Source organism: Pseudomonas sp. UBA6323 (assembly GCF_002439135.1).
Classification (GTDB): Bacteria; Pseudomonadota; Gammaproteobacteria; order Pseudomonadales; family Pseudomonadaceae; genus Aquipseudomonas.
Window position 1 is genome coordinate 1 of the sequence record NZ_DJSX01000015.1, and the last position, 57,134, is coordinate 57,134.

The following is a 57,134-nucleotide window of genomic DNA, read 5'->3' on the forward strand; positions in this document are numbered from 1 at the left end:
GTGCTGGTGATCGGTGCCAACCCCACCGACGGCCACCCGGTATTCGGCTCGCAGCTCAAGCGCCGCCTGCGCCAGGGGGCCAAGCTGGTCGTTGCCGACCCACGTGGTATCGACCTGGTGCGCAGCCCGCACATCCGTGCCGAGCACCACCTGCAACTGCGTCCCGGCAGCAACGTCGCTCTGCTCAACAGCCTGGGCCACGTGATCGTCACCGAGGGCCTGGTCAACGAAGCCTTCGTTGCCGAGCGCTGCGAGGCAGAAGGCTTCGAGCAATGGCGCACCTTCGTCAGTGAACAACGCAACAGCCCCGAGGCCATGGAAGCCCTGACCGGCGTCCCGGCTGCCTCGGTGCGCGCGGCTGCGCGGCTGTATGCCACTGGCGGTAACGCGGCGATCTACTACGGCCTGGGCGTCACCGAGCACAGCCAGGGCTCGTCCACCGTGATGGCGATCGCCAACCTGGCCATGGCCACCGGCAATATCGGCCGTCCGGGTGTCGGCGTGAACCCGCTGCGCGGACAGAACAACGTGCAGGGCTCCTGCGACATGGGTTCCTTCCCCCACGAGCTGCCGGGCTACCGCCACGTTTCCGATCCGGTGGCGCGGCCGCAGTTCGAGGCCGCCTGGGGCGTCAAGCTGCTCGACGAGCCGGGTCTACGCATCCCCAACATGCTCGCTGCTGCGCATGCCGGCACCTTCAAGGGCATGTACATCCAGGGCGAGGACCCGGCGCAGTCCGACCCCGACACCCAGCACGTCACCGATGCACTCAAGGCCATGGAGTGCGTGGTTATCCAGGACCTGTTCCTCAACGAAACCGCCAAGTACGCCCACGTGTTCCTGCCTGGCGCCTCCTTCCTGGAGAAGAACGGCACCTTCACCAACGCCGAGCGCCGCATCTCCCCGGTGCGCAAGGTGATGCCGGCACTGGCCGGCAAGGAAGACTGGGAAGTGACCGTGGCGTTGTCCAACGCCCTCGGCTACCCGATGAACTACAAGCATCCGTCCGAGATCATGGACGAGATCGCCGCGCTGACGCCGACCTTCACCGGTGTCAGTTACGCCAAGCTCGAGCGCATGGGCAGTATCCAGTGGCCGTGCAACGACGAGGCGCCGGAAGGCACGCCGATCATGCACGAGGACGCCTTCGTGCGTGGCAAGGGGCGCTTCGTGGTTACCGAGTTTATTCCGACCGAGGAGCGCACCTCGCGCAAGCGGCCGCTGGTGCTGACCACCGGGCGTATCCTCTCGCAGTACAACGTTGGTGCGCAGACCCGGCGTACCGCCAACAAGGCCTGGCACGCCGAGGACATCCTCGAACTGCACCCGGTGGACGCCGAGGATCGCGGCATCAAGGATGGCGACTGGGTCGGCATCAACAGCCGTGCCGGCGAGACGGTGATGCGCGCCAAGGTCACCGAGCGCATGCAGCCGGGGGTGGTGTACACCACCTTCCACCACCCGGAATCCGGCGCCAACGTGATCACCACCGACAATTCCGACTGGGCCACCAACTGCCCGGAATACAAGGTCACGGCGGTGCAGGTGCGCAAGGTCGAGACGCCGTCCGACTGGCAGCAGGAGTTCGATAGCTTCACCCGCGAGCAGGTCAGCTTGCTGCCGGTGGTGCAGCTATGATGCTGCAACCAACGCAGATGGCAGGGGTGCGCGGTGTGCGCCCCTGCCACACTAACCTGTTCCTTGCGGATTGCCGAACAACCAGCGGAGCACAGCCATGGGCATGAACGCCACGCAACTGATCAAGATGGCCAACCAGATCGGTGCCTTCTTCGCTTCCCAGCCCGACCAGGAGCAGGCGCGTAGCGAGTACGCTCAGCATCTGCGACGGCAGTGGGACCCGCAGATGCGCACGGCGCTTTACGCTCACCTGGACGCCAGCGGCGGCGAAGGCCTGAGCGAGTTCGCGTTGCGGGTGCTAAGTGATTCGCGCGGGCAGATCGCGCCGCAGGCTGTTACTGTCTGAGTGCTGCAATCCGGCTGTCTCGCACGGCGCCGCCAGGCGCCCTGCGATCATCTCGAGGAATCCGCATCACATGACTCACCGTGCTTCACGTCCACCTGCTGATGACATCGCCGCCAGCCCTGCACCGGGCGGCTACGCCTATGCCGAACTGGACGAGACCGCCAGCGTGGGGCATGCGGTGCTGGCCGAGGAATGTGCGCTGGCTATCGCCTACAACGGCATCAACCATGCGGTGATGATGGTGTCGCCCAGTGCGCTGGAGGATTTCGTCGTCGGCTTCAGCCTGACGTCTGCAGTCGTGGCGGCGGCCGAGGATATCTACGACATCCAGCTCAAGCGCGCGGGTGAGGCATTCAGCGCCGACGTTGAGATTGCCAGTCGTGCCTTCTGGGCGCTCAAGCAGCAGCGGCGCACTCTGGCCGGTACCAGTGGTTGTGGCCTGTGCGGTGTCGAAGCACTGGAGCAGGCGCTGCCGCAACTCGACACCCTGAGCGTCAACCCGCTGCCACCGGCCGCGCACCTGACCGACCTGCGTACGCGCATCGGCGAAGTGCAGAAGCTGGCGCGCCAGAGCGGTGCGCTGCACGCGGCGCTGTTCGTCGACGAGTCTGGTGAGATCGTCCTGTGCCGCGAAGACATTGGCCGGCACAACGCGCTGGACAAGCTGATCGGCGCGCTAAACCGTGAAAGCCGCGACGCCCGCCGCGGCTTTGCCGTGGTCACCAGCCGCTGCAGCCTGGAACTGATCCACAAGGCGGTACGCGCCGGCTTCGCCAGCCTGGTCAGCCTGTCGGCGCCGACCGAACTGTGCGTGCGCTGGGCGCGTCGGCACCGTCTCAACCTCATCCACCTGCCGCATCACAGCGCGCCACGCGTCTACAGCCCGGCGCCCTAGGCTCCCGCTTGGTAGCCCGGATGTAATCCGGGAAGATCCTCGAAGAGCGTCCCTAATGCTGTTCACTTAAGAAACGGTCAAACACGATCAGTCCCCTCGCCCCTTTGGGGAGAGGGTTAGGGCGGGCCGCGTTCGGAGAGGGGAAACCGGCGGTTTCGCGGTGTTTTCGGCCCTCTCCCCCAGCCCCTCTCCCATAAATGGGAGAGGGGAGCAAAACGTGTGCAACCTTAAGTGAACAGTATTATGAAGAGCGTCCCGGATTGCCTCCGCGCTACAGGCCCTGCAGCAACTCCTGGTAAACCTCCACCGCGTCGAATTCTTCGGTGTCCTTGGGCCCGGCCTGGCTGTCCGGCTGACGCACGGCAAGCAGGTGGGCGACACCGAACTGTCCGGCGCTGCGCAGAATCGGCAGGCTGTCGTCGATGAACAGGCTGCGCGCCGGATCGAAGCCGACGTCCTGACGCAGGGCGAACCAGAACTGCTGGTTCTCCTTGGGAAAGCCGTAGTCGTGAGAGCTGATCAGGCGCTCGAACCAGGGCGCCAGTTCGACCCGTTCCATCTTCAACGACAGCGAATCGCGATGCGCGTTGGTGATCAGCACCACACGCTTGCCGGCCTCGCGCAGGGCGCGAAGGAACAGCTCGGCGTCCGGGCGCAGGGCGATCAGGTCGGCGACCTCACGCTTGAGTTCGCGGATCGACAGTTTCAGTTCGCGGCTCCAGAAGTCCGTGCAGTACCAGTTCAGCGTGCCGGCGTGCTGGCGAAACAGTGGCAGCAGCTCGGCCTCGGCCAGCGCCAGGCTGATGCCATGATGTTCGGCATAGCGCTGCGGCAGGTGCTTGAGCCAGAAGTGATTGTCGAAGTGCAGATCGAGCAGGGTGCCGTCCATGTCCAGCAGGACAGTGTCGATCTGGTGCCAGGGTAGTGAAGGCATGGGCGCGCCAGGTAATGAAAGTCGTGAATCTGCCGGCGCGCGTCGCGATCGCGCAATCTGCGCCGGGGATAATCGCAAAAGCCGCTGTATGATAACCGACCAGGTCTCGCCAAGGAGTCGTCCCATGCGTCAAAAACCCACGGTTCTCGCCCGCGAGATCGTCGCCAGCAGCCGCCTGTTCTGTGTCGAGGAGGTGCAGTTGCGTTTTTCCAACGGTACCGAGCGCACCTACGAGCGATTGGTCGGCAAGGGCGCCGGTTATGGTGCGGTGATGGTGGTGGCGATGCTCGACGCCGAGCATGCCGTGCTGATCGAGGAATACTGCGGCGGCACCGATGACTATCAGCTGTCGCTGCCCAAGGGGCTGATCGAGCCGGGGGAGGACGTGCTGGTGGCGGCCAATCGCGAGCTCAAGGAGGAGGCGGGGTTCGGTGCGCATGAACTGGAGTACATCACCGAGCTGAGCCTGTCGCCCGGTTACATGAGCCAGAAGATCCAGGTGGTGCTGGCGCGCGATCTGTACGAGGAGCGCCTGCCCGGCGACGAGCCCGAGCCGATGCGGGTCGACCGCATCAGCCTGCGCGAGCTGTCCAGCCTGGCCCAGCACGAGCAATTCAGCGAGGGCCGTGCCCTGGCCGCGCTTTATCTGGTACGCGACCTGCTCACCCAGCGCGGGGAGTACCGCCCGTGAGCCATCCCTATATCCCCAAGGTAATCGAACTGGTACGCGCTGCAGGCGCTGCGACCTTGCCGTACTGGCGCAGCGATGTGGCGGTGACGGAAAAGGCTGACGCCTCGCCGGTAACCGCTGCCGACCTGGCCGCGCACCATATCCTGCTCGATGGCCTGCAGGCGCTGGCGCCGGATATTCCGGTGCTGTCGGAAGAGGCCGCCGACATTGCGCTGGCCGAGCGCGCCGCCTGGACCCGCTGGTGGCTGGTCGATCCGCTCGATGGCACCAAGGAGTTCATCGCCGGATCAGAGGAGTTCACTGTCAATGTCGCGCTGATCGAGCGCGGCCGCGTGGTCTTCGGTGTGGTCGGCATCCCGGCCAGCGGCCGCTGCTATTACGGCGGCGCCGGCTTCGGCGCCTGGCGTAGCGAAGCGCCGGGTGTGGGGCAGTCGATCAGCGTGCGTCTGGCGCCGGCGCAAGGCTTTACCCTGGTGGCCAGCAAGCGCCACTCGAGCCCGGCGCAGGAAACCCTGCTCGCAGGGCTCGCTGAGCGTTTTGGCGAGCCGGCGCTGGCCAATATCGGCAGTTCGCTGAAGTTCTGTCTGTTGGCCGAAGGCAATGCCGATTGCTACCCACGCCTGGCGCCTACCTCGCAGTGGGATACCGCTGCCGCGCAGGGCGTGCTGGAAGGGGCGGGCGGCGAAGTGCTGGATCTGGCTGGCGAGGCGCTGACCTACGAGGCGCGTGAATCCTTCCTCAATCCGTCTTTCCTGGCGCTGCCGGCTGACGCCGAGTGGCGTGGCGCGTTGATCGAGTTGGCGCGGGCACTCTAATTGTAGGGCGGGTGAAACCCGCCACATCGCCCATGGCGGGTTGCACCCGCCCTACGGCTCAATCGAGCATATCGCTGTAGCGCTCGTCCTTCCTGAACACCAGCGGCTGGTCGAAGCCCGGCACCTTCACTTCTTCGGTGGTGATGGAGATCGCCTGGTCGTCGATCATGTCGTTGCCGAAGTTGTAGATGATGTCCAGCTTGCCCTGCAGCGCCTGCTGGTCGTAGGCGGCTGCGGCGGCGCGGGTGCCCTCGCGGCGGGCCAGGTAGGCGTCGAAGGCGGCCTGGCCGTGGCGCTTGCGCAGCATGCGTTCGGTCACGTGAGGGGCCAGTACCAGGGCGCTGGCATTGTTGCCGCCGAAACCCTTGGAGTTGATGAAGGCCACGTCCAGCGCGTGCTCACCCACCTTACGGTCTTCGGTGGACAGGCTCAGGTGATCCTGATGCACGTCGCCAGCGACGGCGTCGATGGTCTTGATGCCTGGCACGATTCCGTACTTGAAGGCGCCGAGGGCGCCGATCACCTGATCGCCGCTGGCGGTGGCCAGGGAGTGGCCGACGAAGGCCTTCACCGCCGTGACCGGCCACTGTTCGATGCCGAACGCAGCCGCGACGCGGTCGAGGATCTCCGACTCGGTGACGCGGTTGGCCGGGGTGCTGGAGCCATGAGCGTGGACGAAGCTGCGATTGCGTACGGCATCCAGACCGAGCAGCTGCGCGGCGCTGGCCACGGCCTTGGCCACGGTCAGGTAGTTGCCCGGGCCGGGCGCGGAAATGGATTTCTTGAAACCATCGGCATTGATGAACACGTCCGGCACCGCGCCGTGGATGTCGGCACCCAGCTCCAGGGCCAGCTCGTCGTCCATCAGCACCACGAACTGACAGGCCTCGGCCAGGGTGAAGCCGCAGTTGTCGCCGAACGGGCGGCTGGCGCGGCGGAAGTCCACATCGCTCTTGCCTTCGATCTGGCGCAGGCCTTCTTCGGTGGCCAGCGCGCCCATGGCGCCGTAGCCCTCGATGCATTCCTGGTTGATCGGCGCCTCGCTGCTGCCGACGATGACCACGCGCGCCTTGCCCGAGGCGATCTGCTCGATGCCCTTCTGCAGGTTGTAGAGGAAGGTCGCGCAGGCGCCGGTGATGCTGCCGGTGGTGCCGACGCTGCCGAGCACGTAGGCGTTGATAAAGTCAGCCGGCATGGTGTTCAGGCCCAGGGCCAGTTGCTTGGCGGTGACGCGGCCGCCTTTGAGGCGCGACTGCATCATGCCGCCGAAACCGTTCTCGTCGAGCTGGCTCATGATGCAGCTGGCGAACACGGCGATCTCGTCCGGGGCGACGTGCTGGACGATGCGCTGCCAGTCGATGCCAACCGAGCGTAGAGCATCGGTGACGCCGACCACGGTCATGGCCAGGCCACGTGGGTGAAAGCGGGCGTTATACAGTTCGCTCGGCTCGAAACCGGTGGGCAGCTGGCCGGCGGATTTCACCGCCAGCGGGCGGTAGCTGTCGACCTTGAATTCGCAGCTGTCATGCAGGGTGACGCGTACTTCGTTGCCCTCGAGCTCTTCGATCGACCAATTGGCCGGCATCGGCTCGGGCAGTTGCTTGCGCTGGGTGATGAAGCTCAGGTTGGCGCCATTGGCGGGGGCGACGCCGATGCTTTTCTGCCAGTGGGCGGCGTCCGGGTCCAGGTGCTGTTTCTCGATGCGGCGCACCAGGGTGCCTGCGAGTATCTGCTTGGCGTAGCGGCTTTCGATCTCTGCCAGGCTCAGCGCCTGGCCGTCCTGATCCTGATACTGGCCATCGATTACACGTACCAGCTTCATCATCTGCGCCAGCCCGGCCAGGGTTTCCTGGCGTGCCTGAGGCTCCAGCGACTCCTGCACGGTACGACGAAAACCATGGTGGAAGGAGCTGCGCCCGGCTGCGTTGTAACCCCCAAAACCCACGATCACAGGTAAGCGCGACATAACTCAAAAGCTCCTGAACAAGGCCAGCGCGACGCCAGGCCGGCGCCAGTGAGCGCGGGCGGGGTCATAGGGCGGTGGCATTTGGAAAATTTCGGCTGCTAACCTGACGTGGATCATGACCGTCGAGTCACTCATTCGTCCAATGTCGTGGCGAGTGCGGCGCGTGTCGCGGATGGGATGGGGCGTCTTCAGGGCGCAGGGTGCGCTTGGCGCACCCACGAAAAACGAGCCCGCCAGACGGCGGGCTTGGATGGCTCAGCTCTGGTAGCTGATATGCCCGTCGACCAGTGTGTAGCGCACCGCACCGGGCAGGCAATGGCCGATGAATGGGCAGTTGCTGCCCTTGGAGTGCCACTGTTCACCGGCGACGGTGGAGGCCTGCGCATCGAACAGCACGATATCGGCAGCGCCGCCGACGCTCAGCTTGCCGGCCGGCAGGCGCAGTGCGGCAGCCGGGCCGCTGGACAGACGCGCCAGCAGTGTCGGCAGATCCAGCAGGCCGTCCTGCACCAGGCTCATGGCCAGCGGCAGCAGCAACTGCACGCTGCTGATACCCGGCTCTGTGGCGGCGAAGGGCGCCAGCTTGGCATCGCGCTCGTGCGGCTGGTGGTGGCTGGCGATAGCCGAGATCACCCCGGCTTTCACCGCTTCGCGCAGACCGTCGCGGTCGGCGCGTGAGCGCAGTGGCGGCTGTACGTGGTAGAGGCTGGAGAAATCGATCAGCGCCTCGTCGGTGAGGATCAGCTGGTACAGCGCGACATCGGCGGTCACTGGCAGGCCGCGAGCCTGGGCGCCTGCGATCAGCTCGGCGCCACGGGCGCTGGTGATCTGGCTGAAATGCGCGCGCACGCCGCTCTGTTCCACCAGCAGCAGGTCGCGGGCCAGGGCCACGGTTTCGGCGGTTTCCGGGATGCCGGCCAGGCCGAGGAAGCTGGCGGTCGGGCCTTCGTGGGCCAGGCCGCCTTCGGCCAGGTCGGCGTCCTGCGAGTGGAAGATCACCTGCAGGTCGAAGGTGGCTGCATATTCCAGCGCGCGGCGCAGGGTACGGCTGCTGCGGAAGTTGTCCAGGCCGTTGCCGAAGGCCACGCAGCCGGCATCGCGCAGCGCGACCAGCTCGGCAAGCTGTTCGCCAGCCAGGCCCTTGCTCAGCGCCCCGATGGGGAAGACCTTGGTGTGCCCGGCTTCGCGGGCGCGGTCGAGGATCAGCTCGGCCACGGCCGAGGTATCCAGCACCGGCTTGGTGAACGGTGGGCAGCACAGGCTGGTGACGCCGCCGGCCGCAGCGGCCAGGGTTTCCGTGGCGATGCTGCCCTTGCGGCTGTAGCCCGGCTCGCGCAGGGCCACGGACAGGTCGACCAGGCCGGGCGCGGCGATCAGGCCTTGGGCCTCGAGCGTCTTGTCGGCAGTGAAACCGGCCGGTGCCTGGCCGATGGCGGCCAGCTTGCCGCCGTCGATAAAGAGGTCGCTGACCCGGTCCTGGCCGCTGGCCGGGTCGATCACGCGGGCGCCGAGGATTGCGGTACGCATCAGTTGGCCTCCTCGGCGTTGAGTTGACGTTGGGCGTTCTGCCCGCTCATGGCCATCGACAGCACGGCCATGCGAATGGCGATGCCATAGGTGACCTGGTTGAGGATTACCGACTGAGGGCCGTCGGCCACTGCCGACTCGATCTCCACGCCGCGGTTGATCGGGCCCGGGTGCATCACCAGGGCATCGGGCTTGGCCAGCTTGAGGCGCTGCTCGGTGAGGCCGAACAGGCGGTAGAACTCGCCCTCGCTGGGCAGCAGGCCGCCCTGCATGCGCTCGCGCTGCAGGCGCAGCATGATCACCACGTCCACATCCTTGAGGCCTTCATTGGCATTGCTGAACACACGCACGCCGTAGCTTTCTTCCAGACCGATCGGCAGCAGGGTCTTCGGTGCGATGACGCGGATGTCCGGGCAGCCCAGGGTCTTCAGCGCGAGCATGTTCGAGCGCGCCACCCGCGAGTGCAGGATATCGCCGACGATGGCCACCGAGAGATTCTCGAAGTCGCCCTTGTGGCGGCGAATGGTGAGCATGTCGAGCATGCCCTGAGTCGGGTGCGCGTGGCGGCCGTCGCCACCGTTGATGATCGCCAGATTCGGGCACACGTGCTCGGCGATGAAGTGCGCGGCGCCGGAGTCGGCATGGCGCACGACGAAGATGTCGGCGGCCATGGCCTCGAGATTGCGCAGAGTGTCGAACAGCGTCTCGCCCTTGCTGGTGGAGCTGGTCGAGACGTTGAGGCTGATGACGTCGGCCGACAGGCGCTGGGCGGCCAGCTCGAAGGTGGTGCGGGTGCGCGTGGAGTTCTCGAAGAACACGTTGCACACGGTCTTGCCGCGCAGCAGCGGGACTTTCTTCACCGCGCGCGCGCCGACTTCGAGGAAGGAGTCGGCGGTGTCGAGAATTTCGGTCAACAGCTCGCGGGGCAGGCCGTCGAGTGAGAGGAAGTGACGCAGCTGACCTTGGTCGTTCAGCTGCAGCGGGCGCTTGGCGGCGAGTGGCGTCATCGCGGGGGTCTCAGTTGGCGAGCGTCTGGAGTTCGAGGGTCAGCGGCGTCGGGCCGGACAATTTTACCCGCTCGTTGGTCGCCAGCGACAGGGTGGCACCGAACACATCCGGGCGGATCGGCAACTCGCGGGCGTTGAGGTCGAGCAGGCTGACCAGGGTCACGCTGGCCGGGCGACCATAGTCGAACAGTTCGTTCAGCGCGGCGCGGATGGTGCGCCCGCTCATCAGTACGTCGTCGATCAGCACCAGATGCTGGCCTTCGATCTCGAACGGCAACTCGGACGGTTGCACCTGTGGATGCAGGCCGTTCTGGGTGAAGTCGTCGCGGTAGAAGGACACGTCGAGGATGCCAAGGGCGTCATCACGGCCCAGCGCCTGCAGCAGGGCCTGGGCGACCCAGACGCCGCCAGTGCGGATGCCGATAAAGCGCGGTTCGCTGATCTGGCGCTGGTTGAGGTGCTGGGTCAGCGCACTGGCCATGGCCGGCAGCAGGTCGTTGGGGTTCGGTAGCATGGCGAAACTCCTTGGTGCGGGCCGAGTCGCTCAGCCCGTGCAGTTTTCCTCTAGCCAGCCCTGCAGTAGCAGAGCGGCGGCAATGGCATCGACCGGGCGCTCGCGGTAGCCGCCGCTCTGGCCTTCGCGCAGGCGCTGGCCCTTGGCCTCGAAGGTGGTCAGGCGCTCGTCGTGGGTGTAGGCGGGCAGGTTGAAGCGGCCATTGAGGCGGCGGGCGAATTTCTCGGCGCGGGCGCTCATCTCGCTGGGCGTGCCGTCCATGTTCAGCGGCAGGCCGACTACCACGGCGTCCGGCTGCCACTCCTTGATCAGCGCTTCGACGCGGCTCCAGTCCGGCACGCCGTTCTGCGCCTTGAGCACGCACAGTTCACGGGCCTGGCCGGTGATCACCTGGCCGACGGCGACGCCGATCTGCTTGGTGCCATAGTCGAAGCCCAGCAGCAGGCGCAGTGGCTTGTCACTCATCAGGCGTGCCCGACCTGCGAGGTCAGCAGGCTGAGGTTGACTCCCAGGCGTGCTGCAGCGGCATCGAGGCGCTGGTCGTAGGGCATGTCGAAGAGAATGCTGCTGTCGGCGGGGCAGGTCAGCCAGGCGTTGTCGGCCAGCTCCGCTTCCAGTTGCCCCGCTTCCCAGCCGGCGTAGCCGAGCGTGATCAGGTAGCGATCCGGGCCGCTGCCGTCGGCGATGGCGAACAGCACGTCCTGCGAGGTCGAAAGGCCCAGCTCACCCAGCTCCAGGGTCGCCTGGAACTGCGGGCCAGCCGGATGCAGGACGAAGCCGCGGTCGGTCTGTACCGGGCCGCCGGCGAAGATCGGCAGGCTGTGGCACAGCGCTGCGGGCTCCTCGTCAGGGCGTAATTGCTCCAGCACTTCGGCCAGGTTGAGGCCGTTGGGTTTGTTGATCACCAGGCCCATCGCCCCCTGCTCGTTGTGTTCGACCAGGTAGGTGACGGTTTGCGCGAAGTTCGGATCGGCCATGTGCGGCATGGCGATCAGGAAATGGTGCTTGAGCGAGGTGGGGGCTGAATTCTTCATGGCGCCTAGTTTGAAGCTGCAAGCTGCAAGGGACAAGCTGCAAGTAAAGGCGAAAAGCCTGGGTGAGACAGGAGGGCGTGAGTGGCCTTCTTGAGGCTTGCAGCTTGAAGCTTGCAGCTGCCCTATCAGTTGCTCGACAGCCGGTCGCCGCGGTCGAAGCGCCAGGTGCGGATGATTTCTAGGCGGTCGATATCGGCCAGGTCGCCGGTGAAGGGCGCATAGGGCGCGGCCAGGCGCACGATGCGTTGCGCGGCCTGGTCCAGGACGGCCTGGCCCGAGGACTCCAGCACCTGCACTTCATACAGGGAGCCATCGCGGTTGATCGACACCAGCAGGCGCAGGCTGCCGTAGATGCGTTGGCGGCGGGCGTCGTCCGGATAATTGAGGTTGCCGATGCGCTCGACCTTCTTGCGCCATTCGTCCTTGTACCAGGCGCCCTTGTCGCGCATGGTCGAGGCGGCGTTGAGGCGGTGGATCTTCGGGCGCTTGGCGTAGGCTTGAACTTCCTGCGCCAGTTCGGCTTCCAGGCTGGCGATTTCTGTCGAGAGCTGGGCGGAGTCGAATACCGGTGCCGGGCGCGTTTCCGGGACCGGTTTGGCTTCTTCGCGTTTGACCGGTGTTTTCTGCTGCTGTGGTGCGCGCGTGGCGACGGCGGCCTTGGGCGCTTCTGGCTTGCTGGCAGGCTGCTGCGGGGTGGCAGGTGGTGTGACCTTGCGCACCTCGCTGTCCTGGAAGGGAGCCTGCTCGGTTGTTTTCGGTGCAGCGGCGTGTTCCAGCGTACCGCTGCCTTGTTGGTTATCCTGGGCGAGGAAGTCGGCCTCCTTGGGCTTCTCTTCGCTCTTGAATGTGGACAGGGTAATTTCCAGCGTCTTGCTGATCTCTGGTGGCGACTCCAGGGTGAAGCCGACGCCAAGAATCAGCGCCACATGCAGGGCTGCGGCGAGAAACAGGGTGAACCCCAGGCGATCCGCCGGACGGACGGTGGCGGAGGAAGCGGTGGTTGGGGTGGCGGCTGCGTTCATCGCGTATCGGGTCTGCTTTCGAATGTCGCGCAGTCTGCGGCGCGACGCTTCAGGCTGCAAGCCTGAAGCGCCAGGCTGTTAGCTGGTTCAAGCTTGTGGCGTTTATGTGATGCTGGCGTAGGGCGGGTGCAACCCGTCGGCCAGGCAGTGGCGGGTTGCACCCGCCTTACGATCCGCGCTTCGCCGCGATGCAGTCCATCAGGCGCTCGCCGATACGGGTATCGAAGGCAGCGTCGATCTCGCGGATGCAGGTCGGGCTGGTAACGTTGATTTCCGTCAGGTGGTCGCCGATTACATCGAGTCCGACGAATATCAGCCCCTTTTCACGCAGGGTCGGGCCGACCGCCGCGGCGATCTCGCGGTCGCGATCGGTCAGCGGCCTGGCTTCGCCGCGGCCGCCTGCAGCCAGGTTGCCACGGGTTTCTCCGGCGGCCGGAATGCGCGCCAGGCAGTAGGGCACCGGTTCGCCATCTATCATCAGGATGCGCTTGTCGCCATCCTTGATGGCAGGCAGGTAGGCCTGCACCATGATCTGCTGCTGACCGTGCAGGGTCAGGGTTTCCAGAATCACCGAGAGGTTGGGGTCGCCTGCACGGTGGCGAAAGATCTGCGAACCGCCCATGCCATCAAGGGGTTTGAGAATGATGTCACGGTGCTCATCGGCAAACTGGCGCACAATATCGGCGCGTCGACTGACCAGGGTCGGTGGCGTGTATTGGGGAAACTGGGTGGCGAAGAACTTTTCATTGCAGTCGCGCAGGCTCTGCGGCCGATTGACCACCAGTACGCCGTCGCGCTCCGCCTGCTCGAGCAGGTAGGTGGAGTAGACGAATTCGTTATCGAAGGGCGGGTCCTTGCGCATCAGGATTACGTCCAACTCGGCGAGCGGCGTGTCCTGTTCCATGCCAAGGGTGAACCAGCGCTGCGGGTCATTGAACACCTCCAGCGGGCGCAGGCGGGCACGAGCCTGACCGCGAACCTGGTAGAGATCCTGCTGCTCCATGTAGAACAGCGACCAGCCGCGTGCTTGAGCGGCCAGCAACATGGCCAGCGAGCTGTCCTTCTTGAAGGAAATGCTGGCAATCGGATCCATGACGATCCCGAGACGAAGGCTCATGGGGGTAACTCTCCGCGAGGTAGAGGGTAGAGGCCGGGTTGGCCATGCCGTGAAAAGGCTGTCAGGGTGGCGTTGGCCGGGGCCTTGGTCAAGGGCTGGTGCTGCCCCGGCAGGCTTATAGATTGCATCTGGAGAGTGTGCTAAAAAGGCCCGACGATTGGGTCAAGCCCCATCGGCGACTGGGCCTCAGGCATACTGATAACGCGAATATAACGACTCACCGAGGCGATGGTAGGGCGAACATGGAACAGCATTCCGAGGGTTTGAAAGTGATGGTGATCGACGACTCGAAGACGATTCGTCGCACCGCCGAAACTCTGCTGAAAAAAGTGGGTTGTGACGTCATCACCGCGGTCGATGGCTTCGATGCCCTGGCCAAGATTGCCGACACTCACCCCAGTATCATCTTTGTCGACATCATGATGCCGCGTCTCGATGGGTATCAGACCTGTGCCCTGATCAAGAACAACAGTGCCTTCAAATCCACCCCGGTGATCATGCTGTCCTCCAAGGATGGCCTGTTCGACAAGGCCAAGGGCCGCATCGTCGGCTCCGATCAATACCTGACCAAGCCCTTCAGCAAGGAAGAGCTGCTCGGTGCGATCAAAGCCCATGTGCCGGACTTCACCCCGGTGGAACAAGCCTCCTGACGCACTGGCCTCGCGGCCCCTGCGTCTCTTCTGCATTGGGAAACACCATGGCTCGAATTCTGATTGTTGATGACTCCCCGACCGAGATGTACAAGCTGACCGCCATGCTGGAAAAGCACGGCCATCAGGTACTGAAGGCGGAAAACGGCGCCGACGGCGTGGCCCTGGCTCGCCAGGAGAAGCCGGACGCGGTCCTGATGGACATCGTCATGCCCGGCCTCAATGGCTTCCAGGCGACTCGTCAACTGACCAAGGACGCCGAAACCAGCCACATCCCGGTGATCATCGTCACCACCAAGGATCAGGAAACCGACAAGGTCTGGGGCAAGCGCCAGGGCGCGAAGGACTACCTGACCAAACCGGTCGACGAAGACACCTTGCTGAAAACTCTCAATGCGGTACTGGCCGGCTGATGCCGTGCCGTCCGTTGACTGAATAAGAAGAAGGCCACGGCTGGCATGTCGGACGCGCAGACTCCTTTCCAGATTCTCCTCGAGATCGACCAGCGTTGCCGGGCCCTGGCGGCCGGCCTGCCGTCGCAACAGGCGGCGGTGCAGACCTGGAGCGGTATCGGTTTTCGCATGGGCGAGCGATTCTTCGTCGCGCCGATGGGGGAAGTGGGCGAGGTCCTGCACGAGCCGCGCTACACCCTGCTGCCGGGTGTGAAGGGCTGGGTCAAAGGGGTGGCCAACGTGCGTGGCCGCCTGTTGCCGATCATGGACCTGTGCGGGTTCTTCGGCAGTGAATTGTCGCCGCTGCGCAAGCTGCGGCGAATCCTGGTGGTCGACCATCAGGAAATCTTCGCCGGCCTGACGGTCGACGAAGTCTTCGGTATGCAGCATTTCCCCGTGGATGCCTTCTCAGAACAACTGCCGCCTCTCGAGGCGAGCATTGCGCCGTTCATCCACGGTGTTTTCCAACGGGAACAGCCCTGGTTGGTGTTCAGCCCTCATGCGCTGACGGCCGATCCGGGCTTTCTCGACGTGTCCTATCAGTAGATTTCGGTTGGGCCGGCTCTGCCGGCTCTTTGGCGTTACATGGGAACCCTAGTGCGGTCGGTCCAGGCGGGGGCCAGATAATGAAAAAACTAAATGCAGGCAATTTGTTGGCGGGGGCACGCAGCAGTACGCTGATCGCAGCGCTGTTCGTCGTGCTTATCGTTTCCATCGTGCTGTTGTTCGCGAACTTCGCCTACATCAACACCCAGTCCAACTACGATACCGAGTACATCAGTCACTCCGGTGAGCTGCGCGTACTGTCCCAGCGTATCGCCAAGAACGCCACGGAAGCGGCGGCGGGTACTGCCGAAGCCTTCGGTCTGTTGCGCGACGCACGTAACGACTTCCAGCAGCGCTGGGGCTACCTGACCGATGGCGATGCCAGCAGCGGTTTGCCGCCGGCACCCGAGTCGGTGCAGGCGCAGATGGCTGCGGTACAGCAGGACTGGGATAGCCTGCGGCAGAACACCGACGCCATTCTCGCCAGTGAACAGACCGTACTGTCGCTGCACCAGGTAGCCGCCACCCTGGCGGAAACCATCCCGCAGCTGCAGGTCGAGTACGAGGAAGTGGTCGACATCCTGCTGGAAAGCGGCGCGCCGGCTGCCCAGGTTTCCGTGGCCCAGCGTCAGTCGCTGCTGGCTGAACGTATCCTCGGTTCGGTGAACAAGGTACTGGCCGGTGACGAAGACTCGGTGCAGGCCGCCGACATGTTCGGTCGTGACGCCAGCCTGTTCGGTCGTGTACTGGCGGCGATGCTCGAAGGCAACGCCGCGATGGAAATCAGCCAGGTGACCGACGAGGAAGCCCTCGAGCGTCTGGCCGAGATTTCCGAGCTGTTCGAATTCGTATCCGGTTCGGTGGACGAGATTCTCGAGACCTCGCCGGAACTGTTCCAGGTGCGTGAGTCGGCGAACTCGATCTTCACCGTGTCGCAGACCCTGCTGGACAAGGCGTCCGAGTTGGCTGCCGGCTTCGAAGACCTCGCCGACGGCCGCGCCATCAACACCCTGTTCGGCTACGTGCTGGGTGGTCTGGCGCTGGGCTCGATCATTCTCATCGGCCTGGTGATGGTGCGTGAAACCAACCGTCGTCTGGCTGAAACCGCCGAGAAGAACGAACGTAACCAGGCGGCGATTCTGCGTCTGCTCGACGAAATCGCCGACCTCGCCGACGGTGACCTGACCGTGGCCGCGACGGTAACCGAAGACTTCACCGGTGCCATCGCCGACTCCATCAACTACTCCATCGACCAGCTGCGCGACCTGGTAGCCACCATCAACCTGACCGCCGTTCAGGTAGCCGGTGCGGCCCAGGAAACCCAGGCCACGGCGATGCACCTGGCCGAGGCCTCCGAGCACCAGGCGCAGGAAATCGCCGGTGCCTCCGCGGCGATCAATGAAATGGCCGTGTCGATTGACCAGGTATCGGCGAACGCCTCGGAATCCTCCGCGGTAGCGGAACGTTCCGTAGCCATCGCCAACAAGGGCAACGAGGTCGTACACAACACCATCACCGGCATGGATAACATCCGTGAGCAGATCCAGGATACCTCGAAGCGGATCAAGCGCCTCGGCGAATCGTCCCAGGAGATCGGTGACATCGTAAGCCTGATTAACGACATTGCCGACCAGACCAACATCCTCGCACTGAACGCCGCGATCCAGGCGTCCATGGCTGGTGATGCGGGCCGCGGCTTCGCCGTGGTAGCGGACGAGGTACAACGCCTCGCAGAACGTTCCTCGGCGGCGACCAAGCAGATCGAGGCGCTGGTAAAAACCATTCAGACCGACACCAACGAAGCCGTTATCTCCATGGAACAGACGACTTCCGAAGTGGTGCGCGGTGCCCGCCTGGCGCAGGACGCCGGTGTGGCACTGGAAGAGATCGAGAAGGTATCGAAGACCCTCGCGGCCCTCATCCAGAACATTTCCAACGCCGCTCGCCAGCAGGCCTCTTCGGCCGGCCACATTTCCAACACCATGAACGTGATCCAGGAGATCACCTCGCAGACGTCCTCGGGTACCACCGCCACCGCCAAGAGCATTGGTAACCTGGCCAAGATGGCCAGCGAGATGCGCAAGTCGGTGTCCGGCTTCACCCTGCCAGACGCCTGATAAAGGAGCGCGGAGGCTGGCTGCAGCCTCCGCATCACAGCCATGACCCAGGGCGAAGGTATGCAGTCAGCGGGCGTTTGGGCATTGCGCCCGGTGACCGATATGTCGCAAGCCGATTTCCACGACTGGCAGACGCTGCTTGAAGCGCGTACCGGTGTGGTGATCAGCGAGCAGCGGCGCGCATTCCTGCAGACCAACCTGAGTGCGCGCATGCGCGAACTGGGCGTCGAGGATTACGCCAGCTACTACCGTCAGGTCACCGATGGCCCGCGTGGCGCGGTGGAGTGGTCGACCCTGCTGGATCGGCTGACCGTGCAGGAAACCCGTTTCTTCCGTCATCCGCCTTCCTTCGAGGTGCTCTCGCAGTACCTGCAGGAGCGCCTGGCGGCAGGGCTGGGCAAGCCCTGGGAACTGTGGAGCGTGGGTTGCTCCAGTGGTGAGGAGCCTTATTCGCTGGCGATCATGGCCGCCGAAGCCCTGCAGGGCAGCGAGCTGCCCGAACACTTTGCGGTGACCGGTACGGATATCAGTCAGGGTGCACTGAGCAAGGCGCGTGAGGCGTGCTATTCGGCGCGGCGCCTGGAGCAGGTGAGTGACGAGCTGCGCGAGCGCTACTTTCTCGCGCAGGCCGATGGACGTTTCAAGGTGGTACCGAGTCTGGCGGCGCGCGTATGCAGCGCCCGGCTCAATGTGCTGGAACTGGCCAAGGCGCCGATGTCCGGCATGGACGTGATTTTCTGTCAGAACTTGCTGATCTATTTCCGCCGCTGGCGTCGCCGCGACATCCTCAACCGCCTGGCCGAGAGCCTGACGCCGGGTGGCCTGCTGGTCGTGGGCGTGGGCGAAGTAGCCGGTTGGCAGCACCCGCAACTGGTGCCGGTGGCCGACGAGCGAGTTCTGGCGTTTACCCGCAAGGGATAAGGCCAAGTTTATGAGTGGAGTGGCTATGGGTGATCGGCATGATTATGTCGCCCTGGAGTGGGTCAAAGGCGAGATCGGGGAAACCCTGAAGCAGGCGCGGCAGGCCCTGGAGGCGTTCGTCGAGAACCCGCAGGACCCCACGCGCATGCGCTTCTGCCTGACCTACGTGCACCAGGTTCACGGCACCTTGCAGATGGTCGAGTTCTACGGCGCAGCATTGCTCGCCGAAGAAATGGAACAGCTGGCCAAGGCGCTGATGGAAGGTCGCGTGGCCAACCAGGGCGAAGCCCTGGAGGTGCTGATGCAGGCCATCCTGCAACTGCCTGTGTACCTCGATCGTATTCAGACCGCTCGCCGCGACCTGCCGATGGTCGTGCTGCCGCTGCTCAACGACCTGCGCGCCGCCCGCGGCGAGAAGCTGCTGTCGGAAACCAGCCTGTTCTCCCCGGACATGTCCGCACGTCTGCCGGCGCTGCCGTCGGACAGCCTGGCGCGCCTGCGTACTGCCGAGCTGCCGGTTCTGTTGCGCAAGCTGCGGCAGATGCTGCAAATGGCATTGGTCGGTGTGATCCGTGGCCAGGACCTGGCCACCAATCTCGGCTACATGGCGCGTGTGTTCGCTCGTCTGGAAAGCCTGTGCAAGGCCGCCCCGCTGGGCGGCTTGTGGCAGATCGCCTCCGGCCTGATCGAAGGCCTGGCCAATGGCAGCGTGGTCAACGGTACTTCCGTGCGCACGCTGCTGCGCCAGGTCGACAAGGAGCTCAAGCGCCTGGTCGAGCAGGGCGCCGACGGCATCAACCAGCCCGCCCCAGACGAACTCACCAAGAACCTGCTGTTCTACGTGGCCAAGGCGCCGGCGCAGTCGCCGCGTATCCGTAGCCTCAAGGAACAATACCGTCTCGACGACGCACTGCCCGACAACGAGGTGGTGGACGAAGAGCGCGCCCGCCTGGCGGGTCCCGACCGTGATGCCATGCGCTCGGTGGTTGCCGCGCTGTGTGAGGAGCTGGTGCGGGTCAAGGACAGTCTCGACCTGTTCGTGCGCAGCGATCGCAGCCATCCCGGCGAGCTCGACGCCCTGCTGGCGCCGCTCAAGCAGATCGCCGATACCCTCGCGGTGCTGGGCTTCGGTCAGCCGCGCAAGGTGATCCTCGACCAGATCGACGTGGTCCACAGCCTGTCCCTCGGCCAGCGCGAGCCCAACGACGCCGTATTGATGGACGTCGCCGGTGCGCTGCTCTACGTAGAGGCGACCCTGGCCGGCATGGTCGGCCCGAGCGACGACAGCCCGAACGAGCAGAGTCACCTGCCGACCACCGATGTGGCGCAGATTCATCAGTTGGTGATCAAGGAAGCGCGTAATGGTCTGGAACAGGCCAAGGACGCGATCATCGAGTTCATCGCTTCGCAGTGGAACCACGAGCACCTGGCCCGTGTGCCCGAGCTGCTGACCCAGGTCCGTGGCGGTCTGGCGATGATCCCGCTGCAGCGCGCCGCCGACCTGCTCAACGCCTGCAACCGCTACATCCAGGAACAGCTGCTGGCGCGCAAGGCCGTGCCCAACTGGCAGAGCCTGGACACCCTGGCCGATGCCATCACCAGCGTCGAGTACTACCTCGAACGCCTGGCCGAGGACCATGGCTCTCAGGGCGACCTGATTCTCGATGTCGCCGAGGAGAGCCTGGAGACCCTGGGCTACCCGCTCAAGGAAAAGCCATCGATCCTCGACCGCGTCGAACCGCAGGAAGAGAGCCTGGCACCGCTGGCCGACCCGTTGCAGGAAATCGAACTGCTGGGCGCCGAGGACGGGCAACTCGAAGAGCCTCTGGCCGAGCTCGAACCGCTGGCGTTCGAGCTGGACGAGCCTGCTGACGATGTTGTTGCAGATCTGCCAGCACTGGACGATGAGCCCGAGCTGCCGAGCGCCAACGAAACGGCCGATACCTTCACTTTCGAATTGGAAGAGCTCGAAGAGCTACCCGCGCTACAGAGCGAGGAGACCGTCGCCGCGCCGTTGCTCGATGCCGAGCCCGAGTCTGCGCTGGAGCTCGAAGAGCTGAGCCTGGAGCAACTGGCCGAGACGCCGCAGTGGGACGAACTGGAACTGGCGGACCTGGAACTGCCGGAAGTCGAGCTGCCCAGCGCACCCGAGGTCACGCCCGAGATTGACGCGCCGGCAGCTGAGAAACCGCTGTCGATGGCTGATGTGATGGCCGCCCCGGTGCAGGCGATCAACCCGCCTGCCGCCGATGTGCCGCCGAGCCTGCTGCCGCCGCCTGCCGATGAAGAGCCGGTGGACGAGGAGCTGCTGGAAGTCTTCATCGAAGAAGCCGGTGAGGTGCTGGAAACCATCGCCGAGTACCTGCCGCAGTGGCAGGCCGATACCGCCAACAAGGACGCGCTGATCGAAGTCCGCCGCGCCTTCCACACCCTCAAGGGCAGTGGGCGCATGGTGCGTGCGTTGATCATCGGCGAACTGGCCTGGTCCATCGAGAACCTGCTCAACCGCGTGCTGGATCGCAGCATCGAGCCGGGCGAGTCGGTGCAGCAGGTGGTGCTCGACGTCGTGGCGCTGATGCCGGCACTGGTCGAAGAGTTTGCCGCCAAGGCGCAGCGCCAGCGTGATGACGTCGACCTGTTGGCCGCCACCGCGCATGCGCTGGCCAAGGGGCAGACGCCCCCAAAATCTGACGCCCCGGCCGCCCAGCAGGTAGCCGAGCCCGTGGGCGTTGACCAAGCTACCGAGGTCGCCGAGCCGGTCGCCTCAAGCGACAACCAAGCGCTCGAAGGCGAGCCTGTCGATGGCGAGCCCCTCGACCCGCAGTTGCTGGAGATCTTCCGTAACGAGGCGGAAACCCATCTGGACACCCTGGTGGGCTTTCTCGCCGACTGCGCGCAGGAACTGCCGCAACCGGTGACCGATGACCTGCAGCGCGCCCTGCATACCCTCAAGGGCAGTGCCTACATGGCCGGTATCCTGCCGGTGGCGGAAATTGCCGCGCCGCTGGAGAAGCTGGTCAAGGAGTTCAAGACCAACCTGATTCAGGTCGATCTGGCGGCCGCCGAATTGCTCAGCAGCGCCGAGGGCCTGTTCCGCACCGGCCTCGATAACCTGGAAAGCCAGCCGCTGGCGCCGATTCCCGGTGCCGAGGCGTTTCTGGCCCGCGTGCAGGCGCTGCATCAGGAGCGTCTGGCCAATGCCGAAAACGAGCGTATGGCGCAAAGCGGCGAGAGCCGCGATCCGCAGCTGATCAGCATTTTCCTCGCCGAAGGTATGGACATCCTGCTCGATGCCGAGGATCTGCTGCGCAAGTGGCGTGAGCACCCGTCCGAGCGCCAGGAGTTGTCTGCACTGCTGGAAGAGCTGGCCACCCTCGGCCGTGGTGCCGAGATGGCCGAGCTGCCGCAGATCGACGAACTGTGCGAGGCCCTGCTGGACCTTTACGGCGCCGTCGAAGAAGGCAGCCTGGCCGTCAGCGAGCGCTTCTTCGATGAGGCAGAAAAGGCTCACGAAGCGCTGATCGGCATGATGGATCAGGTCGCCGCCGCCTTGCAGGTCAGCCCGCAACCCGAGCGGGTACAGGCGCTGCGCGACCTGCTCAGCGAAGCCATCGATCCCAATACCCTGGCCTTGCTGACGCCTGGCGCCGAGGGGCTGGAAATCACCGAGCTCAATCAGACCATGGTTGAGCTGGAGCAGGCCGATAGCGAGCCGCAGAGCCTGGATGAGCAGGTTGCCGAGGCGGAGTTCATCGAGGAGGCGGTCGAAGCGCCACAGGCCGAAGCGCAGGTCGAAGACGACCCGAGCGCGGCCGACGCCGAACTCGACGAGGAAATGGTGGAGATCTTCCTCGAAGAGGCGGTGGACATTCTGGAGAGTGCCGGTCAGGCGCTGGAGCGCTGGCTCGGCGAGCCGGACAACACCCTGCCGTTGTCCTCGCTGCAGCGCGACCTGCACACCCTCAAGGGCGGCGCGCGCATGGCCGCGATTCGCCCGATCGGTGACCTGGGCCACGAGCTGGAGTCGCTCTACGAAGGCCTGGTCGACCGCCGTTACAACCACTCGCCGGAGCTGGGTAGCCTGCTGCAGCAAAGCCATGACCGCCTGGCGCAGATGCTCGACCAGTTGCAGGCGCGCCGGCCGCTGGTCTCGGGTGACGACCTGATCCAGGCGATCCGGCAGTTCCGTCAGGGCGGCACGCCGCAAAGCCTGTCGGCCGCCGTTGCTCAGATCGAGCCTGAGGCGGATGACGAGCCAGCCGAAGCGCTGGCGCAGGCGGAAAGCTACGAGCTGCCGCCCCTGGCGCTGGTCGAAGACGAGATCGTGTTCGATGAAGAGCCACAGGCCGAGCCTGAGGCCGAGTTGCCGCTGATCGACGAGGTCGAGCTAGTTCTGCCCGAAGACGAGCTGCCGCCGAGCGAAGCTGTTGCCGAGCCCGAGCCCGAGCCCGAGGCGCAGGATGCAGCGCTGGCCAACTGGCACGACGAGCGTGATCCCGAGCTGGTGGAGATTTTCCTCGAAGAAGGTTTCGACATCATCGATAGCGCCGGCGCCGCGCTGCAGCGCTGGATGGCCGATGTCGACAACAGCCTGGAGCTGGAAGCCCTGCAGCGCGACCTGCACACGCTCAAGGGCGGGGCGCGCATGGCCGAGATTCGCGAGATCGGCGATCTGGCTCACGAACTGGAATTCCTCTACGAAGGCCTCGGCGCCGGTCGCCTGCGCGCCAGCCCGGAACTGTTCAGCCTGCTGCAGGCTTGCCACGACCGTCTGGCCGAGATGCTCGAAGCCGTGCGTGGTCAGCGTGCGGTGCCGCAGGGCGATGCCCTGATCGATACCATCAAGCGCTTCCGGGCCAACCCTGACGAGCAGCTCAGCATGCCGTCGGCGGTGCAGCTCAAGGCTGTGGTCGAGCGCGACGAGGCCGAAGAAGCGGACAGCGACATCCTCGATATCTTCCTCGAAGAAGGCGACGACCTGCTCGAGGCGATGGAAACCGCCGTCGGCCGATGGGAAGAACAGCGCGACGACAGCAGTGCCATCGACGAGATGCTGCGCATCCTGCACACCCTCAAGGGTGGTGCACGCCTGGCTGGGCAGAAGCGTCTTGGCGATCTGAGTCACGACCTGGAACAGCATCTGAGCGAAGCGCTGCAACAGGGCGCGCCCTGGCCTGACAGCCTGTTGCTGGACGTGCAGTCCGGTTTCGAAGGGCTGCAGCAGGAACTTGACCTGCTGCGCCAGCGCCTCAGCGCCAGCCTTGCCGATGAACCGATGGCTGCGCCTGTGATCGAGGCGGAGCCTGAGCCAACGGTCACCACGCTGCGCAACCCGATCGTCGCCGCCAGCGAAGTGCCGACTCAGGTGCAGGCGCCGAAAGTGCTGCCGTTCGTACAGCGCGCCCAGGCGGCCGCTCAGGAAGCCGCTGCCCGTCGCGCCCCGCAGGAGCTGGTCAAGGTGCCGGCCGAGCTGCTCGAGGGCCTGGTCAACCTGGCGGGTGAGACCTCGATCTTCCGCGGTCGTGTCGAGCAGCAGGTCAGCGATGTCAGCTTCACCCTGAGCGAGATGGAAGCGACCATCGACCGGGTGCGCGATCAGTTGCGCCGTCTCGATACCGAGACCCAGGCGCAGATTCTCAGCCGTTACCAGGCCGAGGCCGAGCGCGCCGGCTACGAAGACTTCGACCCGCTGGAGATGGACCGCCACTCGCAACTGCAGCAGCTCTCGCGTGCGTTGTTCGAGTCCGCCTCCGACTTGCTCGATCTCAAGGAAACCCTGGCGGCGAAGAACCGCGACGCCGAAACCCTGTTGCTGCAACAGGCGCGGGTCAACACCGAGCTGCAGGAAGGCCTGATGCGCACGCGCATGGTGCCGTTCGACCGCCTGGTGCCGCGCCTGCGCCGTATCGTCCGCCAGGTGGCCGGCGAGCTGGGCAAGCAGGTCGAGTTCGTCGTCGGCAACGCCGAAGGGGAAATGGACCGTACCGTGCTCGAGCGCATCGTCGCGCCGCTGGAGCACATGCTGCGTAACGCCGTCGATCATGGCATCGAGTTGGCCGAGGTGCGTCGTGCCGCCGGCAAGCCGGACACCGGCACCATTCGACTCAATCTTGGCCGCGAGGGCGGCGACATCGTCCTCACCCTGGACGATGACGGTGGCGGCATCCGTCTGGAGGCCGTGCGCCGCAAGGCCATCGAGCGTGGCCTGATGGATGCCGACAGCGACCTCAGCGACCACGAGGTGCTGCAATTCATCCTCGAGGCTGGTTTCTCCACGGCGGAGAAGGTCACGCAGATTTCCGGGCGTGGCGTCGGCATGGACGTGGTGCATTCGGAGGTCAAGCAGCTCGGTGGTTCGATGAGCATCGACTCGAACCTGGGCCAGGGCACGCGCTTCACCATTCGCCTGCCGTTCACCGTGTCGGTCAACCGCGCGCTGATGGTGTACTCCGGCGAGGACCTGTATGCCATCCCGCTCAACACCATCGAAGGTATCGTGCGCGTCTCGCCCTACGAGCTGGAGGCCTACTACGCCCCCGATGCGCCGCGCTTCGAATACGCCGGCCAGGCGTACGAGCTGAAGTACCTGGGCGACCTGCTGAACAACGGCCAACAACCCAAGCTGGTGGGCCAGAGCCTGCCGCTGCCGGTGATCCTGGTGCGCTCCAGCGAGCACGCTGTGGCGGTGCAGGTGGACAGCCTGGCCGGCTCGCGCGAGATCGTGGTGAAGAGCCTCGGCCCGCAGTTCGCCGGGGTGCACGGCATTTCCGGAGCGACCATCCTCGGTGACGGTCGCGTGGTGGTGATCCTCGATCTGCTGGCGACCATCCGTGTGCTGCACGCACATCTGCAGAGCCAGCTGACGCCGCGCCTGGCCTCGCGTCAGGCCGCAGCCAACGAGGACGTGGAAGTCGACCGTCCGACGCTGGTCATGGTGGTGGACGACTCGGTCACCGTGCGCAAGGTTACCAGCCGCCTGCTCGAGCGTAACGGCATGAACGTGGTCACCGCCAAGGACGGTGTGGACGCCATCGCCCAGCTGCAGGAGCACAAGCCCGACATCATGCTGCTGGACATCGAGATGCCGCGCATGGACGGCTTCGAGGTGGCCACCCTGGTGCGTCACGACGAGCGCCTGAAGGACCTGCCGATCATCATGATCACCTCGCGTACCGGCGAGAAGCACCGCGAGCGGGCCATGGCCATCGGCGTCAATCAGTACCTCGGCAAGCCTTATCAGGAGTCCTTGCTGCTCGACACCATTGCACAGTTGGTGGATAGCCACCGGGTCAAACGGACATGACAGACAAATCCTCCGCGCGTATCGCAGTAATCGCCGACACCTCGCTGCAGCGCCATGTGCTGCAGCAGGCATTGGCCGGTGGCGGCTACCAGGTGGTACTCAACAGCGACCCGGCACGCCTCGACGAGCAAGCGCTGGCGGCCTGCGAGACCGACCTGTGGTTGGTGGACCTGGCACAGTCGGAAGATTCTCCGCTGGTCGACAGCCTGCTGGAGCGCGCCAGCGCCCCGGTGCTGTTCGGCGAGGGCCACGCGCCCGAGCGCCATTCGGAAAACTACCCGCGCTGGGAGCGCAGCCTGTTCAGCAAGCTCAAGCGTCTGGTCGGTGACCCGACCCAGGCGGTCGGCCCCAGCCTGCAGGCATTGCTCGACGAGGCGCAGCGTCCGGCGCGCCTGGAGCTGCCGCAGGCGCTGGCCAACACGCCGCTGAAAGCCGGTGAGCCGGCACGCCAGGTCTGGTTGCTGGCGGCTTCGCTGGGCGGCCCGGCGGCGGTCAAGGCCTTCCTCGATGCATTGCCGGGTGGTCTGCCCATCGGGTTCATCTATGCCCAGCACATCGACGCCAGTTTCGAGGCGACATTGCCGCAGGCAGTCGGGCGCCACAGCCAGTGGCACGTCAACGCGGCGCGGCATGGCGACCCGGTGCGCTGTGGCGAGGTTGTGGTGGCGCCGATCACTCGCGAGCTGGGCTTTGCCGAGGACGGCGCGATGCAGATTGCCGAGCGCGGCTGGCCCGAGCCCTACAGCCCCTCTATCGATCAGATGATGCTCAACCTGGCGCAGCAATTCGGTGCCCAGTGCGGCGTGATCGCGTTCAGCGGCATGGGCAGCGACGGCAGTGCCGCCGCTGCCTACGTCAAACGCCAGGGCGGGGTGATCTGGACCCAGCGCGCCGACAGCTGCGCCAGCCCGAGCATGCCAGACAGCCTGCGTGAGGGCGGCTACAGCAGCTTCAGCGCCGACCCGCGCGAGCTGGCCGTGGCGCTGGTCAATCACCTCGCCGAACATTGCAGTTGAGGACGTTTCAATGAGCCAAGCCGTCGCCACCCAGAACAGCGCCGCCGGTCTTACCGGCCTGCTGGTGCCCCTGGCCGACCGCACCCTGCTGCTGCCCAACGTGGCGGTGGCCGAGCTGATTCCCTATCGCGCGCCGCAGGTCAGCGAGGGCACCCCCGACTGGTTTCTCGGGCAGGTCGCCTGGCGTGACCTGCGCTTGCCGTTGCTGTCCTTCGAAGCCGCCAGCGGTGCCCAGGCGCCGGTCGCCAGCGGTGCCCGCGTGGCGGTGATCAATGCCCTGGGCGGGCGGCCCAAGGTCAAGTTCATCGCTCTGCTGGTGCAGGGCATTCCGCGCTCGCTGAAGGTCGGTAGCGACCTGCCGGCAGCCGATGTCGAGCTGGCGCCGCTGGAGCTGGGCGCCGCGCGCGTCGGTGACGACGTGGTGCGCATTCCGGATCTGGCCGCGCTGGAGCAACTGCTCGCCGATGCCGGCCTGATCTAAAGCGGCCGTGCGCTCAGGCGAGCGCCCATGAAAAAGCCCCGGCATTGCCGGGGCTTTTTTGATACTGCTGTCAGGCTATCAGCGCTGCGGTTGCTGCGCTTCGGTCTTGTCCGCAGTCCGGTTGTCTTCCGAGGTCCAGTAGTCAGCATTGGTGATGCCAAGTTTCTCCGGGTTGAACACCGGGTCCTTGCCCTCGTCCAGCTGCTGCTCGTAGTCCTTCAGGCACTTGTAGGCGACCTTGTGCATGAGCAGGATGGCGATGATGTTCAGCCAGGCCATCAGGCCTACACCGAGGTCACCCAGGTCCCAGGCGAAGGTGGCGGTGTGCACGGTGCCGTAAACGGTAGCCGCGATGATGCCGAACTTCAGCAGCAGAGTGAGGATGGGACGCTTCACCTTGCGGTTGATATAGGCAATGTTGGTCTCGGCGATGTAGTAGTACGCCAGGATGGTGGTGAAGGCGAAGAAGAACAGGGCGATGGCAACGAAGGCGTTACCGAAGCCGGGCATCATGTTCTCCATCGCGGTCTGCACGTAGCCCGGACCGGCGGCGACACCGGCGATACCGGTGAACATCGCGCTGCCATCGGGCGCCTGCACGTTGTACTGACCGGTGATCAGCAGCATGAAGGCGGTAGCGGAGCAGACGAACAGGGTGTCGATGTAGACCGAGAAGCCCTGAACCAGGCCCTGCTTGGCCGGGTGGCTGACGGCAGCAGCCGACGAAGCATGCGGGCCAGTACCCTGACCGGCTTCGTTGGAGTACACGCCGCGCTTGACGCCCCACTGGATGGCCAGGCCGACAATGGCGCCGAAGCCGGCCTCGAGGCCGAAGGCGCTCTTGACGATCAGCATCACGACTTCCGGCAGCTGAGAGATGTTCAGCAGGATGATCACCATCGCGACCAGGATGTAGCCCAGCGCCATGAATGGCACGACCACCTGAGTGAAGTGGGCGATGCGCTTGACACCACCGAAGATGATCAGACCGATCAGCACGGCCAGTACGGCGGCGGTGACGTTCGGGTCGATACCGAAGGCGGTGTTCACGCTGGAGGCGATGGAGTTGGCCTGTACGCCCGGCAGCAGCAGGCCGCAGGCGAACACGGTAACGATGGCGAACAGCCAGGCGTACCACTTCAGGCCCAGGCCACGCTCGATGTAGAAGGCCGGGCCACCACGGTATTCACCGTTGAGCTTTTCCTTGTACACCTGGCCGAGGGTGGACTCGACGAACGCCGAGCTGGCGCCGAGGAAGGCCACCATCCACATCCAGAACACGGCACCCGGACCACCGAAGGTGATCGCGGTGGCCACACCGGCGATGTTGCCGGTACCGACGCGACCGGCGAGGGTCATGGTCAGGGCCTGGAAGGAGGTGATGCCATGTTCATCGGTCTTGCCGGTGAACATCAGGCGAATCATTTCTTTGAAGTGGCGAACCTGGAGAAAGCGGCCGCGCAGGGAGAAGTAGAGACCAACGCCGAGACACAGATAGATCAGCGCCGGGCTCCAGACCAGACCGTTTAGGGTCGAGACCAGTTCGTTCATGCAATGCTCCTGGGCATGCGGCCGCCTTTTGGGCGGTGCCGAGGCCCGTTGTTTGTTATTGGAAGAGAACGACGCTGCGGGGCGCCGGCCTCGGCCGCGCGCGGGTCGCTGGTGAGCGGGTCGCGCGTGCGGCGCGCAGAGCATGACAAAGACTGCCGGACTTGCAATCTCTTGAGGTCACATTTTGTTACGGCAAGGCGACATTTTGCGCCTAGAGGTCGCCCCAGAGCTGTTGAGCGACACTCAAGGCCACCACGGGGGCCGTTTCCGTGCGCAAAACTCGTGGTCCGAGGCGGGCGGCATGGAAGCCGGAGCCTTTGGCCTGGTCGACTTCGGCATCGCTCAAACCGCCTTCGGGGCCGATCAGAAATGCCAGCGAGCGCGGCGGGGTATGGCCGACCCAGGGCTCTGCGACCGGGTGCAGTACCAGCTTCAGATCGGCCTCGGTCTGCCGCAGCCAGGCGTCCAGCTCCAGCGGCGGATGGATCAGCGGCAGTACCGAGCGGCCGCATTGCTCGCAGGCGCTGATCGCCACCTGGCGCCAGTGCGCCATACGCTTGTCGGCGCGCTCGTCCTTCAGGCGCACCTCGCAGCGCGCCGAGACGATCGGGGTGATTTCGCTGGCACCGAGCTCGGTGGCTTTCTGGATCGCCCAATCCATGCGCTCGCCGCGTGACAGGCCCTGGCCCAGATGGATACGCAGCGGAGATTCGCTGAGCCCGGCGACCGACTCGCGCAGCTCGACGCGCACGCTTTTCTTGCCCACCTCGATCAGCTCGCCGAGGTATTCCTGGCCGCTGCCGTCGAACAGCTGCACGGCATCGCCCACGGCATGGCGCAGCACACGACCGATGTAGTGGGCCTGTGCCTCGGGCAGTTCGTGCTGGCCAAGGGAGAGCGGGGCGTCGATAAAGAAACGGGATAGGCGCATAGGGACAGCTGCAGGCGGCAAGTGGAAAGCCGCAAGTGTAAAGCAACGACGCTGGCTTTTTACTTGCCGCTTGCACCTTGGGGCTTGCGGCTGCTTCTAGCCCGGATCGCGATGATCCGGATAGTGGCTGTTGTCCACCGCCACGCTGACCGATTCGCGAGTGGCGATATCGATGCCTTCGCTGGCCACCTCGGCGAGGAAATCGATCTCCTCTGGGCTAATCACGTACGGCGGCAGGAAATACACCACGCTGCCCAGCGGGCGCAGCAGTGCGCCGCGTTCCAGTGCATGCTGATACACGCGCAGGCCGCGGCGCTCCTGCCAGGGATAGGCGGTCTTGGCGGCCTTGTCCTGCACCATCTCGATGGCCAGGGCCATGCCGGTCTGGCGCACTTCGGCAACATGCGGGTGATCGGCCAGGTGCGCCGTGGCGCTGGCCATGCGCGCTGCCAGGGCCTTGTTGCGTTCGATCACATCGTCATCGCGGAAGATGTCCAGGGTCGCCAGCGCGGCGGCGCAGGCCAGCGGGTTGCCGGTGTAGGTGTGCGAGTGAAGGAAGGCACGCAGCGTGGCGTAGTCGTCGTAGAAGGCGCCATAGACGTCATCGGTGGTCAGCACCGCGGCCATCGGCAGGTAACCGCCAGTCAAAGCCTTGGAAAGCACGAGGAAATCCGGGGTGATGCCGGCCTGCTCGCACGCGAACATCGTGCCGGTGCGGCCGAAGCCGACGGCGATCTCGTCATGGATCAGGTGCACGCCGTAGCGGTCGCAGGCCTCGCGCAACAGCTTGAGGTAGATCGGGTGGTACATGCGCATGCCGCCGGCGCCCTGGATCAGCGGCTCGACGATCACTGCGGCGACTTCGTGGTGATGCTCGGCCAGCGTCTGCTCCATATGGGCGAACATGACACGCGAGTGTTCCTCCCAGCTCACGCCCTCTGGGCGCAGGTAGCAGTCAGGGCTGGGCACCTTGATCGTATCGAGCAGCAGCGCCTTGTAGGTATCGGTGAACAGCGACACGTCGCCCACCGACATCGCCGCCACGGTTTCGCCGTGATAACTGTTGCTCAGGGTGACGAAGCGCTTCTTGTCGGCCTGGCCCTTGTTGAGCCAGTAGTGAAAGCTCATTTTCAACGCCACCTCGATGCCCGAGGAGCCGTTGTCGGCATAGAACACCTTGTTCAGACCGGCCGGAGTGATCTGCACCAGACGTTCGGACAACTCGATCACCGGCTGATGGGTGAAGCCGGCGAGCATCACGTGTTCGAGGCTTTCCAACTGCTCGCGGATGCGCGCATTGATGCGTGGGTTGGCATGGCCGAAGACGTTCACCCACCAGGAGCTGACCGCATCCAGATAGCGCTTGCCATCGAAGTCTTCCAGCCAGACACCGGAGGCCTTGCGAATCGCCACCAGCGGCAGGCGCTCGTGATCCTTCATCTGGGTGCAGGGGTGCCACAACACGTCGAGATCGCGTTGCATCCAGTGATCGTTCAGGCTCATGAGCTATCTCCCAATGTTCGGCGGCACAGCCTACCAGAAGCCGCCGCAGGGGCGTGGCCGCTGCCGTCGGTCCGGCGTTACGTACCGTCGGCGCTGCTGGCGATGAACTTTGCGCCGAGCACTGGGCACCAAGCGGGTCGGTACTCAGGCGTTCGAAGCCAGATATCGCATTTCTCGATGTTTCATAGCGAAAAATTCCGCTTTAAATCGATATATTTGCCGTTAGTCTTGCTCGGAATCTGAATCAGGAAAGCCCCCATGCAATGGCGCAACACCTCTGCTCGTTATGGTCTGGTCAGCGTGCTGCTGCACTGGCTGGTCGCGTTGGCCGTATTCGGTCTGTTCGGTCTTGGCTTCTGGATGGTGGGGCTTAGCTATTACGACCCGTGGCGGCAGAGCGCGCCCGACCTGCACAAGAGCATCGGCATCCTGTTGTTCGCCGTCATGCTGCTGCGTGTGCTGTGGCGCCTGCTCAATCCGGCGCCGGCTGCTCTGGCCAGCCACGGCCAGCTCACTCGCCTGGCCTCCAAGCTGGGGCATGGCGTGCTCTATCTCGGCCTGTTTGGCGTGATGATCTCCGGTTACCTGATCTCCACCGCCGATGGCCGTGGCATCGAAGTATTCGGACTGTTCAGCGTGCCGGCCACCGTGACCGGTATCCCGCAACAGGAAGACATCGCCGGCGCCATCCACGAATACCTGGCCTGGGGCCTGGTGATCTTCGCCGGCCTGCATGGCCTGGCTGCACTCAAACACCATTTCATCGACCGCGACAGCACCCTGCTGCGGATGTTCGGGCGCTGAAGCATTTCATAACCGGGCCATTGCCCACATAGATCGACAACCTCGCAAGGAGAACACCCCATGTTGAAGAACGCCCTCGCTGCACTGGTTCTGGGCTCCGCTCTGATCGGCGGCCAGGCCATGGCGGCCGATTACGTCATCGACAAGCAAGGCCAGCACGCTTTCGTCAACTTCAAGATCAGCCACCTGGGTTACAGCTGGCTGTATGGCACCTTCAAGGATTTCGACGGCAAGTTCAGCTTCGACGCCGCCAAGCCCGAAGAGAGCAAGGTCAGCGTGAACCTGAAGACCGCCAGCGTCGACACCAACCACGCCGAGCGTGACAAACACATCCGTAGCGCCGACTTTCTCAACGCCAGCAAGCACGACACCGCAACCTTCGAGTCCACTTCGGTCAAGTCCACTGGCGAAGGCACCGCTGACATTACCGGTAACCTGACCCTGAACGGCGTGACCAAACCGGTCGTCATCGCCGCCAAGTTCATCGGTGAAGGCAAGGACCCGTGGGGCGGCTACCGCGCCGGCTTCGAAGGCACCACCACGCTGAAGCTGAAGGATTTCGACATCGCCATGGACCTCGGCCCGGCTTCGGAAACCGTCGAGCTGATCATCTCGGTCGAAGGTATTCGTCAGTAAAGAAAGCGGCCGCTTGCGGCCAGCTGATTTGCCCGAAGGGCGGGAGAGGGCTGGTTCTCCACTGGCCTCTCCCCCTAAACAAAAACGCCGCCCATTGGGCGGCGTTTTCGTTTGCGCGTCAGCTTACTCGTCGCGATTACGCGTGAGCAGCGCCGGCTTCTCGCCACGCGGACGGCTGTTGTTGCTCAACTCGTCGAGTTGCTCGGCAGTGGGGAAGCGATCCAGGCGTGAGCCCTTGTGCATGATGACCGGCTGCTTCTCGCGCGGGTTGCGCACGGCTGCATCGGAGCGTGGCAGCTCGTCACGGTCGAGCGAGGTGATCCGGCCGTCACTGGCTGGGCGACCACGGCCACGATTGGCACCGTTACGCCCCTGACCACCCTGGCCGGCCTGGCCGCCACCCTGGCGACGGTTCTTGCCTGCACCGTTGCCGCCGCCGTTGTTGCGCGGCCCCTTGCCGTTCTGGCGCGGCTGACCCTGCGGCGCGCCATTGGCCGGTGCGCCACCGGAGCGACGGCCACGACCCTGCTGCTTGTTCTGGTTCGGGCTGACGTAGTCGACGCGGTTACCGAAGTTGTCGATATCGTCGTCGAGGAATTCTTCCGGATCACGATCCGGCGGCAGCGCCGGGATGGCTGCCGCGGCCTGGCCCTGGCCGCCGTTGCGCTGGCCCTGGCCACGACGGCCCTGGCCTTGCGGCTTGGCCTTCTGCTCCTTGCCGCCGTCCTTGCCCTTGTCCTTGCGGCCGCCGCTGTGGCGCTCGCCCTTGGGCTTGTCGCCGCCTTCGGCCTTCTGCTTCTTCTGGCCGGCATTGCGCGGTTGGCGCGGCTCGCGCACTTCCGGGCGCTCCGCTTCAACGGCGCTGGCATCGAAGCCCATCAGATCGCCATCGGGGATCTTCTGCTTGGTCATGCGCTCGATGCTCTTCAGCAGCTTCTCTTCGTCCGGGGCGACCAGCGAGATGGCCTCGCCGCTACGGCCTGCGCGGCCGGTACGGCCGATACGGTGGACGTAGTCTTCCTCGACGTTGGGCAGCTCGAAGTTGACCACGTGCGGCAACTGATCGATATCCAGGCCGCGGGCGGCAATATCGGTGGCAACGAGGATGCGCACCTGATTCGCCTTGAAGTCGGCCAGGGCCTTGGTGCGCGCGTTCTGGCTCTTGTTGCCGTGGATCGCGGCAGCCGGCAGGCCGTGCTTGTCGAGGTACTCGGCGAGGCGGTTGGCGCCGTGCTTGGTGCGGGTGAACACCAGTACCTGTTCCCAGGCACCCTGAGTGATCAGGTGGGCGAGCAGGGCGCGCTTGTGGCTGGCAGCCAGGCGGAACACGCGCTGTTCGATGCGCTCGACCGTGGTGTTCGGCGGGGTGACCTCAATGCGCTCGGGGTTATGCAGCAGCTTGCCGGCCAGGTCGGTGATGTCCTTGGAAAAGGTCGCCGAGAACAGCAGGTTCTGGCGCTTGGCCGGGAGGCGGGCGAGGACCTTCTTCACGTCATGGATGAAGCCCATGTCGAGCATGCGGTCGGCTTCGTCCAGCACGAGGATTTCCACGTGGGACAGGTCGACGCTGCCCTGGCCGGCCAGGTCGAGCAAACGGCCCGGGCAGGCGACGAGTACGTCGACACCCTTGGCCAATGCCTGGACCTGCGGGTTCATGCCGACACCGCCGAAGATGCAGGCGCTGACGAATTTAAGGTCACGTGCATAGATCTTGAAACTGTCGTGGACCTGGGCGGCCAGCTCGCGGGTGGGCGTCAGCACCAGCACGCGCGGTTGTTTCGGGCCGTGGCGCTGCTCGCGGTCCGGGTGGCCGGCGGGGAACAGACGCTCGAGAATCGGCAGGGCGAAACCTGCGGTCTTGCCCGTGCCCGTTTGCGCCGCCACCATGAGGTCGCGACCTTGCAACACGGCGGGAATGGCCCGCTGTTGCACCGGAGTGGGCTGGGTGTAGCCGGCGGATTCGATCGCACGGACTAGAGCCTCGGAGAGACCGAGGGAAGCAAAGGACATGGGCAATCCTGTACGTAGTGAGGGCGTGGCCCTATGGGGTGATATTGCCTGGCTTGAATCATGCGTGGGGCGCGTGATCCCGTCCGGTACTGCTGGCTTCTGGGAGCTAGCATCCGGGCGCAAGCCTGGCGGGAAGTCCCGAGTATAACAGAGCCGGAGGGCTGTGCAGCTACCAGCCTGTCGGTTGGTTCACGACCTGATGCGTTCGGGGTGTGGCGTAGCGCCGCTGTAACTCGGCGTAGGCAGGCTCGCGCTTGAAGCGGCGCAGCTCACGGGCGAAGTCGACGGCCAGACGTTCGAAGGCCGGATCCTTGCGCAAGGCCAGGTACAGACGATCATGACCGACGGCCTTGCGGTTGTAATCGATCTGCTCGAGCAGGCCCAGTTGTGCGCCCAGGTAGAGACCGGCGCGGCGATCGCTGACCACCAGATCGACCCGGTGGCGAATCAGTTTTCCCAGATTGGCTTCGTGGGTCGGTGCCTCCTCGCGGCTGAACAGGGGCGACGTACGGAAGCTTTCATTGGCGTACCAATACCCGGGCGAGATGCCGATCACCAGATCACGCAGGTCTTCCAGGCGCTCATAGGGATAGGGGCGATTGCGCGCGTGGAACAGCACAAATTCGACGTCGCTCAGCGGCTCTTCGACGAAGCGCATGCTCGCTTCACGTTCGGGCAGATGGAAAATGTCCAGAATGCCGTCTGCCATACCCTGTTCAAGGGCCAGCAGGCAGCGCTTCCAGGGCAGGAACTGCAAGTCCAGCTCCATACCCAGTCGGTGCAGCACTTCACGGGTGATCTCGTAGTCGAGGCCGGCCGCCTGGCCATTTTCTTCATAGACATACGGCGCCCACGCCTCGGTGACCAGGCGCAGCGTTTCGCCGCGAGCGGCGAACGCGATGGAGCCTAGCAGCAAAATGGCGACGAGCTGGCGCTGGATCGATGGCATTTTGCCAGGTTAGCGGCTTTGGCCGCGCCCCGGAAGCCCATCCATACTTTAGTCCACCACCCGATAGCAGGGCTCGTAGGCACTGCCGCCCGGCAGCTTCATGCGGTGCTGTTCGACGAAGGCCTGCAGCAGGCGATCCAGCGGGCGCATGATGGTGGTTTCGCCACGGATGACGTAGGGACCGTGTTCCTCGATCAGACGGATGCCGTTCTCCTTGACGTTGCCGGCGACGATGCCGGAGAAGGCGCGGCGCAGGTTGGCGGCCAGGTGATGCAGTGGCTGCTCGCGGGTCAGGTTGAGGCTGGCCATGGCCTCATGGGTCGGTTCGAACGGGTGCTGGAAGCTTTCGTCGATCTTCAGCAGCCAGTTGAAGTGGAAGGCGTCGTTGCGCTCGCGACGGAACTGGCGCACGGCCTTGATGCCGACGGCCATTTCGCGCGCCACTTCGCCCGGGTCGTTGACGATCATGCTGTAGCGCTGCTGCGCCGCCTCGCCCAGGGTGGCGCCGATGAAGTCATGCAGCTGCTGCAGATAAGGGCCGGCGCTCTTCGGCCCGGTGAGAATGACCGGGAAGGGCAGGTCCTGGTTGTCCGGGTGGGTGAGGATGCCCAGCAGGTAGAGGAATTCTTCGGCCGTGCCGGCGCCGCCCGGGAAGATGATGATGCCGTGGCCGACGCGAACGAAGGCTTCCAGGCGCTTCTCGATGTCCGGCAGGATCACCAGTTCGTTGACGATCGGGTTCGGCGCTTCGGCGGCGATGATGCCCGGTTCGGTCAGACCCAGGTAGCGGCCGGTGAGGTTGCGCTGCTTGGCGTGGCTGATGGTGGCGCCCTTCATTGGCCCCTTCATTACGCCCGGCCCGCAGCCGGTGCAGATGTCCAGGCCGCGCAGGCCCAGCTCGTGGCCGACCTTCTTGGTGTACTTGTACTCCTCGGTGCTGATCGAGTGGCCGCCCCAGCACACCACTATCTTCGGCTCGACGCCGCTGCGCAGGGTCTGGGCGTTGCGCAGCAGGTGGAAGACGTAGTCGGTGATGCCTTCGGAGCTGTCCAGGTCGATGCGCTTGTTCTCCAGCTCGCTCTGCGTGTAGACGATGTCGCGCAGGGCGCTGAACAGCATCTCGCGGGTGCTGGCGATCATCTCGCCGTCGACGAAGGCATCGGCCGGCGCGTTGATCAGTTCCAGGCGGATGCCGCGGTCCTGCTGGTGGATCTTCACTTCGAAGTCCGGGTAGGCCTCGAGAATGGTCTTGGCGTTGTCGCTGTGCGAGCCGGTATTGAGGATTGCCAGGGCGCATTGGCGGAACAGGCGGTAGACGCTGCCCGAGCCGGTTTCGCGCAGTTGCTGCACTTCGCGCTGGGAGAGGGTTTCCAGGCTGCCCTTGGGGCTGACGGAGGCGTTGATCGTGGAGCGTTTGAGCATGAAATGTGATCCTGGTGGCAGGCTCGCGCCGAAGTCGGCGCGGAGGCGTTCGAATAGGTTGTCGCAGCGAATGTTGCGGTCGTCGGTGGCTGGCGCTCAGTGTGTGTTGGCTGGCGTAGTGGTTGCGGCTTCGCTCGGGTTCAGCAGAAATACCACATAGCCGCGGAACCAGGGACTGCTTTGCAGGTAATCCGGCGCCTGCCATTCGCCGTTTTGTATCAGGCCGATGCGAAACGGCAGTTGCAGTCGCGCGATGCTCGGCAGGTAGCGCGAGTAACCGGGGATGCTGTGGCGGCCCTGGTAGGTCTGCATCACCACTTCATCGACCACCCCGGCGAGACGGTTGAGCGCCGCCGGGTCGGCGTTGCCGGCCCAGTCGAGCAGGCCGGTGATGCTCAGGCGGTACTGCTGCGGCAGGCGCTGGCGCAGGTCTTCGAGGAAGGCGGCATAGCGATCCAGGCGCAGGGTCTGCGCGTCGAAGTCGATCTGCACCCCGGTGACCCGATTGCCGGCGCGTTGCCAGCGCTGCAACTGACTCAGCAGCAGGGCGAACACCTCCTCGTCCCAGTCCAGGGTATGCGCGCGATACACCACCCAGAGCTCGACGTTCTTCGACAGCCTGGGCGTGGCCGGGTTCTGTGCCTGCATGCGCGCGGGTGGATCGCCGGCGCGGCGCGGGCCGTCGATCTGCCCCTGCAACACGTACAGGGCGCTGGCCTGGGCCAGTACTGGCTGCGGCGTGACGCCGGCCCACAGCCAGAACGCCTGGTAATCGGCGGCGTCGACGCGCGCGGCCTGCGCCGGCAGGCCCACCGCCAGCAGGAGCAGGCCTACCAGTAGTACTTGAGTCGCTGCGCCCACTGGGTGTCCGCGTAGGTGCGTTTGAGGGTCTGGAACCACTGCTTGCGCTGGTCCTTGGCGATGTCCTGACGGTCGCAGCTGTTGTAGCCGCTGGGGGCATAGCAGTTGATCGCGCGAAACAGGGCGTAGGCCTTGTCTTCGCGGCTGACCTGCGGCGCAGCCAGCAGCATCTGGTAGCCGGCCAGGCGCGAAAAGGACGCGCCATGGAACTGGCTCGGTACGCTGCCCAGCTCGCCGGCGGCTGGCGGCCGGTTCAGCCAGTGATCATCGAGGCCGTGGACGCGGATGAAGTCGCCCAGGCACAGCATGCCCTGGGCATCCTGTGCATCGGCTGCAAGGCGCTCGGCGATCTTGACCAGGCTGGGGCAGGCATAGCCTGCGTCGTTGCCGCCGTTCCAGGCGAACAGACTCGGATCGAGGCGCTGCGCGGGCTGCGTCGATGTGTAGGGGAACTGCGCGTAATCGCCGAGAAAGTCGGTGTAGCGACGGTAATCCAGGTCGCGATAGAGCAGGGTGTACAAGGCGGTTGCCCGCTCGCTCACAGGTATCTGCTTGTCACCGGCCTGCTGGCGCAGCAGCTCGGGGCCGGCGCCATGGGTCAGCAGGCGCTCGCGGATCGGCGCGGTGGTAATCGGCGAGTCGGCGGCGAACACCTTGTCCAGCTCGCCAATACGCTCGTAGCTCAAGGCCAGGGCCAGTTGCAGCTGGGCCTGCTGCAGCGGGTCTTCGCTGCGTGCCAGCAGCGCCTGCCAGTGCCGCTGTGCCGCAGTCGTCTCACCCCTGGCCTCCAGCGCCAGGCCGCGCAGGGTTTCCTGGCTGAAGGCGAGGGCATTCAGCGGCCCGGAACCGGCATCCGGCAGCGCGGCGAGAGTCTGCTGGGCATCGCCGCCGCGGTAGAAATGCCAGGCGGCGATCAGGTAGGCGTGCAGGCCGGGCTGGCTGGCGAAGCGCGGTTGCTGCGCCTGCAGTTGCTCGAGGCTGAGGCGCGGCTCGCTCTTGCTGCCGGGATCGCGCAGCTGGATCAGGTCGACCATGGCCAGCAGCAGCGGGTCGTCGATGGCATCCGGGGCGAGGCTGGGCAGCAGCTTGCCGTCGAGTTCCTCGATCAGCGCAGGCATATCGACCTGCTGCGCGCCACGCTCGAATTGCCGGGCAAAGGCCTCGGCAAAATGCCGCGTATCACCGGCAAGCCAGTACACGCGACGTTGCAGGCCGCGCGCCGAGTCGCTGTAGAGACCCTGCGGGTAGTTCTCCAGGTACTGCTCGAAGGCCTTCGCGCTGGCGTCGAGGCTGGTTTTATCGATCTGCTCGGGGCTGAAGAAACCGTACTCGTCGAAGGCGTTCAACTGCGCCTGGTTCAGCGCCACGCGGCCGAGCAGGTACTGGGCGGTTTCGCGCAGCCAGGGCTGCTCGCTGCCGGCGAGTTCGGTGAAGCGCTCGCGCGCCTGGTCGAAGTCGCCGCGATAGAACGCGTCGGCGCCGCGCAGGTAGTTGCCGAAGGCCTGGGCAGCGGGCGACTGCAGTTGCGCCGCCTGCGGCAAAACGTCCTGCGTTTGCGGATCGCCTTCGCCACACAGGCTCAGCAGGCTGCGCCGCGAACGGGCCAGCGCCTGCGCTTCGCTCGCGGCCAGCGCTGGCGTGGCGCTGAGAGCGTCGACGAAGCCGCGCATGGCTTGCAGGTCATTGCTGCGGCAGCGATTGCCCTCGCCTTCGGCGAAACGGTGCACGGCGAAGGCATCCGCTTCGCTGTCGACGCCCAGGCGCTGCAGGGCCTGGGTCAGGTACGCCACGTCCGGATCGACGCTTTGCTCGTCTGCCTCGGCCGCTTCGCTGCGAGCGCGGCTCGGGTCGAGCATGCCGAGGCTGAAGGGCACCAGGCCGTAGCCGTATTCGTAACCTTCGAGTGCCAGCGGTTCGCGCGTGAGTTTCAGGTGGCCGGCGTCGTCGAGCAGCAGTTGCAGGTTGACGCGGCTGTCGTTGCCGGGGCTGAGAAAGGCCAGGTTGTTGCACGCCGAGAGCTCGTCGGAAATCAGCTTCCAGCTCGGTGTGCAGGTCATGTCGGAGCTGGCCAGTGCAGCGGGCGCGTGCAGGCCGGCGAGCAAGGCGAGGGGGAAGAGGTGCTTGATTGTCATAGGGCTCATCCTTGAGCGTGGGAGCCGCTGTGCGGCTCCCTGCCCGTCAACGTTTGAGGTCGAGGTTGTTCCAGATGGCCAGGCTGGGGCCGGCCAGGTTCATGCTGTAGAAGTGCAGGCCCGGTGCACCACCCTGCAGCAGGCGTTCGCACATCTCGGTGATCACCTGCTCGCCGAAGGCGCGAATGCTGTCGCTGTCGTCGCCATAGGCTTCCAGCTGCTTGCGCACCCAGCGCGGAATCTCGGCACCACAGGCGTCGGAGAAACGTGCCAGCTTGCTGTAGTTGGTGATCGGCATGATGCCCGGCACCACCGGGATATCCACGCCCAGCTTGCGCACGCGCTCGACGAAGTAGAAGTAGCTGTCGGCGTTGAAGAAGTACTGGGTAATGGCGCTGTCGGCTCCGGCCTTGGCCTTGCGCACGAAGTTGGCGATGTCGCTCTCGAAGTTGCGCGCCTGCGGGTGCATCTCCGGGTAGGCGGCTACTTCGATGTGGAAGTGATCGCCGGTTTCGTTGCGGATGAACTCGACCAGCTCGTTGGCGTAGCGCAGCTCGCCGCTGGCCATGCCCATACCGGACGGCAGGTCGCCGCGCAGCGCGACGATGCGCTTGATGCCGGCATTCTTGTACAGGTTGAGCAGCTCACGCAGCTCGGCCTTGCTGTCGCCGACGCAGGACAGGTGCGGTGCGGTGGGCACCTTCACTTCGCCATCGAGTTGCAGCACGGTGTTGAGTGTACGGTCGCGGGTCGAACCGCCTGCGCCATAGGTGCAGGAGAAAAAGTCGGGCTTGTAGGTCGCCAGCTGACGCGCCACGTCCATCAGTTTTTCATGCCCGGCTTCGGTCTTGGTGGGGAAGAACTCGAAGCTGTAGCGGCGTTCTTGAGTCATGGAGAAGGTTCTCTTCTCAGCGGCAAGCTACAAGCCACAAGCTGCAAACAGAGCGGTTCGGCGCCTGCTTGCAGCTTGCAGCTTTGCAGCTTGTGGCTGCTGTTAGTAGCGGTAGGTATCGGGCTTGAACGGACCGTCGACGGTCACGCCGATATAGTCGGCCTGCTGCTTGGTCAGCTGGGTGACCACGCCACCAAAGCCCTTGACCATTTCCAGGGCGACTTCCTCGTCCAGCTTCTTCGGCAGCACTTCCACGGTCAGGCGCTGGGCCTTGTGCTCGGGCAGCATGTCGGCGAATTTCTGCTCGAACAGGAAGATCTGCGCCAGCACCTGGTTGGCGAAGGAACCGTCCATGATGCGGCTCGGGTGGCCGGTGGCGTTGCCCAGGTTCACCAGGCGGCCTTCGGCCAGCAGGATCAGGTAGTCGTCGTTGGCCGGATCGAATTGACCGGCGCCGGTGCGGTGGATCTTGTGCACCTGCGGCTTGACCTCTTCCCACGCCCAGTTCTTGCGCATGAAGGCGGTGTCGATTTCGTTGTCGAAGTGACCGATGTTGCAGACCACAGCGCGCTTCTTCAGGGCCTTGAGCATGCCGGCGTCACAGACGTTGGCGTTGCCGGTGGTGGTGACGATCAGGTCGATCTTGCCCAGCAGCGCCTTGTCGATGCAAGCGTCGGTGCCGTCGTTACGGCCGTCGATGTATGGCGAAACCAGCTCGTAGCCGTCCATGCAGGCCTGCATGGCGCAGATCGGGTCGATCTCGGAGACTTTGACGATCATGCCTTCCTGGCGCAGCGAAGCGGCCGAGCCCTTGCCCACGTCGCCGTAGCCGATGACCAGCGCCTGCTTGCCCGACAGCAGGTGGTCGGTGCCGCGCTTGATGGCGTCGTTGAGGCTGTGACGGCAGCCGTACTTGTTGTCGTTCTTGCTCTTGGTGACCGCGTCGTTGACGTTGATCGCCGGGACTTTCAGGGTACCGGCCTTGAGCATGTCGAGCAGGCGGTGCACACCGGTGGTGGTCTCTTCGGTGACGCCGTGGATGCGCTCGAGCATCTGCGGGTATTTCTTGTGCAGGATTTCGGTCAGGTCACCGCCGTCGTCGAGCACCATGTTGGCGTCCCACGGCTGGCCGTCCTTGAGGATGGTCTGCTCGATGCACCACTCGTATTCCTCTTCGGTCTCGCCCTTCCAGGCGAATACCGGGATGCCGGCGGCGGCGATGGCGGCGGCGGCCTGATCCTGGGTGGAGAAGATGTTGCAGGAGGACCAACGCACTTCGGCGCCCAGGGCGGTCAGCGTCTCGATCAGCACGCCGGTCTGGATGGTCATGTGGATGCAGCCGAGGATCTTCGCGCCCTTGAGCGGCTGGCTGGCGGCGTATTTGCGGCGCAGGCCCATCAGTGCCGGCATCTCGGATTCGGCGATGATCAGCTCGCGGCGGCCCCAGTCGGCCAGGGAAATATCGGCGACCTTGTAGTCGTTGAAAGCGCTCATTAAAGCTCTCCATTCGTTGTCTGCGAATGGGCGCCGTTGATGCGTTTGGATAACGCCCCGGGCGAGCCTGACAGCCTTTCAGGCTGCTGCAGCGCCCCTCGACCGGGTGGCGGGAGCGACCGGAGCTGTGCCGGTCGTTTGAAACTGGCGGATTATAGCTGCGTGCGGCGTGCAGCCCAAGGCTTTCCGTCGCTTGCATGAGGCAGGGTGGGCAGTTGTCCCAGGAGCATTGGCCAGATCGCCGTTCAGTTATCCTCGTGCGGGTAATGGCGTGGCGTTCATCATCAGCCGCCTGCTCTACTTCGTCGGCAACCTGTCCGACTGGGGGCTGGCATGCTCACTGGTCTGATTCGTAGGTATGGGGCTGATCGTGGCGCTGTTCGTGGTATCCGCTAGCTGAACGCCAGCTGACAGCCATGCAGGCGACGCCACGGTTGTGACAAGAGGTCGCTTGGCCCGACCGGAGCGAGCCGCGATACTGGCGGCCCCTTGTCACCCTGGGAAGTCGTTCGATGGTCCTGAAGAAACTCCTCCTCACCTGCGTCTGCGTGTCATTGGCCGCGTGTGGCGGGGTCGATCCCGAGTCGCCCTTGGGTAAACGCCAGGCGTTGTTCAAGGAGATGCTCAAGGTCAGCGAAGACCTCGGCGGCATGCTGCGCAATCGCATTCCCTACGACGAAGCTGCCTTCATCAGGGGCGCCGCCAGGCTCGATAGATTGTCGCGCGAGCCCTGGCAGCATTTCCCCTCGGTGGCCGACGACGAGCGCAGCAAGGCCAGCCCGGAAGTCTGGCAGCGCCAGGAGCAGTTTCAGAAAATGGCGCGCGATCTGGAGCAGGCCACCGCTGCACTGGTGCAGGCGACGACCACGCCGCCGCTACGCCGCTCCGAGCTGGAGCCTGCGGTGCAGGCCGTCGAGGATAGCTGCGAGGCCTGCCACAAGGCTTTTCGCGCTTACTGATCGACGCTCGCTTCGGCTTCGGCCTGCTGCAGTTCGGCGCGCGCTTCGGCCAGCTTGGCCTGACGCTTGGCGATCTTCTCCTGATCGCCCGTGCCCATGGCTTCGCGCAGATCCTTTTCGCGCTCCTGCACTTCCTCACGAGCTTCCTTGACGCTAGCCAGGCGCTCTTCATGCAGCGAAGCGTCTTCGCAATGGGCATCGACGTTGCCCAGTGCTCGCCGCAGCCCATCCAGTTCTCTGGTATTGCCGCTCTGCTGCGCGGCGTCGATCTTCTCCTGAAGTACCTGGCGTTTGACGGCGCAGCCACCTTCGCCGTCGGCGGCGAGCAACGGCGTGGCATTCAGGTTGGCGGCCAGCAGCAGGCCGAGCAAAGCGGTATGACGGATCATGATCTTTCTCCTTGGGTCTCTTTCGAAGTGACCTTGACGGTCGCGCGAGGTTCGACCCGATTGAGCCATTGCCTGACCTGGATCAACTGCGCGGTGGATGTGGCGCTGGCTCGAAGCCGGCAACGCCGGCCCGCTGCAATCGCTCGCCAAGGCGCTGCACCTCCGGATGGCTGAAAAAGGCTTGCAGGCGCTCGGCGCTCTTCGGGCCGACGCCCGGATGTTGCAGCCAGTCCTCGTGGCTGCGAGACAGCAGCGCTGGCCAGTCATCTTCCTCGCGTAACTGCAGGCCCGGCGGCACGCCAAGTGCCAGCAGCCACTGCTGCAGCGGGCGTTGCTGGGCTTTGGCAAAGACCTGCTGCAACTGCGCGGCGCGACGTGGGCCGATACCCGGCAGTCGCTGCAGTTGCTGGCTGTCGAGCTCCAGCCAGTCGAGCAGGCCATGCAATTGCTCGCCGGCCAGCAAAGTATTCCAGGTGCCCGGCCCGACGCCAGGCAGGTTCAGACCCCGTTTGCCGGCGAGCCAGTTCAGCCGGGCATGAAACTGCTGCTGACATTCGGCGCTCAGTCGCCAGCAGCTCAGGGCGTGGTACCGGCCAGGATCGGGCGCGTGCACCTCTGCGCGCTCAGGGCTGCGCCAGATCACCTGGTCGAGGCGTGGAATGGTCAGGCCCGCCAGGCGTATCGACACTTGATCGCCCGGGCGTATGTCCAAGTTCTCCCAGGCTTGCAGCGAGCCCAGGGCCACGCGGCTGATGCGTCGTTCATCGAGGTCGACCGGCAGCAGGCGCAGGATCGGCGTGATGCGTCCCGTGCGACCGATGCTGAAGTCCACCGCCTGGACCACGGCCAGCGCCTGGCTGGCCGGGTATTTCCAGGCGATTGCCCAATGCGGCGCCTCAGCCTGCCAGCGTTCGCCAGAGGGGCGCGCGCCCTGGCGCAGCACCACGCCGTCGCTGGCGAATGGCTGCGGCTGATCGAACCAGCGTTGGCGCCAGTGGCTGGCCTGTTCCGGGCTCTGCAACGCCTGCGTGTAGTGCAGGCTGTCGCTGAAGCCGAGCTTGTGCAGGGCTCGCAGGCGCTCGGGCATCTGCTCGGGGCCGTCCGGCCAGTCCCAGACGAACAGGCCGATGGCGTCAGTCTCGTGCTCGTCCAGGGTCTGTCGCGCCATCAGACCGGCCACCTTGCCCCGCGCACCAGCGCCACCGTCACGGCTCTGTATGTGATCGTTCAGGCGCCAATAAAGCTCGCCCTGCAGCACGGCGTCGAGTGGCTCCGGCAATTGTCTCGGTACACCTGGCAATTGCCGGGCGCGGGCCGTCCAGTCCTGTCCCTGGCGTCCGTCACCGCGGCTGATGGCTTGCTGAAGCAGGCCGTTGCGGTAGACCAGCGTGACTGCGACGCCATCGACCTTGGGCTGAATCCACAGGTCATCGCGGCTGGCGATCCATTCGACTACCGCCGCGTCGTTCAGCTTGCGCAGACCGGTTTGTGCCACCGGGTGAGCGAGCTTGCCCGTGCTGCCCGCCAGCGGTTCCGGCAGGGAGTCGAGAGCGCCTGGAAAACACTGGTGCCAGGATTGCAGGCGCTCGCGAGCCTGATCGTAGATCTCATCGGCGACCAGCGAGCGGCCCTGGTTGTGATAGGCGTCGTCCCATTCAGCGATCTGCTGGCCAAGGGCGGAGAGTTCGGTCTTGACGCGGCTGGCCGGCCAGTCGGGACAGAGGGACGCCTGGGCGGTGAGTGGAAAAAGCAGCAGCGCGATCCAGCGTTTCATGGCAAGCGTCCGTGCTTGGGGAGGTGAACTTCAGACTAGACCAATTCGTCGCCTGCGTTGGTTCCGCTTCGGCAATGAAAAAGCCCCGCACACTCAGGCGCGGGTGAAGCGCTCTGATTGGGCGGAGCTGAGCAACTGTGGTAGCGGCCTTGGCCGCGTTGTTTTTCCATCCCGTTCGCGGACAAGTCCCCTCCCACAGGAACTGCTGCCTTTGCCATCAGTGGTTAGGGGAAACCAGTCGCGTAGCCCGGATGCAATCCGGGCTGCGAAACGGTGGGGGAGGCTTGGCTGCGATATTTCTTCTTCACCGCATTCGCGGACAAGTCCGCTCCTACAGGAGCTGCCCCCCTCCTATCAATGCGAGAGGGGCAGCGTAGCCGGATGCAATCCGGGACGGTTTTGCGTCAGTCCCCGGATTTCACCTGACCGCGAAACTGTGGGAGCGGCCTTGGCCGCGATGTTGCATCTCCACCCCTTTCGCGGACAAGTCCGCTCCCACAAGAGCGGTAGCCTCTTCCCCGGCCCTCTCCCATAATGGGAGAGGAGGCGCCAGGCGTGCTGCCTTGAGTGAGCAGCGTTACCGCGCTGGGCGGGGCTTCGAGTGACGCCTGAGGGTCTTACAGGCCGGCAGCGGCGCGCAGGTCGGCAGCCTTGTCGGTGCGTTCCCAGGTGAAGGTGGTGAAGCTGTCGTTGCCGACGGTCTTGGACTGCGGCGTGCGGCCGAAGTGGCCGTAGGCAGCGGTGTCCTGATACATCGGGTGCAGCAGGTCGAGCATGCGGGTGATGGCATAAGGACGCAGGTCGAACACTTCGCGCACCAGCTGGATGATCTTCTCTTCGGCGATCTTGTGGGTGCCGAAGGTGTTGATCGAGATGGAGGTCGGCTGGGCCACGCCGATGGCGTAGGACACCTGGATCTCGCAGCGCTCGGCCAGGCCGGCGGCGACGATGTTCTTGGCCACGTAGCGGCCGGCGTAGGCGGCCGAGCGGTCGACCTTGGACGGGTCCTTGCCGGAGAAGGCGCCGCCGCCGTGACGGGCCATGCCGCCGTAGCTATCGACGATGATCTTGCGTCCGGTCAGGCCGCAGTCACCCACCGGGCCGCCGATGATGAACTGGCCGGTCGGGTTGATGTGGAACTGGGTGTCCTTGTGCAGCAGTTCGGCCGGCAGCACGTGCTTGACGATCAGCTCCATCACGCCGTCGCGCAGGTCGTCGTATTTCACTTCCGGGTTGTGTTGGGTAGACAGCACAACCGCGTCGATGGCGGCGACCTTGCCGTTTTCGTAGCGGCAGGTGACCTGGGATTTGGCATCCGGGCGCAGCCACGGCAGCAGGCCGGACTTGCGCGCTTCCGCCTGGCGCTCGACCAGACGGTGCGACAGCACGATGGGGGCAGGCATCAGCACGTCGGTTTCGTTGCTGGCGTAACCGAACATCAGGCCCTGGTCGCCAGCGCCCTGATCTTCCGGCTTGGCGCGGTCGACGCCCTGGTTGATGTCCGGGGACTGCTTGCCAATGATGTTGAGTACGCCGCAGGTGGCGCCGTCGAAGCCGACGTCGCTGCTGGTGTAGCCGATATCGCAAATCACGTCGCGGACGATCTGCTCCAGGTCGACCCAGGCGCTGGTGGTGACTTCACCGGCAACGATGGCTACGCCGGTCTTGACCAGGGTTTCCACAGCCACGCGGGCGTGCTTGTCCTGGGCGATGATGGCATCGAGCACCGCATCGGAGATCTGATCGGCGATCTTGTCCGGATGCCCCTCGGACACGGACTCGGAGGTAAACAGGGAATATTCGCTCATCTATCGGTTCCTTTCTTGCCGGAGGCTGAAGGCGCTGTGCGCGTCGGGTTTGGCAAAGTGCCGTAATTGAATCTGAAAGCCGTTTTTCAGGCCGATGTAGAGGCTTTCGCCGGGCGTCAGGCCGGCGGCCGTCGCCCAGCGCGCCAAGTCTTCCTGTTCGAAGCCGAGCCACAGATCGCCACAGGCTTCGCGGGCCCAGCTCTGGTCATGGCTGCACAGCTCGCTGAGCAGCAGGCTGCCACCTGGGGCGACCAACCCGGCCAGCTTGCGAAAGGCCTCGGCTGGCGTGGCGAAGTGGTGCAGCACCATGTTCAGCACCACGCAGTCTGCCGGCCGTTGTTCGTCCTGCAGCGCATCGGCCAGCTTCAGCTCGACGTTATGCAGGTTTTCGGCAGCGCAACGCTGGCTGGCCAGTTCGAGCATAGCCGGGCTGTTGTCCAGCGCCGTGACCTGGGCGAAACGCCGCGCCAGCTCGGGTAGGAAGGCGCCGTCGCCTGGGCCGATTTCCAGCGCCGTGGCGCTCGGGGCGAAATGCAGGGCATCGAGCAGGGCCAGCAGGCTGTCGCGATACTGTGGCAGGCCGGCGATCAGGTCCTGCTGCGCCTGGAAACTGGTGGCCATGCGTGCGAAGAAGTCGCGGCTGACGGTGGCGCGCTGCTGATGCACGGTGGCGATACGCGCCTGCACGTCGCCGGGCAGCGGCAGCGCGTCGATGTCGTCCAGCAGGGCAGCATGCAGGCGGCCATTGGGCAGGGTGCGACGGTAGAAGATGGCATTGCCCTCGCGGCGCGTGGCCACCAGCCCGGCCTGGGCCAGCACCTTGAGGTGGTGGCTCATGCCCGACTGGCCGATGGCGAAGATCTGCGCCAACTCCAGCACCCCGAACGAGTCGTTGCTCAGCGCGCGCAGCACGTTCAGGCGCAGTGCATCGCCGCCGGCCTTGCACAGGGCGGCGAGCTCGTCGCAGGGGTCGAATTGCAGCTGAGGTGCGCGCAGGGTCATGGTGGCGCAGTCTAGTCGGTCATTTTTCATACAGCAACACCAATATCAAAAAGTTTTGATATTGGGCTTGGGGTGGGTTGGCGCCCTGGTGTCACAGTGCACTCCGGTCATGCTGGCACGGGGCGGTGATAGGCCTGGCAAACAGCCTTGCGCAGAGTGTTTCAAGCGAGACAGGCGTGCTGATTTTGGCTCTACGACCATCTGTCATTGCTCCGCGGGGCCCGGCTGGGCGAAAATACACGCCTTTTTTCGCCCCTTTCATTCAGAAGCAGCCCCCGTAGGAGATTCAGCGATGCCCAGCCGTCGTGAGCGTGCCAATGCCATTCGTGCCCTCAGCATGGATGCTGTGCAAAAAGCCAACAGCGGCCACCCCGGTGCCCCCATGGGCATGGCGGACATCGCCGAAGTGCTGTGGCGCGACTACCTGAAGCACAATCCGGCCAACCCGAACTTCGCCGATCGTGACCGCTTCGTGCTGTCCAACGGCCACGGCTCGATGCTGATCTACTCGCTGCTGCACCTGACCGGCTACGACCTGTCCATCGATGATCTGAAGAACTTCCGCCAACTGCATAGCAAGACCCCGGGCCACCCGGAGTTCGGCTATGCGCCGGGTGTCGAGACCACCACCGGTCCGCTCGGCCAGGGCATCGCCAACGCCGTGGGCTTCGCCCTGGCGGAAAAGATCATGGCGGCGCAGTTCAACCGCGACGGCCACAACATCGTCGATCACCACACCTACGTGTTCCTCGGTGACGGCTGCATGATGGAAGGCATCAGCCATGAAGTCTGCTCGCTGGCCGGCACCCTGGGCCTGGGCAAGCTGATCGCCTTCTACGACGACAATGGCATCTCCATCGACGGCGAAGTTCACGGCTGGTTCACCGATGACACCCCGGCACGCTTCGAAGCCTACGGCTGGCAGGTGATCCGCAATGTCGACGGCCACGATGCCGACGAAATCAAGATGGCCATCGACACCGCGCGCAAGTCCAGCGACCGTCCGACCCTGATCTGCTGCAAGACCATCATCGGCTTCGGTTCGCCGAACAAGCAGGGCAAGGAAGAATCCCACGGCGCCGCTCTGGGCCACGATGAAATCGCCCTGACCCGCGCTGCCCTGAACTGGAACCACGCGCCGTTCGAAATCCCGGCAGACATCTACGCCGAGTGGGATGCCAAGGAAGCCGGCCTGGCGGCCGAAGCCGAGTGGGACCAGCGCTTCGCTGCTTATTCCGCTGCGCATCCGGAACTGGCCAATGAATTCATCCGCCGTATGGCCGGCGAGCTGCCGGCCGACTTCTCCGAAAAGGCCAGCGAGTTCATCCGCGCCGTGGCCGAGAAGGGCGAAACCATCGCCAGCCGCAAGGCCAGCCAGAACTGCCTGAACGCCTTTGGCCCGCTGCTGCCGGAGCTGCTCGGCGGCTCGGCGGACCTCGCCGGTTCCAACCTGACCCTGTGGAAGGGCTGCAAGCCGGTGGTCGCCGAGGATGCCTCGGGCAACTACATGTACTACGGCGTGCGCGAGTTCGGTATGAGCGCGATCATGAACGGCGTGGCTCTGCACGGCGGCCTGATTCCCTACGGCGCGACCTTCCTGATGTTCATGGAATACGCCCGCAACGCGGTGCGCATGTCGGCGCTGATGAAGCAGCGCGTGCTCTACGTGTTCACCCACGACTCCATCGGTCTCGGTGAAGACGGCCCGACCCACCAGCCGGTCGAGCAACTGACCAGCCTGCGCACCACGCCGAACCTGGACACCTGGCGCCCGGCGGATACCGTCGAAGCCGCAGTGGCCTGGAAACACTCGGTCGAGCGCAAGGACGGCCCGAGCGCGCTGATCTTCTCGCGCCAGAACCTGCCGCATAACCTGCGCGACCACGAAACCGAAGCGGCCATCAGCCGTGGCGGCTACGTGCTCAAGGACTGCGCCGGCGAGCCGGAGCTGATCCTGATCGCCACCGGCTCGGAAGTCGGCCTGGCCATTCAGGCCGCCGACAAGCTGAGCGAGCAGGGCCGCAAGGTGCGCGTGGTGTCGATGCCGTCGACCAACGTTTTCGACCAGCAGGACGCTGCCTACAAGCAGTCCGTACTGCCGCTGCAGGTCACTGCGCGGATCGCCATCGAAGCCGCCCATGCGGACTTCTGGTACAAGTACGTCGGCCTCGAAGGTCGCATCATCGGCATGGACACCTACGGCGAGTCGGCGCCTGCCGGTCAGCTGTTCGAGCATTTCGGCTTCACCATCGAGAACATCATCGGCACTGCCGAAGAGCTGCTCGACGCCTAAGTACCGTTCTTGGAAGCGAGCACTGCGCGGAACCTCTGGTCTCGCACAGGGCTCGCCGGCCAGGTTTCTCTTTCCTTGTGAGCGCCTATGCCACGCCATCGCCCCTATCGCGTTGCCCTCAACGGCTATGGCCGTATCGGCCGTTGCGTGCTGCGCGCGCTGCACGAGCGTGGTAATGCCGCGAGCCTGGAAATCGTCGCGCTCAACGACCTGGCCGACCAGGCCAGCATCGAATACCTGACTCGCTTCGACTCCACCCACGGGCGCTTTCCCGGTGAGGTGAAGGTCGATGGCGATTGCCTGCACATCAATGGCGACTGCGTGAAGGTGCTGCGTCAGAGCGAGCCAGAGGCCGTCGACTGGGCGGCGCTGGATATCGACCTGCTGCTCGAATGCTCGGGGCAGTACACCACGCGTGCCGACGCCGAGCGTTTCCTCGATGCCGGCGCACCGCGCGTACTGCTGTCGCAGCCGATGGCGAGCGAGGCGGATATCGACGCCACTGTCGTCTTCGGCGTCAATCAGCAGTGCCTGAGCGGTGCCGAGCGCCTGGTGTCGAATGCGTCCTGTACCACCAACTGCGGTGTGCCGCTGTTGAAACTTCTCGATGAGGTGGTGGGTCTGGAATACGTCTCCATTACCACCATCCACTCGGCGATGAACGACCAGCCCGTAATCGATGCCTATCACCACGAAGACCTGCGCCGCACGCGCTCGGCCTTCCAGTCGGTGATCCCGGTATCCACCGGGCTGGCCCGTGGTATCGAGCGCCTGCTGCCAGAGCTGGCCGGGCGCATCCAGGCCAAGGCCATCCGCGTGCCGACGGTCAACGTCTCCTGCCTGGACATTACCCTGCAGACCGCGCGCGACACCTCGGCAGAAGAGATCAACCGTGTGCTGCGCCTGGCAGCGGAAAGCGGCCCGCTCAAGGGACTGCTGGCCTACACCGAATTGCCGCATGCCAGCTGCGACTTCAACCATGACCCGCACTCGGCCATCGTCGACGGCAGCCAGACCCGCGTGTCCGGCCCGCGCCTGGTCAACCTGCTGGCCTGGTTCGACAACGAGTGGGGGTTCGCCAACCGCATGCTCGATGTCGCCGAACACTTTCTCCTACAAGCCAATCAAGCCAATCAAGCCAATCCTGCTCCTTGAAGGACTGAATTATGACCGTTCTGAAGATGACCGACCTCGACCTCGCTGGTAAGCGCGTGTTGATCCGCGAAGACCTCAACGTCCCGGTGAAGGACGGTGTGGTCAAGAGCGACGCGCGTATCCTCGCCTCGCTGCCGACCATCAAGCAGGCGCTGGAAAAAGGCGCGGCCGTACTGGTTTGCTCGCACCTGGGCCGTCCGGAAGAGGGCGTCTACAGCGAGGAAGACAGCCTGGCGCCGGTCGCCGCCTACCTGAGCAAGGCCCTCGGCCGCGAAGTACCGCTGGTCAAGGACTACCTCGGCGGTGTCGAGGTCAAGGCCGGTGAGCTGGTGCTGCTGGAGAACGTGCGTTTCAACAAGGGCGAGAAGAAGAACAGCGACGAGCTGGCCCAGCAGTACGCCGCCCTGTGCGACGTGTTCGTGATGGACGCCTTCGGTACTGCCCACCGCGCCCAGGGCTCGACCCATGGCGTGGCCAAGTTCGCCAAGGTCGCCTGTGCCGGCCCGCTGCTGGCTGCCGAGCTGGACGCACTGGGCAAGGCCCTGGACAAGCCGGCCCGGCCGATGCTGGCCATCGTCGCCGGCTCCAAGGTGTCGACCAAGCTCGACGTGCTCAACTCGCTGGCGGACATCTGCGACTCGCTGATCGTCGGCGGCGGCATCGCCAACACCTTCCTCGCCGCTGCCGGCCTGCCGGTGGGCAAGTCGCTGTACGAGGCCGATCTGGTCGACACCGCCAAGGCCATCGCGGCCAAGGTCAGCGTACCGCTGCCGGTCGATGTGGTGGTGGCCAAGGCCTTCGCCGAAGACGCCGAAGCCACCGTAAAGTCGGTTCAGGACGTCGCTGAAGACGACATGATTCTCGATATCGGCCCGCAGACTGCCAAGCAGTTCGCCGAGATGCTCAAGGCCTCGCAGACCATCCTGTGGAACGGCCCGGTCGGCGTGTTCGAGTTCGACCAGTTCGGCAACGGCACCAAGGCCCTCGCCCTGGCCATCGCCGAGAGCCCGGCGTTCTCCATCGCTGGCGGTGGCGACACCCTGGCGGCCATCGACAAGTACGGCGTGGGCGAGAAGATTTCCTACATTTCCACTGGTGGCGGTGCGTTCCTCGAGTTCGTCGAGGGCAAGGTACTGCCGGCCGTGGAAGTGCTGGAGCAGCGCGCACAATAAAGGCGAGCCAGGATGATGGGTGTCACCCAGCGCCCCAGCTGATTAAACCCTGACGCGAACGGGTGGTCTGTAGAAAACCGGATCATCGTACAAGGAGTCGTGTCATGGACAAGTTAGCCGCATTGAGCGTGATTGGTATGTTGCTGGCCGGTTGTGCCGGCGGTGGTCGGGAGGCGGCCTGTGAGGTCTTCAGCCCTGCGCAGATCGAAACCCCGACCACTCAGGATGATCAGCGTGTCGAGGAAAGCACTGGCCAGCCTACTGGCCCGGCGCCGGAACAGCGTTGCTGACGAGGAGAGGTAATTGAGCGGGATCAAACTGGCGGGGCTCGCTGCCATCGCCCTGCTGCTGGCAGCCTGCAGCAACCAGCCGGCCGCGCCGGAGCAGTGGAATCGCTGGGTGTGCGACAGCCAGGCCGAAGTCCAGTGGCGCTTCGCCAATGGCAGCTTCGATCAGGTGGACGTGCGCCTGGGCGGTGACGACATCGTCTATCGCCTGACTCAGGAGCCGGCCGCCTCCGGCGCGCTGTACAGCGACGGGCGTCTATCCTTCCACACCAAGGGTGAGGAAGGTCTGGTCTACTGGACGGCCACCGATGACCTGATAGGCCGCGGCTGCAAGGCTCCGTAACACCCTCGGTGATGCCGAGGTGAGGGCGGCGGGTATGTCCCAGCTTCACGAAACTTGAACAACGCCTGCCCCTGCGGCAGGCTTGCACGATTAACGACCTCCAAACCGGGAGACAGAAACACCATGGCACTTATCAGCATGCGCCAGATGCTCGACCACGCCGCCGAATTCGGCTACGGCGTGCCGGCCTTCAACGTCAACAACCTCGAGCAGATGCGCGCCATCATGGAAGCCGCCGACAAGACCGATTCGCCGGTCATCGTCCAGGCCTCCGCTGGTGCCCGCAAGTACGCCGGTGCGCCGTTCCTGCGCCACCTGATCCTGGCTGCCATCGAAGAATTCCCGCACATTCCGGTGTGCATGCACCAGGACCACGGCACCAGCCCTGACGTGTGCCAGCGCTCCATCCAGCTGGGTTTTTCCTCGGTCATGATGGACGGCTCGCTGAAGGAAGACGGCAAGACCCCGGCCGACTACGAGTACAACGTCCGCGTGACCCAGCAGACCGTGGCGTTCGCCCATGCCTGCGGCGTGTCCGTGGAAGGCGAGCTGGGTTGCCTGGGCAGCCTGGAAACCGGTATGGCCGGTGAAGAAGATGGCGTCGGCGCCGAAGGCGTACTGGATCACAGCCAACTGCTGACTGATCCGGAAGAGGCCGCCGACTTCGTCAAGAAGACCCAGGTCGACGCCCTGGCCATCGCCATCGGCACCAGTCACGGTGCCTACAAGTTCACCAAGCCGCCAACCGGCGACGTGCTCTCCATCGAGCGCATCAAGGAAATTCACAAGCGCATCCCCAACACCCACCTGGTGATGCATGGTTCCTCCTCCGTTCCGCAGGAATGGCTGAAGGTGATCAACGAATTCGGCGGCGACATCAAGGAAACCTACGGCGTGCCGGTCGAGGAAATCGTCGAAGGCATCAAGCACGGCGTGCGCAAGGTCAACATCGACACCGACCTGCGTCTGGCTTCCACCGGCGCCATCCGCCGCATGATGGCCGAGCACCCGAGCGAGTTCGACCCGCGCAAGTTCTTCGCCAAGACCATCGTCGCCATGCGTGACATCTGTATCGCCCGCTACGAAGCCTTCGGCACTGCAGGCAACGCCTCCAAGATCAAGCCGATCTCCCTGGAAGGCATGTACCAGCGCTATGCCAGCGGCGAGCTGAACGCCAAGGTCAACTAAGCCCGGCGCGTTGCATGCAAACGCCGCGGTTCCTCACGGAGCCGCGGCGTTTTTTTATGGCCGGCGTTCAGGTCGCGTCAGTTCGCTGCACCAACCAGCGAGCGGTGTTCGATCTTGAGCAGATCGAAGCGCGCGGCGCCGGCTTCGGTTTCATACCCGATGTTGTCTTGGGTATAGACGCCAGCCTTGAAGTAAAGCGGTTTGACCGCCCAGGTCGGCTCCACTCGGGTGTTCCAGTTGATGCTGTTGAGGCTGATGGCCAGGGTGCCGTCGGGTTTCAGGTTGATCACGTAGCGAAACAGCTGGTTCAGACGGATGCCGCTGGCGATGTTCACCACCTGAATCTCCGATGTTGGCGTTACACGGACCTTGGCGACGATATTGCCGTCGGCGGTTTTGGTCTTGTACTGGTACTCCAGCTTGAGTAGCGGCTCGGAACTCTTCAGCGCGTGGATCTGGCCAATGACGATCTTGCCGGTGGACGGCACCTGGCTGACGCTAAGCGACGCACGCAGGAAATTGTCCGCCTCCGGGTAGGTCCAGTTGCGCAGACGGCCGTCGGCGAAGGTTTCGCGCAGTTCGGTGCGGGGGTATTTCGCGCTCTCGGTCGTGGTGCCATTGACCGGTGCCCAGAAGAAGATGGCGCCTTCCTTGGACTGGAAATAGTGATCCTGGTAACCACCGGCCAGAACGCGGGTCTCGATGGTGGTCGCGGGGACGCCGACTGGAACGCTGAGATTCCACATGGCGAGTTCGATCATGCTCAAAAGCTCCTGAAAAAGGAAACTTCAGTCGGGGGCACATCTCATCCAGGAGTCAGTAACGGCTTACTTGGCGTTCCAGCCGGTGACGCGCGAGCTAGAAGGGTGGCAGGGCTGTCTTCACGGGCGGCGAGTGCGCTCGTGGCGCGCTTTATAACGGCAACCGGGGCAAAAGCGTGATAGCCGTCCGTCGCCTTATTGGCGCCAATATAAAGTCGTTATCATTGGCGCTTTTAATCCACTGTGCAGCTCCGCCAGAAGTGTGGGATGGCGCGTCGCCCGGTGTAGGTAAAACCCTGTAAAACACCCAGGGCATAACGGCCGGTGGGGTGCGCCATAATTCGTGCACTGTCGTTCCGGGAACCGTCATCCATGTCCAGCAAGCCGCGCCTGTTGCTCGCTTTCCTCCTCGCCGTGTTGCTGGCTTCGCTGCTTGCCTCGATCTTCCAGACCCAGACCAACCTTGCCGCCCTGCAGGCTCTGGGAGCGCCGGTGCCAATGGATGTGCGCGTTGGCACCACCTGCCTCGACCTGCTCGGTTTCGCCCCCACCTTCATCCTGCTCAGTGCGCTGGGCTTTCTCGTCGCCCTGCCGTTGGCCATGTGGTGTGCGCGACGCATGCCGATGCTGCGCTGGCTGATCTTCGTTCTGGCGGGCGCGCTGGCCATCTGGTCGGCATTGGCGCTGGCCAACGCCGTTGCGCCGATGCCAACGCTGATCGCCGCTGATCGCAGCACGGTCGGCACGCTTGGACTGATGGCCTGCGGCAGCGTCGGCACGTTGCTGTTCGGCCTGCTCGGCCGGCGTGTGCGCTACCGGACGCGCCCGACCTCTTCCGACTCCCTGTGACAAGGCGTTGCCCATGTTGAGAAGTACCCGCGCGCTATTGCTCGGCGCCCTGTTCGTCAGTGCCCCCGTGCTGGCGCTGGATTACCGCATCGAGACCTTCAGCGAAGGCCTGGAGAATCCCTGGGCGATGGCCTTCCTGCCGGATGGCCGCATGCTGGTCACCGAGCGCGTCGGGCGCCTGCGCATCATCGAGGCCGACGGCAGTGTCGACCCGGAACCCGTCGCGGGCCTGCCTGAGGCGTTCATCGCGGCCCAGGCCGGGCTGATGGAGGTGGCGCTGGACCCGGACTACGGCGAAAACCGCTGGCTGTACTTGACCTACGCGCACGGCTCGCTCGAGGCCAACAACACGCGCCTGGCCCGTGCCCGCCTGGTGGACGACGAGCTGCATGACTTCGAGGTGCTGTTCACCGCCCAGCCGCTCAAGGCTGGAGCTTCGCACTATGGCGGGCGTATCGCCTTTCTCGCTGACAAGACCCTGGTGCTGACCCTGGGCGACGGCTTCGACTGGCGTGAGGAGGCGCAGAACCCGGCCAATCACCTGGGCAAGATCGTGCGGCTGAACCGCGACGGCAGCGTTCCGCAGGACAACCCGCTGGTGGGGCAAGAAGGGGCCGCGCCGGAGATCTACAGCCTCGGCCACCGCAACGTCCAGGGTATCTTCTTCGACGCCGAGCACGACCGCCTGTACAGCCACGAGCACGGCCCGCGCGGGGGAGACGAGCTCAACCTGATCGAAGCTGGCAACAACTACGGCTGGCCGCTGGCGACCTTCGGCGTCGATTACACCGGCGCGCGGGTCAGCCCCTACACCGAGTTGCCGGGGCTGACCGCACCCCTGCTGCACTGGACACCTTCGGTGGCGCCGTCGAGCCTGACGCTGTATCGCGGCGAGCTGTTCCCCGAGTGGCAGGGCGATCTGTTCGCCGCCACCCTGGCCGAGCGCAGCGTGCGCCGCATTCGTGTGCGCGACGGCA

48 protein-coding genes and 1 riboswitch (1 of these 49 running past the window's edge) are annotated in these 57,134 nt (G+C 64.8%); of the genes, 24 read left to right on the top strand and 24 right to left on the bottom strand.

Annotation, left to right across the window (positions count from 1 at the left end):
* The 3 genes from fdhF to fdhD all read left to right on the top strand — a co-directional run.
* The coding region (gene fdhF, locus B3P22_RS04065; protein ID WP_296270002.1) for a formate dehydrogenase subunit alpha at positions 1-1,638 on the top strand (1,638 nt) is incomplete at its 5' end.
* Positions 1,639-1,735: 97 nt separating this feature from the next.
* The gene (locus B3P22_RS04070) at positions 1,736-1,984 is read left to right on the top strand and encodes a formate dehydrogenase subunit delta (RefSeq protein ID WP_197858071.1); all 249 of its coding nucleotides are present in this window, start codon (positions 1,736-1,738) and stop codon (positions 1,982-1,984) included.
* Positions 1,985-2,054: 70 nt separating this feature from the next.
* Entirely contained in the window at positions 2,055-2,879 is an 825-nt protein-coding gene (gene fdhD / locus B3P22_RS04075) for a formate dehydrogenase accessory sulfurtransferase FdhD (RefSeq protein WP_296270003.1), read from the top strand.
* A 271-nt stretch (positions 2,880-3,150) separates the two neighbouring features.
* Here the strand turns inward: fdhD and yrfG are convergent, their stop codons facing one another.
* Positions 3,151-3,813 (bottom strand): GMP/IMP nucleotidase, encoded by a 663-nt coding sequence (gene yrfG, locus B3P22_RS04080; RefSeq protein ID WP_296270004.1) that lies wholly within the window; start codon positions 3,811-3,813, stop codon positions 3,151-3,153.
* A gap of 124 nt (positions 3,814-3,937) precedes the next feature.
* On the opposite strand from yrfG, the gene nudE reads away from it, so the two are divergent.
* Positions 3,938-4,504, top strand: coding sequence for an ADP compounds hydrolase NudE (nudE, locus tag B3P22_RS04085; protein WP_296270005.1), 567 nt, complete (start codon positions 3,938-3,940; stop codon positions 4,502-4,504).
* A complete protein-coding gene (gene cysQ / locus B3P22_RS04090) occupies positions 4,501-5,319 on the top strand; it encodes a 3'(2'),5'-bisphosphate nucleotidase CysQ (protein WP_296270006.1) in 819 nt (272 codons plus the stop codon). Before nudE ends, cysQ begins: the two co-directional genes overlap by 4 nt.
* 58 nt (positions 5,320-5,377) lie before the next feature.
* Here the strand turns inward: cysQ and B3P22_RS04095 are convergent, their stop codons facing one another.
* From B3P22_RS04095 to gshB, 8 genes are all read right to left on the bottom strand, one after another.
* Entirely contained in the window at positions 5,378-7,285 is a 1,908-nt protein-coding gene (locus tag B3P22_RS04095; protein ID WP_296270007.1) for a beta-ketoacyl synthase, read from the bottom strand.
* A gap of 255 nt (positions 7,286-7,540) precedes the next feature.
* The gene (locus B3P22_RS04100; RefSeq protein WP_296270008.1) at positions 7,541-8,812 is read right to left on the bottom strand and encodes a dihydroorotase; all 1,272 of its coding nucleotides are present in this window, start codon (positions 8,810-8,812) and stop codon (positions 7,541-7,543) included.
* Entirely contained in the window at positions 8,812-9,819 is a 1,008-nt protein-coding gene (locus tag B3P22_RS04105; RefSeq protein ID WP_296270009.1) for an aspartate carbamoyltransferase catalytic subunit, read from the bottom strand. Before B3P22_RS04105 ends, B3P22_RS04100 begins: the two co-directional genes overlap by 1 nt.
* A gap of 10 nt (positions 9,820-9,829) precedes the next feature.
* On the bottom strand, positions 9,830-10,333 hold the full coding sequence (pyrR, locus tag B3P22_RS04110) for a bifunctional pyr operon transcriptional regulator/uracil phosphoribosyltransferase PyrR (protein ID WP_296270010.1): 504 nt from the start codon (positions 10,331-10,333) through the stop codon (positions 9,830-9,832).
* Between the two features lie 30 nt (positions 10,334-10,363).
* A complete protein-coding gene (ruvX, locus tag B3P22_RS04115; protein ID WP_099522898.1) occupies positions 10,364-10,801 on the bottom strand; it encodes a Holliday junction resolvase RuvX in 438 nt (145 codons plus the stop codon).
* On the bottom strand, positions 10,798-11,367 hold the full coding sequence (locus B3P22_RS04120) for a YqgE/AlgH family protein (protein WP_197858063.1): 570 nt from the start codon (positions 11,365-11,367) through the stop codon (positions 10,798-10,800). The genes ruvX and B3P22_RS04120 overlap by 4 nt, the downstream gene beginning before the upstream one ends.
* Before the next feature lie 125 nt (positions 11,368-11,492).
* Entirely contained in the window at positions 11,493-12,389 is an 897-nt protein-coding gene (locus B3P22_RS04125) for an energy transducer TonB (RefSeq protein ID WP_296270011.1), read from the bottom strand.
* Between the two features lie 166 nt (positions 12,390-12,555).
* On the bottom strand, positions 12,556-13,506 hold the full coding sequence (gene gshB / locus B3P22_RS04130; protein ID WP_296270012.1) for a glutathione synthase: 951 nt from the start codon (positions 13,504-13,506) through the stop codon (positions 12,556-12,558).
* 242 nt (positions 13,507-13,748) lie between these two features.
* Here gshB and pilG point away from each other — a divergent pair, with 242 nt between their 5' ends.
* The 8 genes from pilG (at position 13,749) to B3P22_RS04170 (ending at position 26,992) form a co-directional block, all read left to right on the top strand.
* On the top strand, positions 13,749-14,156 hold the full coding sequence (gene pilG, locus B3P22_RS04135; protein WP_003458788.1) for a twitching motility response regulator PilG: 408 nt from the start codon (positions 13,749-13,751) through the stop codon (positions 14,154-14,156).
* A gap of 47 nt (positions 14,157-14,203) precedes the next feature.
* Positions 14,204-14,569 carry a twitching motility response regulator PilH gene (gene pilH, locus B3P22_RS04140; RefSeq protein ID WP_013713612.1) on the top strand — a complete coding sequence of 122 codons (366 nt, stop codon included), beginning with the start codon at positions 14,204-14,206 and terminating at the stop codon, positions 14,567-14,569.
* Between the two features lie 45 nt (positions 14,570-14,614).
* A complete protein-coding gene (locus B3P22_RS04145) occupies positions 14,615-15,154 on the top strand; it encodes a chemotaxis protein CheW (protein WP_013713613.1) in 540 nt (179 codons plus the stop codon).
* An 80-nt stretch (positions 15,155-15,234) separates the two neighbouring features.
* Entirely contained in the window at positions 15,235-17,271 is a 2,037-nt protein-coding gene (locus B3P22_RS04150) for a methyl-accepting chemotaxis protein (protein WP_143502323.1), read from the top strand.
* Between the two features lie 60 nt (positions 17,272-17,331).
* The gene (locus B3P22_RS04155) at positions 17,332-18,192 is read left to right on the top strand and encodes a protein-glutamate O-methyltransferase (RefSeq protein WP_296270093.1); all 861 of its coding nucleotides are present in this window, start codon (positions 17,332-17,334) and stop codon (positions 18,190-18,192) included.
* 25 nt (positions 18,193-18,217) lie between these two features.
* Complete coding sequence (locus B3P22_RS04160; protein WP_296270013.1) at positions 18,218-25,495, top strand: Hpt domain-containing protein; 7,278 nt, start codon at positions 18,218-18,220, stop codon at positions 25,493-25,495.
* A complete protein-coding gene (locus tag B3P22_RS04165) occupies positions 25,492-26,511 on the top strand; it encodes a chemotaxis protein CheB (RefSeq protein ID WP_296270014.1) in 1,020 nt (339 codons plus the stop codon). Before B3P22_RS04160 ends, B3P22_RS04165 begins: the two co-directional genes overlap by 4 nt.
* A 10-nt stretch (positions 26,512-26,521) precedes the next feature.
* On the top strand, positions 26,522-26,992 hold the full coding sequence (locus B3P22_RS04170) for a chemotaxis protein CheW (RefSeq protein ID WP_197858058.1): 471 nt from the start codon (positions 26,522-26,524) through the stop codon (positions 26,990-26,992).
* A gap of 78 nt (positions 26,993-27,070) precedes the next feature.
* Here the strand turns inward: B3P22_RS04170 and B3P22_RS04175 are convergent, their stop codons facing one another.
* The 3 genes from B3P22_RS04175 to B3P22_RS04185 form a co-directional block, all read right to left on the bottom strand.
* A complete protein-coding gene (locus B3P22_RS04175; protein ID WP_197858057.1) occupies positions 27,071-28,543 on the bottom strand; it encodes an alanine/glycine:cation symporter family protein in 1,473 nt (490 codons plus the stop codon).
* Between the two features lie 211 nt (positions 28,544-28,754).
* Positions 28,755-29,474 (bottom strand): 16S rRNA (uracil(1498)-N(3))-methyltransferase, encoded by a 720-nt coding sequence (locus B3P22_RS04180; protein ID WP_296270015.1) that lies wholly within the window; start codon positions 29,472-29,474, stop codon positions 28,755-28,757.
* A gap of 96 nt (positions 29,475-29,570) precedes the next feature.
* Positions 29,571-30,977 carry an adenosylmethionine--8-amino-7-oxononanoate transaminase gene (locus tag B3P22_RS04185; RefSeq protein WP_296270016.1) on the bottom strand — a complete coding sequence of 469 codons (1,407 nt, stop codon included), beginning with the start codon at positions 30,975-30,977 and terminating at the stop codon, positions 29,571-29,573.
* Between the two features lie 258 nt (positions 30,978-31,235).
* Here B3P22_RS04185 and B3P22_RS04190 point away from each other — a divergent pair, with 258 nt between their 5' ends.
* Together B3P22_RS04190 and B3P22_RS04195 are read left to right on the top strand one after the other, a co-directional pair.
* Entirely contained in the window at positions 31,236-31,781 is a 546-nt protein-coding gene (locus B3P22_RS04190) for a cytochrome b (protein ID WP_197858054.1), read from the top strand.
* Between the two features lie 60 nt (positions 31,782-31,841).
* Positions 31,842-32,417 (top strand): YceI family protein, encoded by a 576-nt coding sequence (locus B3P22_RS04195; protein ID WP_013713623.1) that lies wholly within the window; start codon positions 31,842-31,844, stop codon positions 32,415-32,417.
* Positions 32,418-32,540: 123 nt separating this feature from the next.
* Here the strand turns inward: B3P22_RS04195 and B3P22_RS04200 are convergent, their stop codons facing one another.
* The 7 genes from B3P22_RS04200 to ahcY form a co-directional block, all read right to left on the bottom strand.
* Positions 32,541-34,427, bottom strand: a complete 1,887-nt coding sequence (locus tag B3P22_RS04200; protein ID WP_296270017.1) for a DEAD/DEAH box helicase — start codon at positions 34,425-34,427, stop codon at positions 32,541-32,543.
* A 169-nt stretch (positions 34,428-34,596) separates the two neighbouring features.
* Positions 34,597-35,376: a substrate-binding periplasmic protein gene (locus B3P22_RS04205; RefSeq protein ID WP_296270018.1), complete on the bottom strand. Its 780-nt coding sequence runs from the start codon at positions 35,374-35,376 to the stop codon at positions 34,597-34,599.
* A 48-nt stretch (positions 35,377-35,424) separates the two neighbouring features.
* Complete coding sequence (gene ppnN, locus B3P22_RS04210) at positions 35,425-36,798, bottom strand: nucleotide 5'-monophosphate nucleosidase PpnN (protein ID WP_197858051.1); 1,374 nt, start codon at positions 36,796-36,798, stop codon at positions 35,425-35,427.
* A gap of 96 nt (positions 36,799-36,894) precedes the next feature.
* Entirely contained in the window at positions 36,895-37,659 is a 765-nt protein-coding gene (locus B3P22_RS04215) for a DUF3142 domain-containing protein (RefSeq protein ID WP_296270019.1), read from the bottom strand.
* On the bottom strand, positions 37,629-39,791 hold the full coding sequence (locus B3P22_RS04220; RefSeq protein WP_296270020.1) for a hypothetical protein: 2,163 nt from the start codon (positions 39,789-39,791) through the stop codon (positions 37,629-37,631). Before B3P22_RS04220 ends, B3P22_RS04215 begins: the two co-directional genes overlap by 31 nt.
* A gap of 46 nt (positions 39,792-39,837) precedes the next feature.
* The gene (gene metF / locus B3P22_RS04225; RefSeq protein WP_296270021.1) at positions 39,838-40,683 is read right to left on the bottom strand and encodes a methylenetetrahydrofolate reductase [NAD(P)H]; all 846 of its coding nucleotides are present in this window, start codon (positions 40,681-40,683) and stop codon (positions 39,838-39,840) included.
* 102 nt (positions 40,684-40,785) lie between these two features.
* Positions 40,786-42,177 (bottom strand): adenosylhomocysteinase, encoded by a 1,392-nt coding sequence (gene ahcY, locus B3P22_RS04230; protein ID WP_275545568.1) that lies wholly within the window; start codon positions 42,175-42,177, stop codon positions 40,786-40,788.
* 21 nt (positions 42,178-42,198) lie between these two features.
* A riboswitch (S-adenosyl-L-homocysteine riboswitch) is annotated at positions 42,199-42,283 on the bottom strand.
* A gap of 406 nt (positions 42,284-42,689) precedes the next feature.
* Between ahcY and B3P22_RS04235 the strand changes: the two genes are divergently transcribed.
* The gene (locus B3P22_RS04235; RefSeq protein ID WP_296270022.1) at positions 42,690-43,136 is read left to right on the top strand and encodes a c-type cytochrome; all 447 of its coding nucleotides are present in this window, start codon (positions 42,690-42,692) and stop codon (positions 43,134-43,136) included.
* Here B3P22_RS04235 and B3P22_RS04240 read toward each other — a convergent pair.
* The 4 genes from B3P22_RS04240 to B3P22_RS04255 form a co-directional block, all read right to left on the bottom strand.
* A complete protein-coding gene (locus tag B3P22_RS04240; protein ID WP_296270023.1) occupies positions 43,130-43,525 on the bottom strand; it encodes a DUF1090 domain-containing protein in 396 nt (131 codons plus the stop codon). The two genes, B3P22_RS04235 and B3P22_RS04240, sit on opposite strands and share 7 nt — an antisense overlap.
* 82 nt (positions 43,526-43,607) lie before the next feature.
* Entirely contained in the window at positions 43,608-45,299 is a 1,692-nt protein-coding gene (ligB, locus tag B3P22_RS04245) for an NAD-dependent DNA ligase LigB (RefSeq protein ID WP_296270024.1), read from the bottom strand.
* A gap of 617 nt (positions 45,300-45,916) precedes the next feature.
* Positions 45,917-47,107, bottom strand: coding sequence for a methionine adenosyltransferase (metK, locus tag B3P22_RS04250; RefSeq protein ID WP_013713637.1), 1,191 nt, complete (start codon positions 47,105-47,107; stop codon positions 45,917-45,919).
* Positions 47,108-48,109, bottom strand: a complete 1,002-nt coding sequence (locus tag B3P22_RS04255; RefSeq protein ID WP_296270094.1) for a metalloregulator ArsR/SmtB family transcription factor — start codon at positions 48,107-48,109, stop codon at positions 47,108-47,110. It abuts the gene before it with no gap.
* Positions 48,110-48,401: 292 nt separating this feature from the next.
* On the opposite strand from B3P22_RS04255, the gene tkt reads away from it, so the two are divergent.
* The 6 genes from tkt to fba all read left to right on the top strand — a co-directional run bounded on the left by tkt (position 48,402) and on the right by fba (position 54,547).
* Positions 48,402-50,402: a transketolase gene (tkt, locus tag B3P22_RS04260; RefSeq protein ID WP_296270025.1), complete on the top strand. Its 2,001-nt coding sequence runs from the start codon at positions 48,402-48,404 to the stop codon at positions 50,400-50,402.
* A gap of 87 nt (positions 50,403-50,489) precedes the next feature.
* The gene (gene epd, locus B3P22_RS04265; protein WP_296270026.1) at positions 50,490-51,557 is read left to right on the top strand and encodes an erythrose-4-phosphate dehydrogenase; all 1,068 of its coding nucleotides are present in this window, start codon (positions 50,490-50,492) and stop codon (positions 51,555-51,557) included.
* An 11-nt stretch (positions 51,558-51,568) separates the two neighbouring features.
* Positions 51,569-52,729, top strand: a complete 1,161-nt coding sequence (locus tag B3P22_RS04270) for a phosphoglycerate kinase (RefSeq protein ID WP_296270027.1) — start codon at positions 51,569-51,571, stop codon at positions 52,727-52,729.
* A gap of 104 nt (positions 52,730-52,833) precedes the next feature.
* Positions 52,834-53,019: a hypothetical protein gene (locus B3P22_RS04275; protein ID WP_013713644.1), complete on the top strand. Its 186-nt coding sequence runs from the start codon at positions 52,834-52,836 to the stop codon at positions 53,017-53,019.
* A 28-nt stretch (positions 53,020-53,047) separates the two neighbouring features.
* Positions 53,048-53,359 (top strand): MliC family protein, encoded by a 312-nt coding sequence (locus B3P22_RS04280; RefSeq protein WP_296270095.1) that lies wholly within the window; start codon positions 53,048-53,050, stop codon positions 53,357-53,359.
* Between the two features lie 123 nt (positions 53,360-53,482).
* The gene (gene fba, locus B3P22_RS04285; protein WP_092379497.1) at positions 53,483-54,547 is read left to right on the top strand and encodes a class II fructose-bisphosphate aldolase; all 1,065 of its coding nucleotides are present in this window, start codon (positions 53,483-53,485) and stop codon (positions 54,545-54,547) included.
* 77 nt (positions 54,548-54,624) lie between these two features.
* Here the strand turns inward: fba and B3P22_RS04290 are convergent, their stop codons facing one another.
* Positions 54,625-55,308 carry a polysaccharide lyase family 7 protein gene (locus B3P22_RS04290; RefSeq protein ID WP_296270028.1) on the bottom strand — a complete coding sequence of 228 codons (684 nt, stop codon included), beginning with the start codon at positions 55,306-55,308 and terminating at the stop codon, positions 54,625-54,627.
* Between the two features lie 372 nt (positions 55,309-55,680).
* Between B3P22_RS04290 and B3P22_RS04295 the strand changes: the two genes are divergently transcribed.
* Both B3P22_RS04295 and B3P22_RS04300 read left to right on the top strand, forming a co-directional pair.
* Positions 55,681-56,157, top strand: coding sequence for a hypothetical protein (locus B3P22_RS04295; protein ID WP_296270029.1), 477 nt, complete (start codon positions 55,681-55,683; stop codon positions 56,155-56,157).
* 13 nt (positions 56,158-56,170) lie between these two features.
* Positions 56,171-57,134, top strand: partial view of a PQQ-dependent sugar dehydrogenase gene (locus B3P22_RS04300; RefSeq protein WP_296270030.1) — the 5' portion only. It continues 137 nt past the right edge of the window; the window shows 964 of its 1,101 coding nt (coding positions 1-964); it begins with the start codon at positions 56,171-56,173; the stop codon falls past the right edge of the window.

Bases quoted from the DNA above. Each gene is read 5' to 3' on its own strand.
- B3P22_RS04070 (WP_197858071.1), top strand. From the start codon at position 1,736: ATGGGCATGAACGCCACGCAACTGATCAAGATGGCCAACCAGATCGGT.
- fdhD (WP_296270003.1), top strand. From the start codon at position 2,055: ATGACTCACCGTGCTTCACGTCCACCTGCTGATGACATCGCCGCCAGC.
- yrfG (WP_296270004.1), bottom strand. From the start codon at position 3,813: ATGCCTTCACTACCCTGGCACCAGATCGACACTGTCCTGCTGGACATG.
- nudE (WP_296270005.1), top strand. From the start codon at position 3,938: ATGCGTCAAAAACCCACGGTTCTCGCCCGCGAGATCGTCGCCAGCAGC.
- B3P22_RS04095 (WP_296270007.1), bottom strand. From the start codon at position 7,285: ATGTCGCGCTTACCTGTGATCGTGGGTTTTGGGGGTTACAACGCAGCC.
- B3P22_RS04100 (WP_296270008.1), bottom strand. From the start codon at position 8,812: ATGCGTACCGCAATCCTCGGCGCCCGCGTGATCGACCCGGCCAGCGGC.
- B3P22_RS04105 (WP_296270009.1), bottom strand. From the start codon at position 9,819: ATGACGCCACTCGCCGCCAAGCGCCCGCTGCAGCTGAACGACCAAGGT.
- pyrR (WP_296270010.1), bottom strand. From the start codon at position 10,333: ATGCTACCGAACCCCAACGACCTGCTGCCGGCCATGGCCAGTGCGCTG.
- B3P22_RS04120 (WP_197858063.1), bottom strand. From the start codon at position 11,367: ATGAAGAATTCAGCCCCCACCTCGCTCAAGCACCATTTCCTGATCGCC.
- B3P22_RS04125 (WP_296270011.1), bottom strand. From the start codon at position 12,389: ATGAACGCAGCCGCCACCCCAACCACCGCTTCCTCCGCCACCGTCCGT.
- gshB (WP_296270012.1), bottom strand. From the start codon at position 13,506: ATGAGCCTTCGTCTCGGGATCGTCATGGATCCGATTGCCAGCATTTCC.
- pilG (WP_003458788.1), top strand. From the start codon at position 13,749: ATGGAACAGCATTCCGAGGGTTTGAAAGTGATGGTGATCGACGACTCG.
- pilH (WP_013713612.1), top strand. From the start codon at position 14,204: ATGGCTCGAATTCTGATTGTTGATGACTCCCCGACCGAGATGTACAAG.
- B3P22_RS04145 (WP_013713613.1), top strand. From the start codon at position 14,615: ATGTCGGACGCGCAGACTCCTTTCCAGATTCTCCTCGAGATCGACCAG.
- B3P22_RS04150 (WP_143502323.1), top strand. From the start codon at position 15,235: ATGAAAAAACTAAATGCAGGCAATTTGTTGGCGGGGGCACGCAGCAGT.
- B3P22_RS04155 (WP_296270093.1), top strand. From the start codon at position 17,332: ATGCAGTCAGCGGGCGTTTGGGCATTGCGCCCGGTGACCGATATGTCG.
- B3P22_RS04160 (WP_296270013.1), top strand. From the start codon at position 18,218: ATGGGTGATCGGCATGATTATGTCGCCCTGGAGTGGGTCAAAGGCGAG.
- B3P22_RS04165 (WP_296270014.1), top strand. From the start codon at position 25,492: ATGACAGACAAATCCTCCGCGCGTATCGCAGTAATCGCCGACACCTCG.
- B3P22_RS04170 (WP_197858058.1), top strand. From the start codon at position 26,522: ATGAGCCAAGCCGTCGCCACCCAGAACAGCGCCGCCGGTCTTACCGGC.
- B3P22_RS04175 (WP_197858057.1), bottom strand. From the start codon at position 28,543: ATGAACGAACTGGTCTCGACCCTAAACGGTCTGGTCTGGAGCCCGGCG.
- B3P22_RS04180 (WP_296270015.1), bottom strand. From the start codon at position 29,474: ATGCGCCTATCCCGTTTCTTTATCGACGCCCCGCTCTCCCTTGGCCAG.
- B3P22_RS04185 (WP_296270016.1), bottom strand. From the start codon at position 30,977: ATGAGCCTGAACGATCACTGGATGCAACGCGATCTCGACGTGTTGTGG.
- B3P22_RS04190 (WP_197858054.1), top strand. From the start codon at position 31,236: ATGCAATGGCGCAACACCTCTGCTCGTTATGGTCTGGTCAGCGTGCTG.
- B3P22_RS04195 (WP_013713623.1), top strand. From the start codon at position 31,842: ATGTTGAAGAACGCCCTCGCTGCACTGGTTCTGGGCTCCGCTCTGATC.
- B3P22_RS04200 (WP_296270017.1), bottom strand. From the start codon at position 34,427: ATGTCCTTTGCTTCCCTCGGTCTCTCCGAGGCTCTAGTCCGTGCGATC.
- B3P22_RS04205 (WP_296270018.1), bottom strand. From the start codon at position 35,376: ATGCCATCGATCCAGCGCCAGCTCGTCGCCATTTTGCTGCTAGGCTCC.
- ppnN (WP_197858051.1), bottom strand. From the start codon at position 36,798: ATGCTCAAACGCTCCACGATCAACGCCTCCGTCAGCCCCAAGGGCAGC.
- B3P22_RS04220 (WP_296270020.1), bottom strand. From the start codon at position 39,791: ATGACAATCAAGCACCTCTTCCCCCTCGCCTTGCTCGCCGGCCTGCAC.
- metF (WP_296270021.1), bottom strand. From the start codon at position 40,683: ATGACTCAAGAACGCCGCTACAGCTTCGAGTTCTTCCCCACCAAGACC.
- ahcY (WP_275545568.1), bottom strand. From the start codon at position 42,177: ATGAGCGCTTTCAACGACTACAAGGTCGCCGATATTTCCCTGGCCGAC.
- B3P22_RS04235 (WP_296270022.1), top strand. From the start codon at position 42,690: ATGGTCCTGAAGAAACTCCTCCTCACCTGCGTCTGCGTGTCATTGGCC.
- B3P22_RS04240 (WP_296270023.1), bottom strand. From the start codon at position 43,525: ATGATCCGTCATACCGCTTTGCTCGGCCTGCTGCTGGCCGCCAACCTG.
- ligB (WP_296270024.1), bottom strand. From the start codon at position 45,299: ATGAAACGCTGGATCGCGCTGCTGCTTTTTCCACTCACCGCCCAGGCG.
- metK (WP_013713637.1), bottom strand. From the start codon at position 47,107: ATGAGCGAATATTCCCTGTTTACCTCCGAGTCCGTGTCCGAGGGGCAT.
- B3P22_RS04255 (WP_296270094.1), bottom strand. From the start codon at position 48,109: ATGACCCTGCGCGCACCTCAGCTGCAATTCGACCCCTGCGACGAGCTC.
- tkt (WP_296270025.1), top strand. From the start codon at position 48,402: ATGCCCAGCCGTCGTGAGCGTGCCAATGCCATTCGTGCCCTCAGCATG.
- epd (WP_296270026.1), top strand. From the start codon at position 50,490: ATGCCACGCCATCGCCCCTATCGCGTTGCCCTCAACGGCTATGGCCGT.
- B3P22_RS04270 (WP_296270027.1), top strand. From the start codon at position 51,569: ATGACCGTTCTGAAGATGACCGACCTCGACCTCGCTGGTAAGCGCGTG.
- B3P22_RS04275 (WP_013713644.1), top strand. From the start codon at position 52,834: ATGGACAAGTTAGCCGCATTGAGCGTGATTGGTATGTTGCTGGCCGGT.
- fba (WP_092379497.1), top strand. From the start codon at position 53,483: ATGGCACTTATCAGCATGCGCCAGATGCTCGACCACGCCGCCGAATTC.
- B3P22_RS04290 (WP_296270028.1), bottom strand. From the start codon at position 55,308: ATGATCGAACTCGCCATGTGGAATCTCAGCGTTCCAGTCGGCGTCCCC.
- B3P22_RS04295 (WP_296270029.1), top strand. From the start codon at position 55,681: ATGTCCAGCAAGCCGCGCCTGTTGCTCGCTTTCCTCCTCGCCGTGTTG.